This is a genomic window from Micromonospora sp. NPDC049204 (genome assembly GCF_040647935.1).
GTDB lineage: Bacteria > Actinomycetota > Actinomycetes > Mycobacteriales > Micromonosporaceae > Micromonospora.
The window spans coordinates 114,322-169,752 of the sequence record NZ_JBEZDC010000013.1 but is presented as its reverse complement, the minus strand read 5'-3'; the positions used below and the strand labels follow the sequence as shown (position 1 = coordinate 169,752).

Here is a 55,431-nt window from a genome sequence, read left to right as displayed (position 1 = left end):
CGGCCGACTCGACCTGCTCCGGCGGGAACCAGTGCGCGATCTCGGTACGCAGCGGCGGCCCGAGCCGCGACACCGCCAGGTCGGCGTCCACCGGCACACCGGTCCTCGCCGTCAGCGCCCGATAGGCCGCGGCGATGCCGGGGCGGGAGTCCACCAGGGTCATGTCGAGGTCGAATCCGACGGTCAGTGCGGGCATGTCGAGAAACCTACCCGGCGACCCCCGGTCGGCCGGACGTCCGAGGGGCGCGGAAGCCCACTGCCGGGCTAGCGTGGAAACACGATGACCACCTCACTCGCCGACCACCTGCGGTCGCTGCCCGACGAGTCACTGGCCGCGCTCCTCCAGCTGCGGCCCGACCTCGTCGTGCCCGTGCCAGCCGACATCTCCGCCCTGTCCATCCGGGCACAGTCCCGGGTGTCGGTGGCCCGCGCGCTGGACGGGCTGGACCAGTTCACCCAGCAGATCCTCGACGCCGCCCGCCTCACCCGGGACCCGGACGACGGCACCACGGCCACTGACGCCGTACTCGCCATGGCGACCACCGGGCCGCACCCGCCCGCGCCGACGGCCGTCCGAGCCGCCGTGGGCCGACTACGCGCGCTCTTCCTGCTGTACGGCCCGGAGCACGCGCTGCACGTGGTGCCCGCCGTCGACGAGGTCTCCCCGTACCCCGCCGGGCTCGGCCGGCCAGCGGCGGAGCTGGACCCGCGTACGGCCGCGCTCTGCGCGGACCCGGCGAAGCTACGACGGACGCTGCTCGCCGCCCCGCCCTCGGCCCGGGCGATCCTGGACCGGTTGGCGGCTGGCCCGCCCGTGGGCAGCGTGCCCCCGGGCGCTCTACAGGCGCCGCCGCTCGGTGCGGAGGACCCGGTGCTCGCCGACCCGACAAACGGTGGCGCCCCGACCGGTTCCCCGGTGCGGTGGCTCGTCGACAACCGGCTCCTGGTCCCCGTGACGACCGGCTCGCCGACGTCCAGCGGCACGGTGGAGCTGCCCCGAGAGGTCGGCCTGCTGCTCCGCCGCGACAGCGGGCCGCTCGGGCCGCTGCGCACCAGCCCACCGCCGGTGACCGCCGCGCCGCGTGAGCCGAAGGCGGTCGACTCGGCCGGCGCGGGGCAGACGATGGAGGTGGTCCGGCACACCGAGGGGCTGCTGGAGCAACTCGCCGACGAGCCCGCGCCGGTGCTGCGCTCGGGTGGCATCGGCGTACGGGACCTGCGGCGGCTGGCGCGTACCGCCGGGCTGGACGAGTCGACGACCGCGCTGCTGCTCGAGGTGGCGTACGCGGCGGGGCTCGCGGGTGAGCTGGAGATGCCCGGTGCGACCACCAGCCGGTACGGGGCGGACCAGCAGGTGCTGCCGACCGGCGGGTACGAGGTGTGGCGGGCCGCCTCGCTGGCCCAACGTTGGGAGCAGCTCGCCCGAGCCTGGCTGAGCATGAGCCGGCAGGTCGGGCTGGTCGGCCGCCGCGACGACCGGGACCGGCCCATCACCGCGCTCTCCGCCGAGGCCGAACGGGCCAGCGCGCCGGCCACCCGTCGGGCGGTGCTCGGTGTGCTCGCCGACCTGGAACCGGCGACCGCGCCCACCGCGGAAGAGGTGCAGGACCTGTTGGACTGGCGGGCGCCGCGGCGCAGCCGGGGCCGGGACGCCGCCCACCGGGAGGTGCTGGCCGAGGCGGCGCAGCTCGGCGTGACCGGGCTGGGGGCGCTCACGTCGTACGGTCGGCTGCTGCTCGGTGACCTGACGTCGGCCGACGAGCGGGGCGACGACCCGCTGGGCGTGCACGCCGACGTGGAGAGCGGTGACCCGTCGAGTGCCGCCCGAGCCCTGGACGCGCTGCTGCCCGCCCCGGTCGACCACTTCCTGGTGCAGGCCGACCTGACCGTGGTGGTGCCCGGCCCACCCGAGCCGGCGCTCGCCGCCGAATTGGAGGCGATGACCGAACTCGAGTCGGCCGGCGGGGCCAGCGTGCACCGGGTCACCACGGCGAGCGTGCGGCGTGCACTGGATTCCGGCTACACGGCCGATGATCTGCACGACGTGTTCCGGCGACGGTCGCGTACCCCGGTGCCGCAGGGGCTCACCTACCTGGTGGACGACGTGGCCCGTAAGCACGGTGGGCTGCGGGTGGGGCTGGCCGGTGCGTACCTGCGCAGCGACGACGAGACGCTGATCAGTGAGGTGCTGGCCGACCGCCGGTTGGAGTCGTTGGCGCTGCGCCGGCTCGCGCCGACGGTGCTGTGTACGCCGTACCAGGTTGGTCGGTTGTTGGGCGCGCTGCGCGACGCCGGGTTCGCCCCGGTGCAGGAGGACGGCACCGGCAGCACCGTGCTGGCCCGGCCGCGGATCCGGCGGGCCCCGGCCCGGGTGTCGATGACCACCCGGACACTCGATCCGCTGGCCGTCCCGAAGCTGCCCATGCCCCGGCTGCTCGGGGTGGTGGAGCACATCCGGCGGGGTGACGCGGCGGCGCGGGCGGCCCGGCGGGCACCGGCTGTGGTGCGGGGCGGGGCGGCGGGGCTGGGTGGCGGCCCGGTGCCGGCGCACACGCACAGCGAGGCGCTGGCGGTGCTCCAGCAGGCGGTCCGCGACAAGGCGCTGGTCTGGGTCGGTTACGTCGACGCGCACGGGGCGACCGCGTCCCGGCTGGTCAAACCGGTGTCGATCGGTGCGGGCTACCTCCGCGCCGAGGACGAACGGACCGAGATGCTGCACACGTTCGCGTTGCACCGGATCACCGCGGCGGTGCTGGCGGACTGAGCGGGGCGAGGTCGTTGGGCTGGTCGGTCAGCGGCGGCTGCGGCGTACGGTGCCGACCACCGAGATGACCAGCAGCAGCGCGAAGCCGGCGCCGGCGGACTCCCCGACCGAGTCGACGAAGCCCTGGCGCAGCACCAGCCAGCCGAAGAGGAACCACCCGACGAGAAGCGTCGCGGCGACGGCATAGGCGAGCACTGTCGCACGGGACACCTCGTCGGGTGGAGCTTGTTCGTGCTCCGGGATCACCTCACGGTCGACCGTCATGCCCAGCCTCCCCGCCCGGTCCGGCCCTGGCCTCCCAGCGTGACACTCGTTGGACCGGTCGGACAGGGGGGTTATCCCCGCGATTCGCTCCGCGTCGGTCAGGTGCCGGGCCGGCGGCCGATCAGCACCACCCGGGTGCCGACCCTGCCCAACTCCCACATCCGGACGGCGTCGGCGTGCAGCAGGTTGAGACAGCCGTGCGAGCCGATCGACTTGTCGTGCAGGTAGGTGGTGGTTTCGTGGAAGCCCATGCCCTGGGTGAAGTGCTGCCAGTACGGCAGCCACACCTCGTACGGGTCGGACCACTCCTTCGGGTTGCGGAAGTTGATGGTGAACGTGCCGGCCGGGGTGCGGTAGCCGGACATCCCGGTGCGGGTCACCGTCGGCGGCATGATCACCTTGCCGCCCCGGACCGCCCAGACGGTCTGCCGGGTCAGGTCCACGCAGAACGTGGTGCCCGTGCCGGCCCTGCACCGCGCCGGGTCGGTGGTGGCGAGGCGCTGGGCCACGTCGTACGTGGTTGGCCCGGCGCGACCCTCGACCGGGCGAATGCCGTACCTCTTCTGGAACTTCTTGATCGCGGCGCAGTCGGCAACGGACTGCCGCCCGTCCACGGTCACGGCCCCGAATCCGCCCAGCCGGGCCAGGTAGGTCTCCACCTCGCGCTGGTGCTGCCCCTGGGGGCAGCCGGCCACCGTCGGCGTACCGGTGCCGGTGGTCGGCTTCGGCGTCGCGCTGCCTGTGGGTTTCGGCGCCGGAGACCGGGTTGCCTTCGGCGTGGGGCTGGGTGCGGCCGGTGTGGGTCGGCCGCGCTGGTCCGGGCCGGGCGTGGCGCTCGCCCCCGTTGCCTGTTCCGCCGCACCGGCTGGGGCGGCTCCCCCGCCACCACTCCCACCGGACTGCGGATCGAACGCGCACGCACCGGCGCCGACCAGCACAACCACCGCCAGGGCGACCAGCCGGGAGGTGATCCGGACTCGTTGCATTGGAACCTCCCCTGACATCGTCCCCTTACTAGACGTTCGTGAGTGCCGTCACGGTTGCGGCCGGTGAGCATCTTTCTTCGGGGATCCCACATCGTGCAACACTGGATGGTCGGCCAGCGGCGGGTATGCACCCGTTCCAGCCGGGCGACCAACCGAGGAGAGGACGCTGGCGTGAGCGGTGGACCACTGATCGTGCAGTCGGACAAGACGCTGCTGCTGGAGATCGACCACCCCGACGCGCAGGCCTGCCGGATGGCGATCGCGCCGTTCGCCGAGCTGGAGCGCTCCCCCGAGCACGTGCACACCTATCGGCTGACCCCGCTGGGCCTCTGGAACGCCCGGGCGGCGGGGCACGACGCGGAGGGTGTGGTCGACTCCCTGCTGAAGTACTCCCGTTATCCCGTGCCGCACGCACTGCTGGTCGACGTGGCCGACACGATGGACCGGTACGGCCGACTCCAGCTCGCCAACGACCCGGCGTACGGGTTGGTGCTGCGCGCACTGGACCGGCTGGTGCTGATCGAGGTGGCCAAGAGCAAGAAGCTCGCCGGGATGCTCGGCGACAAGATCGACGACGACACGATCCGGGTGCACCCGTCCGAGCGGGGCCGGCTCAAGCAGGCGCTGCTCAAGCTGGGCTGGCCGGCGGAGGACCTGGCCGGCTACGTCGACGGTGAGGCGCACCCCATCGAGCTGGCGGAGGCCGGCAAGGACGGGCGCAAGCCGTGGACGCTGCGGTCGTACCAGCGGGAGGCCGTCGAGGCGTTCTGGGCCGGCGGGTCCGGTGTGGTGGTGCTGCCCTGCGGCGCCGGTAAGACCCTGGTCGGCGCGGCGGCGATGGCCGAGGCGAAGGCCACCACGCTGATCCTGGTCACCAACACGGTCGCGGGCCGGCAGTGGAAGCGGGAGCTGATCGCCCGCACCTCGCTGACCGAGGAGGAGATCGGCGAGTACTCCGGGGAGCGCAAGGAGATCCGCCCGGTCACCATCGCCACGTACCAGGTGCTCACCTCGCGGCGCGGCGGCGCGTTCACCCACCTGGACCTGTTCGGGGCCCGCGACTGGGGCCTGGTCGTCTACGACGAGGTACACCTGCTGCCCGCGCCGATCTTCCGGTTCACCGCGGACCTTCAGGCCCGCCGCCGGCTGGGCCTCACCGCGACCCTGGTACGCGAGGACGGCCGCGAGGGTGACGTGTTCAGCCTGATCGGCCCGAAGCGGTACGACGCGCCGTGGAAGGACATCGAGTCGCAGGGCTGGATCGCTCCGGCCGAGTGCACCGAGGTCCGGGTGACCCTGACCGACGCGGAGCGGATGTCGTACGCGACGGCGGAGGCCGAGGAGCGCTACCGGATGGCGGCGACCGCCCGCACGAAGCTGCCGGTGGTCAAGGCGCTCGTCGACCGGCACCCGGACGACCAGGTGTTGGTGATCGGGGCGTACATCGACCAACTGCACCAGCTCGGCGAATATCTCGACGCGCCGATCATCCAGGGCTCGACCACGAACAAGGAGCGGGAACGGCTGTTCGACGCGTTCCGCACCGGTGAGATCCGCACGTTGGTGATCTCCAAGGTCGGCAACTTCTCCATCGACCTGCCCGAGGCGGCGGTGGCGATCCAGGTGTCCGGCACGTTCGGGTCGCGGCAGGAGGAGGCGCAGCGGTTGGGGCGGGTGCTCCGGCCGAAGGCCGACGGGCGGCAGGCGCACTTCTACACGGTGGTGTCCCGGGACACGATCGACACGGAGTACGCGGCGCACCGGCAGCGCTTCCTCGCCGAGCAGGGGTACGCGTACACGATCATCGACGCCGACGACGTCCTCGGCCCGTCCCTCCCGACCTTCGACTGAACCTTTGCAACTTTGATCGACTCGGTTTTCCGGAAGTCGGGGTGTGCAGGGCAGGTTGATGCCCCGACTACACGGAAGCCGAGTCGCGGCAGCCGCGCCGCGAGCTCTGGCCGTGCAGGCTGGTCAACGTCGACGGGACTCCGCGACGAAGACGCCACGCCCTGGACGACCCACCAGCACGCCCTGCTCCCGCAACTTCGCCACCGCCCGGCTGATCGTGGACTGGGAGACGTCGTATTCGTCTGCCAGCACCCGCCCGGACGGGAGCTGCGACCCAGGCGCGTAGGTACCGTCCTTGATCTTCTTCACCAGGTCGTCGAGCAGCTCGTCCATTGTGGGCGGGATAGGCACGCGGAGCCCCTTGCAGTCGGTTGGCCCGCCCAGTATTGATCAGCCGCTTCGACGTAGGCAACGCATGTAGCGCGAGTGACATAAGCGGGTAGATAACTCGCTGACCTGTTTGACATAGGTGACTCAGTGGCAATAGCGTCGCTCTCGGTGATGCGGTGCTGCTGCGGTCGGTTGGCGCCTCTCGTACTGGTCCCGCATCGCCGCCGAGACCCCTCCCGCCGCGCTCCCCCGGCGCGGCCTGCTGCCGTACCTCCGGAGCGGCCGCAGGGCGGGGCGGCCTCCGTCGACCGCAACCGGCGGAGGCCGCCCCTGCACGTCGATCCCATCCGACGAAGGGCAGACACCGATGAGCGAGCGTTGGGTGATCCACCTGCCGGTCACCGCGCCGGATCTGCTGCGCGCCCAGATCTTCGCGCGTACCGCAGCTCGGGTGCTGGTCCGGCTCTGCGCGCGGGTCGAGCCCGGCGGGGTGACCGTCTCGGCGGAGGACCAGCAGGGCGTACGACATTGGGTGTTCTGTGACCGGCCGCTGCCCGGCGGCGCGCGGTGTGCCCTGCCGGTCGACCACCTCGCGCCGTGCGGGCGGCGACCTCGTCCCAAGGAGATCGACGAATTGACGAGGCGGGGTACCCTCCGCAGCCTGGGCTTGAGTTAGGGGTCGCTCGCCGATGAAGTACACCGCGCAGTGCGTACGTTCAGGTCACTGGTGGGCCATCACCGTGCCGGAGGTCAAGGGTGTTGTCTCCCAGGCACGTCGCCTCGATCAGGTGGAGGCGACGGCACGGGCGGCCATTGCGCTGATGCTCGACGTCGACCCACACAGCTTCGACGTCGAGGTGGAGCCCGACCTGCCGCAAGAGGTGACCCGCGTTCGCAAAGCCCGGAGCGCGCTGCGCAAGGCCGAAAAGTCCGCCGAGGAGGCGACTGCCACCGCCGCACAGGCACTCCTGGCGAAGGGCTACACGGTCCGCGACGCGGGTGCACTTCTTGGCATCTCGCCACAGCGTGTCTCGAAGTTGGCACCGAGGAAGGCTGCGGGCGACAGCGCCAGCACGGGCGCAGCGGCCGGATTGATGCAGAAGCGGGAAACCGTCGCCGCCTGCGCGCCCCGGCCGGCCGACCAGCACGACCTGCTCCCGCAACGCCTCCACCCCCTGATCCGCTTCGACGCAGGCACCTGACGCACAGCCGGACCGCTCAGCGGGAGAAGCTGCGCACGAGCACGGCCAGCCGCTGCTGGTGGCCGGCGCGGCGGAGCCGGCCACTGCGCATCAGCGTGACCAGCCCGTGCAGGCCGCTCCAGAACGTCTCGGTGACCGTCTCCAGGTCGTCGTCCCCGGCGACCGGGCGCACCGTCTCCGCCAGCTCGGCGAAGCCCCGGGCCAGATCGGTCGGGACGTCCTGGCTGGCGAACGGCAGGTCCACGGCGAGGGTGAACATCGCGTCGTAGAGCGCGGGCCGCTGTTCGGCGAAGGTGGTGTACGCCGCCGCGACGTCGGCGACCGCCTGCCGGGGGTCGGCGGCCGAGGCGCGGGCCGAGGCGAGCGCGGTGGCCAGCTCGGCGAAGCCCTCGACGGCGACCGCCGCCATGATGGCGTCCTTGCCCTTGAAGTGGCTGTAGAGGACGGGCTGGCTGTATTCGATCTCGGCGGCGAGTCGGCGGGTGGTGACCGCGTCCCAGCCTTCCGCCAGAGCCAGGTCGCGCGCCGCCTCGACGATGGCCCGTTCCCGTTCCGCCCGCTCGCGCTCCCGGCGCGTCTGAGTCGACATGACTTGAACTCTAGCACCGCTAGATATCCTGCCGACGCTCTGCTAGCGTCGCTCTCACATCTAGCAGCGCTAGCAATCGGAGCGGACCATGTTGTCACCCCTCGCCTACGGGCTCGCCGTCCTACTCAACCTCTTCATCGTCTTCATCGGTGCGCGGTTCCTGCTGGCGCCGACCGCGTCGGCTGCCGGGTACGGCGTACCGGCCCGGCCGGAGGGAGATCCCGCCTACCTCTCCGTCAAGGGCGTACGCGATCTCAGCTACGGCCTGCTCGGCCTCACCCTGATCGCCTTCACCACCGCCGACGCGGTCGCGTGGTTCATGCTGGTCGTCGCGCTCGTCCCGCTGGGCGACACCGTCATCGTGCTCCGCAACGGTGGGACGAAGGCCGTAGCCTTCGGCATCCACTTCGCCACCGCCGTCGTCGTCCTCCTGGACGCGGCCCTGCTGTTCGCCCGGTAACCAAACCCCACCCAGACCCGACCCTGACCCCGCCCGCGTTGATCAAGAGGTTTGCGTCATCATCAGGCCGATCGATGACGTAAACCTCTTGATCAACAGAGTGGATGGGCTACGGCGTGGGTGGTGGGCAGCGGTCGGGGAGGGTGACCTCGCCGGGGCGGTGGTCGAAGGTGTCCATGGTGAACCACTCGTCCAGCTCCGGGTCGAAGAGGTTCTGCAGGCCGAACTGCAACACCTGCCACCACCGGGTCGGGTCGTGCTGGTCGACGTAGATGTCGCCGAGCGCGAGCGGGAACCGGAAGAACTCCCCCGGCACGGTGGAGCCCCCGACCACACCGACCCGCCAGTGGTCGACGTGCCGGTCCTGGTCACCGTGCAGGACCTCCGGCCCCACATACCGCGCGGTCTTCAGCTTGTCGTTGAAGATCTGCCGGTTGAAGAACCCCGGCACCTTGCTGCACGCGCGGGGCGGGAAGAGCGGAATGTTCGGCCACTTGTAGGTCAGCGTGTAGAGGGTGTTCTCGTAGATCAGGTTGGTGAACCAGATCGGATGGTCCGGGCCGCCGGCGGTCATCTGGCTGTTGCCGTCGCGGCCCTGCCACGAGAACGGCACGTCGATGCCGAGGTCCCGCACGACGTACCGACCGGTGCCCTGGAAGTCGGCGGGGAGCAGCGGCGGGCGCGGCTCGCGCGGGTCGGGGGTGGTGGGGCCGTCGGCCTGGGCCGCGCGGGGCAGCGGCGCCGCCGCCGGACCCGGCGCGACCACCCCGAGGGCGAACAGGGTGACGCGGCCCTGATCGACTCGGTTTTCAAGAGGTCGCGGCGTCCGGGACACGTTGATACCCCGGTTTCACCAAAGCCGAATCGGTCAGAGCAAGCGCTGCCCGACTGCTCAGGCGGCGCGCAGTTTCCGTAAGACGTACTGGTTGAGGCTCATCCCATCCTCGGCAGCCTCGATGGCGAGTTCGCGATGGAGGCTCTCCCCGACACGGAGGTTGAACTTGCCCGAATAGCTTCGTTCCGCGAACGGCTGCGGCACCGGCTCGCCCTGCTCCTCCATATCCGCGATCACCTCCTGCACGAGACCCTGAAGACCTTGCAGCGCCTCAACCTGTGCGGGGGCCAGCCAGGAGAGCGACGGAAACTCGGCGCAGGTGGCGACGAACTCCTGGTCATCGACCGACCAGGTGACGCGGTATGTGTAGTGCGTGATTTCGGGACGGGCGTCGGGTTGCATCACATCGCCTCCTTCTTGTCGATCGCCTTGAGGACCTGCCGGACCTGATACGCCTTGGCCTTGCCCTTGTCGTCCTGGATGTTGACGCGTGGGTCACCGACCCACGGCATCCTGAACACGGCATGCGAGGTCCCCGCCTGCCGCGGCTTCCCGAAGTAGTGCTCGCACACCCGATAGAGATCGTTGTAGGCGATGTTCTGCTGATGCTGTCGCATCGCTTCCACGAGCTTGGCTATCGAGGGCACCCAGCAATGGTACTACCCGCAGTACCACCGCTCCACCCATTCAAAGGATGCGCGTCGCCCGCTCGGCGGCGGCGACGGCGTCCCGCCGGGCTGGGTCGAGGTTGGCGCTGATCACCACGGACGCGCCGGCCGAGAGCGGCGCGAGCAGCCACTTCAATGGCTCCTCGTGCTCGGCGGCGTCGACCAGCAGACGATCGCCGGCGCGCAGGCCCAGCATCTTCGCGTACTCCTGGGCGATCGCGCCCCACTGGCCGTAGGTGGTGCCGTCCGCGGTGGCCGGGTCCGACGGGCGGATGGCGGTGTGCTCGGGCGTCGCCTCGCCGTGGCGAAGCACCTCGGCGGACCAGTCCAACCAACCCAGCGGCACGTCGGCCAACCGCCCCGGGCCGGTGCCGACGAGGTAGCGGTGTGGCGCGTCCGGCACGTCCTCCAGCCAGTCGTCCTGCCGCTGCGGGGTCACCAGGACCGCGTCGAACGGCCGGTCACCGCCCGGTTCGAGCACGGGCAGGCCCGCGGTGGCGCGCGGTCGGAACGACACCGCCAGGCCCGAGGCCCACGCGCCCAACAACACCGCGGCGGTACGCCAGTGCGGCGGCAGCAACACCGCTACGCGGCTGCCGGGGCCGAGCCCGCAACCGTCCCGCAGCAGGCTCGCGCTGCGCGCCGCCCAGACGCCGACCTGCTGTGCGGTCAGGTCGACGCGCTCGCCGGTCGCCTCGTCGCGGTAACTGAGCAGGGGCTGCTCGGCGTCGGCGGGTTGGGCCGCCAGTTCGGCCGTGACGGTTGGCTGCATCTCCACGCTCCCCGGGTTGACGTCGGCCCCACCCTACGCAACGACTTTGGTCGCTCCGATCGCCGCCCGATGGCGGTATCGGGCGACCGCTTGGCCTCCGCACGGTACGAGGTGACAGGTGAAACGCCACCGCCGAGGAGCGCCCATGCCGACCGGACCCGACCCCGCCGCCGCCGACCACCCGGCCGCCGCCGACCACCCGGTCGCCGCTGAGCAGCCGGTCGCCACCGACCAGCCGGCCGCCGCTGAGCAGCCGGCCGCCACCACGCGGCTGCCGTTGCGCCGGCGGCTCCTGCCGGTGATCGCGTTGCTGCTGCTCGCGCCCTGGGCGGCGGAGTGCTCGTGGGGCGGCTTCGCCATCGACGACTTTCTCCCTGTGCTGATCTTCCTGGGTCCGATGTACGGCGGCGCGGCGATCCTGATCCGGGAGACCGCTCGGCACCTCGGCGCGAGCTGGCCGACGATCGTGCTGCTCGCCGCCGCGTTCGGCGTACTCCAGGCCGGGCTGGTTGACCAGTCGCTGTTCAATCCCGACTTCCTCGACGACACCCAGTACGCCGACACCCGGGCCGCCGCCGAGGCGACGCTGGTGCCGGGGCTCGAATTCAGCCTCCGGCAGGCGTTCGACTACGTGGGCAACCACATCGTGCTGACGATCTGCGCGCCGATCGTGCTGATCGAGTCGTTCCTCGGGCGGGACCGCCGGCTCCGGCCGTGGCTGGGCCGACCCGGTCTCCTCGTCGTCGGTCTGATCTATCTGCTCGGCAGTCTGTTCATCTTCTCCAACATCAGCGGGGACAAGGGCTTCCTGGCCAGCCCACTCCAACTGGCCTTCACCGCCGTGGTGGTCCTCGCGCTCGTCGGAACGGCGCTGCTGCCCCGCTGGCGCCGCCCCCACCCGCGCCGGGCCCGTCGGGCGCCGCATCCGCTCTGGGTGGGTCTGCCGATCGTCCTCGTCCGCCTCGGCGCCGACCTGATGCCCGGCTGGCCGGGGATGGCGATCGCGCTGGCGCTCGCGGCGGCCGCCGGAGGGCTGATCGTCTACTGGTCGTCGCGCAGCAATTGGGGGCAGCGGCACGTGCTTGTCGCCGGTAGCGCGGGCCTGGTCGTGGCCGCCGCGTTCGCGTACGTGGTGCCGCCGTACTCCCCGGCCTCTCCGGCGGCTGCCCTGGCCGGCGACATCGCGGTCACCGTCGTCACGGTCGCCCTGTTCGGCGGTGCCTGGTGGCGGCTGCGCCGGGGTTCGCCGACTGTTCATGTCGGCGCAAGCTGACGCTCCCCGACAACTGTCAGCCTCCGTCCGGGTACGACCTAACGGAGGAAGTCCTTGACTCTCAGAAATGCATTCGCCGCGCTCACCGCAGCCGGTGTCGCCGCCGCCAGCCTGACCGGGGCCACCCCCGCGTCGGCCGGCGGACACCACCACCCGTCGCTCGCCTTCGACCGGGTCGCCACGTATCCGGTGTTCCAGAACCGCCCGGCCGGGGAGGACCCGGCGACCGCGACGGTCGCCGAGATCTCGGCGGTCAGCGAGGACGGCCGCACCCTGATCCACACCGACGCGCTGGCCCGACGCATCGGCTTCCTGGACATCTCCCGCGCCGACCGGCCGCGCGGCCTCGGCACGCTCTCCCTGGCACAGCTCGGCAACGCCGAGGACGAGCCCACCTCGGTCGCCGTGGTCGGTCGGTACGTGCTGGTGGTGGTGAACACCAGCGGCAGCTACACCGGGCCGTCAGGTCGGCTCGACGTGATCGAGCTGGCCAGCCGGAAGCGGGTGGCCAGCTTCGACCTCGGCGGTCAGCCCGACTCGATCGCGATCAGCAAGGACAAGCGGTACGCCGCGATCGCCATCGAGAACGAGCGCGACGAGGAGGCCACCCCGCCCGGCGGCGAGGAGGGCGACCTGCCCCAGGCGCCCGCCGGTTTCGTGCAGATCGTCGACCTGACCGGGAAGTCCCCGGCCGGTTGGCGGCTGCGCCCGGTCGCGCTGACCGGCGCCGACGGGAGCGCGCTGCCCGCCCTGGTCCAGGCCGGTCTCGCCGCGCCGACCGACCCGGAGCCGGAGTACGTCTCGATCAACAGCCGCAACCAGTTGGCCGTGACGCTCCAGGAGAACAACGGCGTTGCCCTCATCGACCTGCCCACCGGTCGGATCACCACGGTGTTCAGCGCTGGCACCGCCACGATCAACGGGATCGACACCAGGAAGGACGGTGTCATCGACCTGACCGGCAGCATCACCGACGTCCCCCGCGAGCCGGACGCGGTGGCCTGGGTCGACGACCGTTACCTGGCCACGGCCAACGAGGGTGACTGGCACGGCGGCACCCGCGGCTGGTCGATCTTCGACAGCCGCAGTGGCCGGGTCGCCTGGGACGCCGGCAACACCTTCGAGCGGCTCGCCGTCACCTATGGGCTGCACAACGAGGACCGGGCCGCCAAGAAGGGCACCGAGCCGGAGGGCGTGGCCGTCGCCGAGTACGACGGCGTGCGGTACGCGTTCGTCGGCTCGGAGCGCAGCAACTTCGTCGCCGTCTACGACCTGGGCGACCCCACAAAGCCCGTCTTCCGGCAGGTGCTGCCGACCACCAACGGACCGGAGGGACTGCTGCCCATCCCGTCCCGCGGGCTGCTCGCCGTCTCCAGTGAGGAGGACGACGCCTCGGTGAACGTCCGCGCCTCGGTATCGCTCTTCCAGCTCGGCAGGGGCACCCCGGAGTTCCCGAGCATCGTCTCCGGCGCGGACCGCACCGGCACCCCGATCGGTTGGGGCGCGCTCGGCGCGTTGAGCGCGGTGCCGGGCAAGCGGGACCAGCTCTACAGCGTCACCGACGCGGCGTACAGCCAGACCCGCATCCTCACCATCGACGCGAAGCGGTCGCCGGCCCTGATCACCGGCGCCCTGCCGGTGCGGGACGCGGCCGGCACCCCGGTCGGGTACGACGCGGAGGGGATCTTCGCCCGCCCGCAGGGCGGCTTCTGGCTGGCCGTCGAGGGTGCCAAGGGCGCGGAGAACAAGCTGGTCCGGCTCGACGCCGCCGGGGTGACCCGGCAGACCGTCGCGCTGCCCGCCGAGGTCGCCGCCGGCCTGGGCAAGCAGGGCCTGGAGGGCGTCACCGCTACCACCGACCGGCAGGGTCGGGAGATCGTCTGGGTGGCCGTGCAGCGGGAGCTGAGCACCGACCCGGCCGGGATCGTCCGGCTGGGTCGCTACGACGTCACCGCGGGCACCTGGAGTTGGTACGGCTACCAGTTGGACGCCACCAGCGTGCCCGGTGACTGGATGGGCCTCTCCGAGATCACCGTGGTCGGCGACCGGCTCGCGGTCATCGAGCGGGACAAGCTGAACGGGCCGGCCGCCACGGTCAAGCGGATCTACACGGTGCCGCTGCCGGGCGCGGCGGCGACCGGCCCGCTGACCGTGCTGCCGAAGACGCTCGCCGTCGACGTGCTGCCCGCACTGCGCGCCACGAACGGTTGGACCCAGGAGAAGCTGGAGGGCCTGACCGTCGCGGGCAACGGCGAGGTCTACGCGATCACCGACAACGACGGGGTGCAGGACGCCACCGGCGAGACGGTGCTCCTGCGCCTCGGCTCCAGCCGGAAGGTCTTCGGGCACCGCTGATCGGCAGCGCTCGGAGAAGCCACCTCGGCCCGGCGTCCACCCACGTGGACGCCGGGGTTCCCTCTTTGCCAGTGCCACGATCGCGATCCCGGCCGGTACGCCTCCGGCCGGTCACGCGCCTTCACGCCGGAAGGTCAGGCAAGCCGCCGGGCGCGGGTGGCGGTGACCGTCGCGGTGCCACTGCTCGACAAGCCGGAGATCAGGTACGCCCGGTAGGTGCCATTCGGCAGCACCGTCCACAGGTCCGGCGTGCCGTCGGCGTTGATGTCGGCGGCCTGCAGCGCGCTGATCGCGACGCCGGTGTTCCAGTTCGTCGCCACCCGGTACTGGGTGTGCGTCAACGTGCCGGTGCCGTCACCGTTGTCGACCATGGTGACCCCGGTCCACAGGTACAGGTGCCCGGTGCCGGCGTTACGCAGGAAGAGAGCCACCCCCGACGCGGTCTCGGTGCTGGCGATGGTCCAGTTCTGCCAGTCCGCCGCACCGGTCGGCGTGGGGTTGGTCAGGTCGGTGACACCGTAGTAGAGGCCCGGCGCGTGGAAGTTGGGGTGGTAGCCGAGCCGGTAGCCGTTGGTGGCGTCGCCGGCGATGCCGAACAGATCCGGGATGCTGGTGTCGACGCCGTCAGCCTGGAACGCGTTCGCGAGTTGCAGAGGGCTGTTGCCGTTGGCGTCGGCCAGAAACTCGTACGGGATGGAGAACTGGTTGTTGTAGGGGCTGGGCATCGTGCCGTCTCCGGCACCGCGGAGAAGGATGGCGGCACCGGCGGAGTTGCCGGTCGGGTAGTAATAGAGGAAGTCCTGGCGTTCGCTGCCGGTAAAGCGGCCGGTGATGACCTGGGCGCCGTCGAAGTCCGCTCCGGACTCGTCTCCGCCGACACCAGTGCCGAGTAGGCCGATGTTGATGGCCGGAGTCTGCACCTTGCCGGTGCCGACGCCGGTCTTGCGAGACTTCAGGCCGAGCGCCGACCAGACGCCGGAGGCGAGGCGAGTGCCTGGGCCGCCGACAGCGACCAGGTCCGCGACGCCGTCACCGTCGAGGTCCTTGTCGACCGGACCGGCGGTGACGGTGGGCGTGGGCTTCGCCTCGGCCTGGGCCGGCAGGGCCGGGGCGAGCGCGGTCAGCGCCAGCGCCACGGGCGCGGTCCAGGCCAGCACGCGGCGGGAAGTGAAGGACTTGGTCAAGGGTTCCCCCGTGTTGTTAGGAGTTGCGGCTCGGACGGTACCGGACAGGAACAACTGTCACGAGCCGTGCAAACCCGTCCTCCCGGAGCCTTGGTCCGCGCTAGCTCGACCGGCTGATGGCCGGCAGTTCCGGGCCGCCGTCGAGCAGGGGGGCGAGCAGGTCGTCGTACTCCTCGACCCGGGCCAGGACCTCGGCGGCGGTGAACTGGCGGACGGCCGGCTTCCGGCCGCGGGCGCCGGCCTCGACCTCGTCCCAGGTCAGCGGCGTCGACACCGACGGCACCGACTGTGCCCGCAACGAGTACGGCGCGACAGTGGTCTTCGCCGCGTTGTTCTGACTCCAGTCGATGAAGACCTTGCCGGGGCGCAGGTTCTTCGCCATCTTCGACACGATCAGCTTCGGGTGGGCCTTCTCCAACTCCTGGGCGATCCGCCGCGCGTAGGCGGAGACGTCGTCGGAGGGCTGGGTGCCCGCGATCGGGCAGCAGAGCTGCATGCCCTTCTTGCCGGACGTCTTGGGGTACGACTCGATGCCGTCGTCGGCGAGCCGGTCGCGCATCAACACCGCCACCGGACAACACTCGGCGAGCCCGGCCGGCGGCCCCGGGTCCAGGTCGACGACCATCATGTCCGGGTGTTCGCCGACCTTCCACTGCGGCGTGTGCAGCTCCAACGCGGCCAGGTTGGCCAGCCACACCAGGGTGGGCAGGTCGTCGGCGACCACGTAGTCGATGGTCTCCCGGCCCTTCGTCGACCCGGGCGCGGGCAGATTTTCCACCCGCACCCAGTCCGGGGTGGCGGCCGGCGTGTTCTTCTCGAAGAACGACTTGTCGTCGACGCCGTTGGGGAAGCGGATCCGGGTCACCGGCCGGTCGCGCAGGTGCGGCAGCAGCACCGGCGAGATCCGCGTGTAGTAGTCGATCACCTCACCCTTGGTGAAACCAGCCGCCGGGTAGAGCACCTTGTCCAGGTTGGAAAGCTCCAGCGGGCGGCCCTCGACGTCCACCCGTAGCCGCTCAGCCGGCATCGTCGACCTCCTCCGGCGGCTTGTCCGGGCGCAACCGCAGCACCCGGGGGAAGCGCAGCCGGCCGTCCGGGGTGCGCTGGCCGTACTTCACCTCCACCACCACCCGAGGTTCTACCCAGATGGCACCCCGGGCATCCTCGCGCGGCACACCCGGTGCGAACGGGGACACGCCGGAGCGCAACGGCTCCAACTCGGCGAGGAGCTGCCGCTCGATGGCCGCCCCGATCCCACCGCCGACCCGACCCCGGTAGATCAGCCGACCGTCCGGACCGGGCACCCCGACCAGCAGCCCGCCGATCCGACGCGCGCCCGGTCGCCAGCCACCGATGACGAAGTCGCCGGTCACCTCCAGCTTGACCTTCACCCAGTCCGGCGAGCGCACCCCCGGGCGGTAGACGGCACCGACCCGCTTGGCCATCACGCCCTCCAGGCCGTGCTCACCGGCCGCCTCGTAGGTGGCCGGCCCGTCGGCGAACATCGGCGGCACCGCCCACCGGAGGCCACCGAGCGCGAGCGCCTCCAGCGCCTCCCGGCGGCGCTCGTACGGCCAGGCGGTCAGGTCGTCCCCGTTCAGCCGCAGCAGGTCGAAGATCATGTACGTCACCGGCATGACCGCCGCCAACCGGGCCGCCTTGGCCCGGTCCCGGACGTGCATCCGCTCGGCCAGCGCGGTGAACGACGGCTGCCCGCCCTGACCGAGCAGCACCACCTCACCGTCGAGCAGCGCGTCGTCGACCTGCTCGTAGAGGGTGGCCAGCTCGGGGTACGCGGCGGTGATCTCCACGCCGGAGCGGGCGTACAGGTGCTGGTCGCCGCCGGAGATGTCGGCGAGCGCGCGGACCCCGTCCCACTTGAACTCGTACGCCCAGCCGTCACCCGCCGGGAGCGGCCCGGTCATCGCGAGCATCGGCTTGAGCGGCGCGCCGGGCACGACCCGACTGTAGTAGCAGGCCGAACACCTCGCGTCCGGTTCATCGGGATGCGAGCATGGTCGATACCGGGGAAGGGAGCGCAGGATGCGTGCCATCTGGAAGGGAGCCGTGTCGTTCGGGCTCGTCTCGATCGGGGTGAAGCTCTACTCCGCCACCGAGGAGAAGGACATTCGGTTCCACCAGGTACACCGTGAGGACGGTGGCCGGATCCGCTACAAGCGCACCTGCTCGGTCTGCGGCGAGGAGGTCACCTACGACGACATCGCCAAGGGCTACGACATCGGCGGCGGCGAGATGGTGATCCTCACCGACGAGGACTTCGCCGACCTGCCGCTGACCAGCTCCCGCGCGATCGACGTGTTGGAGTTCGTGCCGGCCGAGCAGGTCGACCCGATCCTCTACAACAAGGCGTATTTTCTCGAGCCGGAGGGCACGGCCACCAAGCCGTACGTGCTGCTGCGCGACGCGCTCATCGACTCGGAGCGGGTGGCCATCGTCAAGGTGGCGCTGCGTCAGCGGGAGCAGCTGGCCACCCTGCGGGTCCGCGAGGGAGTCCTGCTGCTCAACACCATGCTCTGGCCGGACGAGATCCGTACCCCGGACTTCGGTTTCCTCGACGAGGACCTCAAGGTGCGCCCACCAGAGTTGGCGATGGCCAGTTCCCTGATCGACTCGATGACCGGCGAGTTCGAGCCGGATGTCTTCACCGACGACTACCGGGCCGCGTTGCAGGAGGTCATCGACGCCAAGGTGGAGGGTCGGGAGGTCGTCCAGCCGGAGGAGGTCGAGGAGGCCCCGGCCGCGGCGGTGGACCTGATGGCCGCGTTGAAGGCCTCGGTGGAGCGGGCCAAGGCGGCCCGCGGCGAGCAACCCGCCCGTGGTGGCGGAGGCGGCGAGCCGACACCGATCTCGTCGGCCCGGTCGGCGCAGAAGGCGGCGGAGAAGAAGGCCGCCAAGGCCCCCGCGAAGAAGACCGCGGCGAAGAAGACGGCCGAGAAGAAGACCGCCGCGAAGAAGGCCGAGCCGGCCAAGAAGACCGCCGCGAAGAAGGCGGAGCCGGCGAAGAAGACGGCCGCCCGCAAGACCGCACCCCGCAAGAGCGCCTGACCGGTACGGCAGCGACGGCGATGTCCGGCGGGCCGGGTACGCTCCGCCGGCCGCTGGCCACCGGAGGAGCCCCCATGCCGTACACCCCTGACCTGGACCGGTTGTTGACGCCCGGCGCCCGCTTCACCGACCAGCACGGCGCGTACCTGATCGAGGTCCACCCGGTGGACGACGTGGTGCTGCCCACCGGGCAGGTGGTCGGGTGCGACCCGCTGGTCTGCCCGGACGCCGAGCCGTTCACGGTCACCGTGCCGCCGGGGCGGTATGCGGCCCGCGCCTGGGTGGCCGTGGTGCTCCGGGAGGACGCCGAGGTCGACCGGCGGGTGGCCGCACTGGAGTTGGTCGTCTCCGCCGAGCCGACGACCCGGTGGGAGCCGGCCGTCGCGGGCGACCAGGACGTGTCCACGCTCGGCGCGGACGACTACTTCGGGTACGGGGTGGACGCCGGTGTCGGCACCCTCGCCGACCCGACCGCGCTCGGTGTCCTGGAAGGCTGGGACTACGACCGGGTCGAGCAGGTCTTCCTCTCCGGCGAGCTGCCCTCGTCCCCGGTCCCGAGGCTGATCAATGCCGTCCTGGACGAGGCCAGCGGGGCCAACGTCGTCACCGTGGCCACCGGTTGGGGTGACGGCTGCTACGGCACCTGGATCGGGCGTACCGCCGACGGCCGGGTCACGTCGTTCGTGACCGACTTCATGGTCATCCCGGGATAACCGCCCGGGAACGGCCCGGAACTGCCGCGCTGGGCGATCCGAGGTGTCCGTGGCCGGCACGGTGGGCCGTGGTGCGGGTACCGTGTGCGTCGGCTTTCCCCCCGGCACCGGGTGCCGGCCACACTTCGCAGCAGGGAGTCGACGACGTGAGCGAGCGGACGCAGCAGAACCGGCCGGCGGACCAGGACCAGAGCCCGGCGACCAAGTCGGGGCGCCGGCTGGCCGCCCAGTTGGCGGCGAAGAAGGCTGCCGACCGGAAGCGCAGGCGCAACGCGTGGGCCAGCGGTCTGGCCGCCGTCGCCGTTGCCGGCGTGCTGATCGGCGTGTTCGTGACGATCGGCGGCGGTGGCGACGACAAGCCCAAGAACCAGGCCGACGCGACCCCGTCCGCGTCCGCCCCGGCCCCCGACGGCCCCGACGCCGCCGCGCCCCCCGCTCCGCAGTTGCCGGCCGGCGCCGACCCGGCGCTGGGCAGCAAGCCGACGGTGAAGCCGGGCACGGGCGAGCTCAAGAAGCTCACGGTCACCCCGCTGATCAAGGGGACCGGCCCGGCCGTGCAGAAGGGCCAGAACATCACCACGAACTACGTGGGGGTGCTCTACAAGGACGGCAAGGAGTTCGACTCGTCCTGGAACAGCGGGCAGCCGGCCACCTTCCCGATCGGCGTCGGCCGGGTCATCCCCGGCTGGGATCAGGGCCTGGTCGGCGTGACCGTGGGCAGTCGGGTGCAGCTCGACATCCCGATGGAGCTGGCGTACGGCAAGGACGCCGCCGCGCAGGGTGCTCCCGAGGGGCCGCTGCGCTTCGTGGTGGACGTGCTCGCCGCCCAGTGACCCCGTCCGGATCGCCCCGGTTGTCGCCGGGGCGCGATGGAGTTGTTCACATGGGGCTTCCGGCCCGTCACCCAGCGGCAGTAGGTTCGGCGTCACCCCGGGCGGTTCGCCGTCCGGGGTGATCCGGGACTCCGACGCGGAGGTGCAGATGACGGCGCTGGACGAGCCTGGGCGGACCGCCCGGTCGATGTGGGCGTACTTCGAGCCGGTGCACGCGGTCACCTACCTGCACCCTCGGGCCCGCGCCGCGTACGAGGCGGTCGGCTTGCGCGGCTACTGGCGTGGTTACTTCGCCGGCCGGGCCGCGCCGCTGGGTGCCACCGAGGCGGCCCCGGTGATCGCCGCCTTCTTTACCTTCGCGCCGCCGATGGTGTCCCGCGCGCTGCCGGCGGTGTGGCGGTTGGCCACCCCGCCGGAGGCTTTGCGCGCCCGCCTGACCGGTGCCGTGCAGGCGCTGGCCGAGCTGACCTACGAGCTGCCGGAGTCGCACCTGGCGGAGGCCGCCGACCTGCTGGAACGGGCCGCCTCGGCGGCGCAGACCGCCGGCCGGGTGCTCGGCGCGGCGAACGCGGCGCTTCCGGTCGGGGAATATCCGCTGGCGCGGCTCTGGCAGGCCGCCACCACGCTGCGCGAGCATCGGGGGGACGGGCACGTGGCGGCGCTGGTGGCCGCCGGACTGGACCCGGTGGAGACGCTGACCGGGCGGGTCGCTCTGGACGGTTCGCAGCCGCAGTACCTGCTGGGCCGGGGCTGGTCCGAGGAGCAGTGGCACGCCGCCCGGAAGCGGCTCACCGAGGGGGGTTGGCTGACCGGGGACGGCGCGGCCACCGACCACGCCCGGGCCGGGTTCCAGGCCATCGAGGACGCCACCGACCGGGCGGCTGCCCACCCGTGGCAGGCGCTCGGCCCGGACGGCACGGACCGCCTCCGGGAGTTGCTGGAGCCAATTGCCAGGTCCGCCCACACCCTGCTCCCCGAGAGCAGCCCACTCGCCCTGCCCGCGCTGCCCGGCTGACCGGGCACCCGCCGATCGGGCAGGATGGGCGCGTGACTGATGCGGTGGTCTTCGACCTGGACGGCGTGATCGTGGATTCCGAGCCGGTGTGGGAGGAGGTCCGCCGGGCGTACGTGGCGACGCACGGCGGGACGTGGCAGCCGGACACGCAACGTCGGCTGATGGGGATGAGCACCGGCGAGTGGGCCCACTATCTCAGCGGTGAGCTGGGCGTCGGCCGCACCGCCGAGCAGGTCGCCGTCGAGGTGGTCGAGGAGATGACCCGACGCTACCGGGACCACGTACCCCTCATCGCCGGCGCCGACCAGGTGGTCCGCCGATTGGCCGCACGGTGGCCGCTGGGGTTGGCCAGTTCGTCGCCGACCCGCCTGATCGAGGCGGCGCTGGCCGCCACCGGTCTGACCGACGCGTTCGGGGCGACCCTCTCCACCGAGCAGACCGAGCGGGGCAAGCCGGCACCGGACGTCTACCTGAGCGTCGCTGAGCGCCTCGGCGTCGACCCGGCCCGCTGTGTGGCGGTGGAGGACTCGTCGAACGGGGTGCGGTCGGCCGCCGCGGCGGGGATGCGGGTGGTGGCCGTGCCGCACGGGTCCTACCCACTCGACCCGGATGCCGCCCGGCTCGCCGTGGTGACGCTCGGGGCGATCGGGGAGCTGACCCCGGAGCTGGTGGAGAGCCTGGGTTGACGCCGGCCGAGAGGGGTAGAGACCACCAATGAAAGCGATCGTGTACGAGCAGACCGGCGACCCTTCGGTGCTGGAGCTGGTCGATCGGCCGGTGCCCGAGCCGGGGGCCGGCGAGGTTCTGGTCCGGATGGCGGTGTCGGGGGTCAACCCGACCGACTGGAAGTCCCGGCGCTCCTTCGCGCCGAAGGGTTGGCAGATTCCCGGGCAGGACGGCGCGGGAGTGGTGGAGGCGGTCGGCGACGGGGTCGACCCTGACCTGATCGGTGAGCGCGTCTGGATCTGGGAGGCCGCCTGGCAGCGGCCGTGGGGCACGGCGGCGGAATACACGCTGGTGCCGGTCCGGCAGGCGGTACGCCTCGGCGACGCCCCGTTCGAGCTGGGGGCGGCCCTGGGCATTCCGTTCCTCACCGCGCACCGCTGCCTGACCGCCGGCGAGTTCATGCCGGACACGCTGCGCGCCGGTGCGCTGGCCGACCACACGGTGCTGGTGCAGGGCGGGGCGGGCGCGGTGGGCAACGCCGCGATCCAGCTCGCCCGCTGGGCCGACGCCACGGTGGTCGCCACGGTGAGCAGCGCCGAGAAGGCCCAGCTCGCGGCGGCTGCCGGTGCCTCCTACGTGGTGAACTACCGGGAGCAGGACGTGGTCAAGGAGGTCCGCAAGATCGCTCCCGACGGGGTGCACACGATCGTGGAGGTCTCCCCTGCCCGCAACGCCGCAATCGACGCACAGGTGCTGCGGCACGGCGGCGCGGTCTGTATGTACGCCGACGACGGCGGCGACGAGGTGAGCATCCCGATCCGGGCGATGATGGTGCCGAACGCCAGGTGGCAGTTCGTGCTGGTCTACACCGAGCCGAAGGCGGCCAAGGCGCAGGGCGTCAAGGACGTGGCGGCGGCGGCCGACCAGGGCGGTCTGCGGGTCGGCGCCGATGCCGGCCTGCCGCTGCACACCTACTCCCTGGCCGAGACGGCCGCGGCGCACCAGGCGGTGGAGGACTCGACGGTGGGCAAGGTGCTCATCGCCACGAGCGACGCCTGATCGGGTCGCTGACCACCCGATTTCCCCGTCATCAGGACAGAGGCGAACAAGTTTCGCAACAATGACTATGCGGGTCACCCCGCGTGGAACGGGCGGCCCCGGCGCGGTGCGAACGCCGGGGCCGCCCCTGCGGAGGAATGTCGCGTGACACTCCCCGCCGCGCGGCGACAGTGCCGGAGGAAACGTTACGGCGCTGTCAGCTCCCGGACACTCAGCTCGCCGTCGGCGTACCGCGAACGGACGACCTTCTTGTCGAACTTGCCCACGCTGGTCTTCGGCACCGTGTCGATGAACGCCCAGCGCTCGGGCAGCTGCCAGCGCGCCACCGAGCCGGCCAGGAAGTCCCGCAACTCCTCGGCGGTCACCGAGGCGCCCTCCCGGACCACCACGGTGGCCAGCGGACGTTCGTCCCACCGCTCGTCCGGCACGCCCACCACGCACGCCTCCAGCACCGCCGGGTGACCCATCAGCGCGTTTTCCAGCTCGACCGAGGAAATCCACTCACCGCCGGACTTGATCACGTCCTTGGCGCGGTCGGTCAGGGTGATGTACCCGTCCGGCGAGAGCGTGCCCACGTCGCCGGTGCGCAACCAGCCGTCGCGGAACTTCTCCTCGTCCGGGGCGTCGTCACCGACGTACCGGGCGGTCACCCACGGCCCACGGACCTCCAACTCGCCCACGGCGGTGCCGTCGGCGGGCATCGGGTCGCCGGACGGGCCGACGATCCGCGCCTGCACGCCCGCCGGCACCCGCCCCTGGGTGTAGCGGTAACGCCAGGCCTCTTCGCCGGTCGCACCGGCCGGCGGGCGGGAGACCGACCCCAGCGGGGACATCTCGGTCATCCCCCAGGCGTGGATGACGTCGATTCCGTGCCGCTCGTCGAACGCGTGCATCAGCGCCGGCGGGCACGCCGAGCCGCCGACGATCACCTCGGTGAGCGAGGACGTGTCCACGTCGTGGGTGTCCAGGTAGGCCAGCAGATCCGTCCAGATCGTCGGGACCGCGCCGGCCAGGGTGGGCCGCTCGGCGGCGATCATCTCGGCGATCGGCGCGGCCTGGAGGAACCGGTCCGGCATGATCAGCGACGCGCCGGAGAGGAAGGCCGCGTAGGGCAGACCCCACGACATGGCGTGGAACATCGGCACGATGGCCAACTCGCGATCGGTCGGCCCGAGACCGAAACCCTCCGGCATGCAGACCTGCAACGAGTGCAGGTAGATCGACCGGTGCGAGTAGGCCACGCCCTTCGGGTTGCCGGTGGTGCCGGAGGTGTAGCAGAGCGCCGCGGCGTCGTGCTCGTCCACCTCGGGCCAGTCGTACACCTCGGGCCGGTCGGCGAGCAGCGCGTCCCAGTGGTGCACGGTGATCCGGTCACCGGCCGCCGCCACCAGCGGAGCCGGGTCACCGCCACCGACCACCACGACGTGCCGCACCGTGGTCAGCTCACCGATCACCCGGGCGAGCAGCGGGATGAGCGTGCTGTCGACGAGCACCACCCGGTCCTCGGCGTGGTTGGCGATGTAGACGACCTGGTCGGGAAAGAGCCGGATGTTGAGCGTGTGCAGCACCGCACCCATGCTCGGCACCGCGAAGTAGGCGACCAGGTGCTCGTTGTTGTTCCACATGAAGGTGGCGACCCGCTCGTCGCCGGTCACCCCACACTCGTCGCGCAGCGCGTGTGCCAGCCGGGCGGCGGTGCGACCCACCTCGGCGTACGTCATCCGGCGGGGCTCGGCGCCCGTCCAGGTGACCACCTCGGCAGAGCCGTGCACTCCTGCGCCGTGATCGAGGATCCGGGAGACCTGCAGAGGGGCGTCCATCATCGTGCTACGCATGGGTAACAAGCTAGTGTCGGCGGTCACACGTTGGGAACCCCCGTAAGTTGTCGCAGGTGAGCATTTCCTGGGCCGACTCGTACGTGGGGCAGTTGCGCGCGCTCGCCGGGGATCGGACGCTGATGTTCGTCGGTGCCCGCGCCGTGGTCAGCGACAACGCGGGACGCATCCTGCTGATCCAACGCTCGGACAACGGCCAGTGGGCCATGCCGGCCGGGGCGATGGAGTTGGGCGAGTCGATCGCCGACTGCGCGGTCCGCGAGGTCCGCGAGGAGACCGGGCTCCGTGCGCTGCGGGTCTGCGCGTTCGCCCTCTACACCGGCCCGGACCGGACGAGCACCAACATGTACGGGCACACGTACCAGGTCTTCACCACGGCGTTCAAGGTGGAGGAGTGGGACGGGCAGCTCGCCCGGGTCACCGACGAGACCACCGACGCCGGCTTCTTTCCCCGCGACCGCTTCCCCGCCCCGCTCTCCACCTCGGTCACCGAAACCCTTGCCGACCTGGACGTCTTCGAACAGACCAACCGACTCATCCTCAAGTAGGGCGACCCCGGAGGCCGTGCCTCACTGCGGGTGACGGAGGCCGGCGAAGAACCCCTCCTGGATCCAGTTCGGGTACGCGACCGGCAGCTTGGTGACCTCGTCCAGCTCGGTCAGGTCCTGCGCGGTGAGCGTGAGGTCCGCGGCGGCGATGTTGTCCACCAGCTGCTCGTGCTTGCGGGCACCGACGATCACGCTGGTCACGGCCGGCCGGGACAGCAGCCAGGCGACCGCCACCCGGGCCGGGCTGACCTCGTGCCGCTCCGCGACGCCCTTGAGCACGTCGACCACGCCGAAGGCGGTCTCGGGGTCGAACGGCGTGAAGCTGGCGTAGCCAGGCTGGGCGCTACGGGCACCACTGTCGGCGACGGCGCCGTCCCGGCTGACCTTGCCGGAGAGGAAACCGCCAGCGAGTGGGCTCCACACGGTCAGCCCGATGCCCGCGTCGAGTGCCATCGGCACCACGTCGCGCTCGACGTCGCGACCCAGCAGGGAGTAGTACTCCTGCACCGAGACGAAGCCGGCCAGCTTCTCCCGGGCGGAGATGCCCAGCGCCTTGGACAGCTGCCAGGCGGCGAAGTTGGCGGCGCCGATGTAGCGGACCTTGCCCTGCCGGACCGCGTCGTCGAGCGCGCGCAGCATCTCCTCCATGGGAGTGACCTGGTCGAAGTTGTGGATCTGGTACAGGTCGATGTGGTCGGTGCCGAGCCGCCGCAGGCTGTCCTCCAGGTTCTGCATGATGTGCAGCCGGGAGGTGCCGACGTCGTTCGGGCCAGGGCCGGTCCGGGAGTGGACCTTGGTGGCCAGCACCACGTCGCGACGCCGCTTGCCGAGCGCCTTGCCGAGCAGTTCCTCGCTCTCGCCGTCGCTGTAGCCGTCGGCGGTGTCGACGAAGTTGACCCCGGCGTCCAGCGCGGTGTCCACCAGCCGCTGCACCTCGGGCAGCGCCAGGCCGCCGAGGGTGCCCCAGAGCGGGTGCCCGCTGCCGCCGAAGGTCATCGCGCCGAGCGAGATCTCCGAGACGTACACCCCGGTGGTGCCCAGCAGTCGGTACTTCACGTGTCGCTCCTCGTGAGGCGGAGTTCGGAGGCCACGGTCGGGCGCTCCCTGGTCACCATGTCGGACACTGTGTCCGGCAACGAGCGTACGTCGCCGATCGAGCACCTGGCCACCTAGGATTCCGGCTATGCCCTCGATCACCCGCCGCCGCCCGAGCAACCCCGACGGGCGAGCCGCCGTCGAGGCCCGGGTGCTGGCGGCCACCGAGCGACTGCTTCAGCAGGGGGCTCGCTTCACCGACCTCGGCGTCCAGCGGATCGCCGCCGAGGCGGGGGTGGCGCGGTCGACCTTCTACACCCACTTCCGGGACAAGAGCGAGCTGCTCATGCGCCTCGCCGGCACGATGCGGGAGAGTTCGTTCGGCCGCACCGGCGAGTGGAACCCCGGCGATTCGGGTGATCCGCTCGCAGTGCTCACCGAGATCTTCGCCGACGTGATCCGGATATACCGGACGTACGCCCCGGTGCTGGCGGCGATCAGCGAGGTCGCCGCGTACGACGAGGTGGTCCGGGAGTACTGGGCGGCGGGGTTGGAGCAGTTCGTCACCCGTACCGTCGACGTGCTCCGGATCGAGCAGAAGGCCGGGCGTACCCCCGCCGACCTGGACGTGACGACGGCCAGCCGGCTGATCGTGGTCGGCGGCGACCGCTTCCTGGCCGACCACGTCAGCACGACCTCGGCCGACCCCGAGACCGACGCGGCGGCCGCCCGGGAGTTGGCCGCGACCTGGTGGTACGGCGTCTACCGCCGCCCCGCCTGACCCTTTCGCCCTCCAGGTCAACTCCGACTCACGGAAGTCGGGGCGTCCCTACCACCTGGACACCCCGACTTCACTGACCCCGAGTCGATCACGACGGTCGGCCGGTTGCCTCAGGCCGCGGTCGGGACAACTGGCCGGCCGGCACCGGTCAGATCATCGTCTGGGACTTGGCCTCCATGTCGGCGGCGGCCTCCTCCTTGGACTCGCGGGTCAGCGGCTTGCCGCCCGGGGCCGGGGCCTCACCGCCGAGCGGGTCGGCGCCGCCGGTGGCACCCTGCGGGCCGGCACCCCGCAGTTGCGTGTTCGGCAACGTCAGGGTGACCACCACCGCCACGATGGCGATCAGGCCGGCGGTCAGGAAGACCATGTCCAGCGCGTCGACGAAGGCGCCCTGGATGGCCGCGCGTACCGGCCCCGGCAGGGCCAGGATGGTGGCCGGATCGTTGATCGAGATGTTGGTGCCGCCACTGGCCGCCACGGCGGCCTGCTCCTGCGGCGGCAGTTGCGCGATCGCGCCGGGCAGCCGGTCACCGAGCCCGCTGGCCAGCCGGGACGAGAGCACCGTGCCGAGGATCGCCACTCCGAACGAACCACCCAGCGACCGGAAGAAGGTCGCCGAGGACGTGCCGGCGCCCAGGTCGCGGACGGACACCGCGTTCTGCACCGCCAGGATCAGCGACTGCATACACAGACCCAGGCCGATGCCGATCACCACCATGAACCCGAACGCCACCCAGAGGGAGGTGCTCACCTCCAGCCGGGTGAACAGGAACATGCCGACCAGCAGCGTCACCGACCCGGCCACCGGGAACCACTTGTACCGGCCGATCCGGGTCATCGCGCGACCGGTCAGGATCGAGGTGATGATGATGCCGGCCATCATCGGCAGCATCAGCAGACCACTGCGGGTCGGCGAGGCGCCCTTGACGATCTGCAGGTACAGCGGGATGAAGATGATCGAACCGAACATCACCAGACCGATGACCAGAAGCGCCGAGTTGGCCAGGGCGAAGGTGGCGCTGCGGAACAGCCGCAGCGGCAGGATCGGCTCGGCCACCCGGGCCTCCTGGAGGACGAAGAGCACCCCCAGCACCGCACCGACGACGAACAGCGTGATGATCACACCCGATCCCCAGGCGTACTCGTTGCCACCCCAGCTCAGCGCGAGCAGCAGCGAACTCACCCCGGCGACCAGCAGCCCGGCACCGAGCCAGTCGATCGAGTGGTCCCGCCGTTCGAACGGAATCAGCCGCATCACGTGGTAGCAGACCACGATGGCCAGGATCGCCAGCGGCACGTTGATGTAGAAGATCCACCGCCAGTCGGTCTCCGCGAAGTACCCGCCGACCAGCGGCCCGGCCACCGACGAGATCCCGAAGACCGCACCGAAGAGGCCCTGGTAGCGCCCACGCTCACGGGGTGACACCACGTCCGAGATGATGGTGAACGCGAGCGTCAGGAGACCGCCGGCGCCGAGGCCCTGGATGCCCCGGGTGATGATCAACTGGGTCATGTTCTGCGACAGCCCGGCCAGCAGCGACCCGACCAGGAACGTGCCGATCGAGAAGAGGAAGACCGGGCGGCGCCCGTACAGGTCGGCCATCTTGCCGTAGAGCGGCGTCGACGCCGTCGAGGCGAGCAGGTACGCGGTGACCACCCACGAGTAGTGGTTGATCCCGCCCAGTTCCCCGACGATTGTCGGCAGGGCCGTACCGACGATGGTCTGGTCGAGTGCGGCCAACAGCATGCCGGTCATCAGGCCGAACATGAGCAGCCGGATCTGCTGACGATTCAGCACCGGCGCGGCGGAGGCTTCGGTGGTCATGTGCCCTTCTATCCCGCACACCGCAGAACATGCGCCCAACCCCGCAAAAAACCCACCCCGCCAGCCCTCACCGGACCCCCTCCCCTGCCCTCCACACCGGTGATCAAGAGGTTTGCGTCATTTTCGCGGCCCAGACTGACGCAAACCTCTTGATCACCGAGGCAAAGGGGGTTAGGCGGCGAAGGTTTTGGTGATTTCTTCGCAGAAGGCGGGGAGGTCGTCGGGGTTGCGGCTGCTGGTCAGGTTGCCGTCGGTGACGCACTCCTCGTCGACCCAGGTGGCGCCGGCGTTCGTCAGGTCGGTACGCAGGCTGGGCCACGACGTGATCCGTCGGCCGCGCACCACGTCCGCCTCGATCAGGGTCCACGGACCGTGGCAGATCACCCCGACCGGCTTGCCCGCCTCGAAGAACGCCTTCACGAACTGCACCGCGTCCGGGTCGCTCCGCAGGAAGTCCGGGTTCGCGACACCTCCGGGGAGCACGAGCGCGTCGTAGCCGTCGGCGTCCGCCTTGTCCGCGGTCACATCCACGTCGTACGTCTTCGACTGGTCCAGGTGGTTGAAGGACTGGATGGATCCGGGCTTGAGCGAGACCAACTCGACGGTCGCGCCGGCGTTCTCGACCGCCTCACGCGGCTGGACGTACTCGACCTCCTCGACGCCGTCGGCGGCCAGGAAGGCGATCCGCTTGCCCTGTAGTTGCGCTGCCATCTCGGTACATCTCCTTTCCGGGGTTACCTCAATTCCCTTCCCGCCTCCGGACGTCCGAAACGACCCAGCCGGGCGCTAAGGGCACGGTGGGGACACAGCCGCAGGTCAGGCGCGGCTCAGGTTTGGCCAGGAGGGCGCTGGGGACCCGGGGAGGCATGGCAGGAGCAGCAGCGGAACAGCGCCGGCTCGCCACCGTCGTGGAGAGCTGGCTCGAACGCCCAGTCCTGATCGTCGGTGACGCCATGTTGGACGAGTGGCGGTTCGCCGACTCCGACCGGCTCTGCCGAGAGGCGCCCGCACCGGTCCTCACCCTGCGCCGACGGATCTCCGCCGCCGGTGGGGCCGCGAACACCGCGGTGAACGTCGCCGCCCTCGGCGGCCGGGCGGTGCTGGTGGCACCGGTCGGCGCCGACGTGGCCGGTGACGAGTTGCACGACTGTCTGGACCGCGCGGGCGTCTGGGACCGCACGGTCAACCAGCCCGGACGGCCCACCCCGGTCAAGCGGCGGATGCTGGCCGGCAACCAGATCCTGCTCCGCGAGGACTCCGGAGACCCGGACGACGCGCTCGACCCGGAGGGCGTGACCCGACTGCTCACCGCCCTGAGCTGCGCCACCGAGGAGCTGCGCGCCGCCGCCGGCGGGCAGGCACCGACCCTGGTGGTCTGCGACTACGGCCTGGGTGCGCTGCCCGCGCCGGTCCGCGCGTGGCTGGTCGAGCAACGCGAGCGGTACGCCACCGTCGCGTTGGACGCCCACGACCTGGCCGACTGGCGGGGTCTCGCACCGACAGTTGTCACGCCCAGCTTCGCCGAGGCGACCCGGCTGCTGGCCCGAGCCGGCGCGACGACCCGACCGACCACCGGCATCGACCTGCACCTGGAGCACCCGCACGGCGACCCGTCCGACGGCCCGTCCGAACTGAGCGTGGGCGCGGCCCCGGGCGGGGTACGCGCCGACGAGGTCACCGAGAACCACCCGGGACCGGTCGGTGAGCCCACCCCGGGCGAGGACCGGGTGGCTCTCACCGGCGACGGGCTCAGCGTCACCGGCACCGGCGTCACCGTGAACACCCGGGCCGGGGAGGGCGTCGACCGGGCCGTCCTGGCGGAGTCGCGCCTCGCGGAGTTGCGCGCGCACACCGGCGCCGACGTGGTCGCGGTGACCCTGGACACCGAGGGGGCGGTGGTGGGTGGCGCCGACGGGGAGCCACGGCGCAGTCACAGCACGCCGGTCCCGGCGAGTCACGCCGTGGGCGCCGGCGACGCGTACCTGGCGGCGATGACGTTGGCCCTGGCCGCCGAGGCGCCGCTGACCACCGCCGCCCAGCTCGCCCAGTTGGCGGCCACCATCACCGTCTCCGACACCGGCACCTGCGTGTGCCGGCGGGAGGATCTGCTCACCGCGCTCGGCCAGCCGACCGAGACGATGAGCCATCCCGCGCTGGTCGGCACCGACGAGTTGGACGCGATCGTCGCCGAGTACCGCGAGGCGGGACGGTCGGTGGTCTTCACCAACGGCTGCTTCGACGTGCTGCACCGGGGGCACGTGCGCTACCTGGAGCAGGCCCGCGCACTGGGTGACCTGCTGATCGTGGCGGTCAACTCGGACGGCAGCGTACGCCGGCTGAAGGGTCCGGACCGGCCGGTCAACCCGGTCGAGGACCGGGGTGCCCTGCTCGCCGCACTCGCCTGTGTGGACCATGTGGTGGTCTTCGAGGAGGACTCACCCGCCGCGCTGATCGAGGCGGTCCGGCCGGACATCTACGTCAAGGGCGGGGACTACCCGCCGGAGCTGGTGCCGGAGGCGCCGCTGGTGCGCCGGCTGGGCGGCCAGGTGCACACCCTGGGGTACGTGCCGGACCGGTCCACCTCGGCGATCATCGAGCGGATCCGGTCACACAGCCAGGACACGTCGCCGCCCACCGCTGAGCGGGAGCCCGACCCGTCGCTCAGCTCCCGTACCCAGGCGTCGTGAACCGCCCCCTCGACCTCGGCACCCCGGCGGAGTTCCGCACCGACCGGCTGGTCGACGTGTTGATTCCGACCCGGAACCGACCCGCCGAGTTGGCGGTCACCCTGGGCGGACTCGCCGCCCAGGACGGGGTACCCGGCTTCGGGGTGGTGGTCAGCGACCAGTCCGACGGGGATCCGGCGTACGCGCATCCCGCCGCGGCCACCATGGTCCGGGCGCTGCGGCACCGGGGTCACCCGGTGCTGCTGACCCGCCGGTTGCCCCGCCGGGGGTTGGCCGAACACCGGGCGTACCTGCTCGCTTCCTCGACCGCCCGGTACGTCCTCAGCCTCGACGACGATGTCTGGCTGGAACCGGGGACGCTGCACCGGTTGGTGACGGCGATCGGGGAGCTGGGCTGCGGATTCGTCGGCAACGGAGTGCACGGGCTGTCGTACGCCGATGACGTGCGGCCGGACTCGCACGGGCACTACGAGGAGTGGGCCGGCCCGCCCACGCCGGAGCGGATCCGACCCGACACCCCGGAGTGGAACCGCGCGCGGATCCACTCGGCGGCGAACCTGCTGCACATCACCGATCGACTGGCGCTGCCGCCGGGGGCGTGGCGGGCGTACAAGGTCTCCTGGATCGGCGGGTGCGTGCTCTACGACCGGGCCAAGCTCGTCGACGCCGGCGGCTTCGACTTCTGGCGTCGGGTGCAGGAGAAGCACCAGGGTGAGGACGTGGCCGCGCAGCTCGCGGTGCTGGCCCGTTACGGCGGTGCGGGCATCCTGCCCAGCGGCGCGTACCACCTGGAGTCCCCCACCACCGTCACCGACCGGGACGTGGAGGCGTGGGAGGTCGTCCTCGCCGACGAGGACAGCCCGCAGCCGGCCTGAACTACCGGGTGAGCAACTCCCGGGCGGCTTCCAGCACCTCGATCACCGGAACGTCGGCGACGAAGGAGTCCCGATGCGGGCACTCACCGTCGCCGGGTCGGTGCGGATAGATGCCCGGTGTGCAGTCGACCCCGCAGACCGGGCAGTGCACCGTCCACGAGCTGATCGGCCGGTGCCGGCCCCGCAGCGGGCTGGCCCCGTTGATCAGGTTACCCACCCAGAAGATGCCCACCGTGGGCGCGCCCACCGCGGCGGCCACGTGCAGCGGGCCGGTGTCGTTCGAGATGACCAACGCGCAGTCGGCGTAGCAACCGACCAGCCCACCCAGGCTGAGCGTACCCACCTGTGGGCGCACCGGCACCCGAGCCGCGGCGACGACCCGGTCCACCACCTCCTGCTCGGCGGGCGTGCCGGTGACCAGCACCTCGTAGCCGTCCTCGTGCAGCGCACGCGCCACCTCGGCGAAGTGCTCGGCGGGCCAGCGGCGGCGGTTGTCGGTGGCGCCCGGGTGCAGCGCCACCCGGCGCCGGTCCGCCGAGCCGAGCACCCGGGCGGCCTCGGCCCGATCGGCGTCGGTCACCGCGAGCGTCGGGGTGATGGTGGTGGCCGGCGCTCCCACCAGCCCCACCACCTCCAGGTAGCGGATCACCTCGTGCTGGTAGTAGACGTAGCGGAGCCACCGGTCCAGCGGCGGCGCGTCGTCGGCGCGCAGGCCGACGGTCACCCGGGCACCGAGGCGACTGATCAGCGGGTTCGAGTTGGCGCCACCGCCGTGGATCTGCACCGCCAGGTCGAACCCGGTAGCGGCGGCCAGGAAGTCATCGATCGACGACTCCGACTCGCCGGGCTCGGCAGCACGGATGCCGGGCGCGGGCGGCACCACGAGCACCCGGTCCACCGGGCCCGGCCGGTCGCGCAGGAGCTTCGCGTGCCACGGCGCTCCGAGCAACACGATCTCCGCCCCGGGGTACGCGGCACGCAACGCGTCCAACGCCGGCAGGGCGAAGATGAAGTCGCCGAGGGCGTTGGCGCGCAACACCGCGATGCGGTGCACGTCTTCGACGCGCCCGGCCGTCGGGCCGAGCAGGGACTGAGTGACCACGCAGCAGCTACGTTCGGTCGACCTCGCCGGCGGTGTCCGGGCGGTGCAGCTCCCGGTCCGCGGCGGGGTCGGCCGGCATCGGCGTACCAGTGGAAAGGTCGCCGGAGCGCGGCCCGGTGCGACCGACGGTGATGGTGCGCGGCGCGGGTCGGGTCGCCCGGGGCAACCGGACCCGGAGCAGGCCATGGTCCATGACCGCGTCGATGGCCTCCGGGTCGACCCGCGACGGCAGGTTGATGCGGTATTCGAAGCCTCGCGTCTCGAAGCCGCCGGGAATGCCCTGGTCGGCGTTGACCTCCGCCTCGGAGCGGGCCCGTACGCACAGTTCGAGGTCGTCCAGTTCCACCGCCACCTCCTCCGGCGCCACCCCGGGCAGCCGGACGACGGCCTCCCAGCCGTCGGCGGTCTCGGTCAGCTCGACGTCGGACGCACCGGCCCGGCCACCGACCAGGCGGCTCAGCTCGGCGCGCAGTGACTGCAGTTCCCCCATCGGATCCCAGCCCTGCTGCCGACCACCCCGCCAGCCCCGACCGAATCCGCTGTTCTGCTGCTCACTCATCACACCTCTCCGATCCGCTGCGTGGCCGTGGGCGGCCGTAGTGAGCTGGGCGCGTCCAGGCCGGCGTCCCGGTCGACGCCCACACCGAGCCGGTCGACCAACTCGCCGCCCAGCCAGGCGCTGATGCCGAGGATCCCCACCGCGACCACCTCGATGGCGACGAGGGCACCGCCCGCGGCCCGGGAGTCGGCGTTGAGCCGGACGGCCCACACCGCGGCGAAGAGCAGGATCACCGCGACGTTGGCGGCGGCGTGCAGCAGACCCACCCGCTTGGCCCGGGTGCCGGTCGGGATGGCCAGCAGGTCGAACGAGCCGGCCGCCGCCGCGAGGAGACCGCCGATCAGGCCGACGGTGATGTTCCAGTACGCGACCTCGCCGAGCAGGTCGGGGCCACCGACGGTGTCGACCACGTCGAACAGCACCGCCGTGGCCAGCAGCGCGACCGGGAACATGACGAGCATCGGATGGACTGGGTGACCCAGTACCTTGAGTCGGCTCTCCATCTCCGGCCTCCACGTGTCGGCGTCCTGCGGAACGGTTCTCGTGCGGCGGGCGCGTCGGGTGAGGCCCTACCCCCGGCGACCGGGCACAAACCTCACCCTGGTCACGGCGGCCTAGGCTGACAAGCGGCGGTGCCCGCCAACGGGTCAACGCCTGAGGGAGGATCACGTGACGGTGGAGATCACTTCGCACGAGGAGCTTCGCGACCTGCTCGGGGTGCCGAGCGCACGGGCCGCCAACAAGGATCGCCGTCGCCTGCACGAGCGGGACCGCGAGTGGCTCGCCGCCTCGCCGTTCTGCCTGCTGGCCACCGCTGGCGCGGACGGCAGCTGCGACGTCTCACCCAAGGGCGACCCGGCCGGCTTCGCCCTGGTGCTGGACGACACGACGATCGCCGTGCCCGAGCGGCCGGGCAACAAGCGCGCCGACGGTTACCGCAACATCCTGGACAACCCGCACGTCGGGATGCTCTTCCTGATCCCGGGCCGCACCGACACACTGCGGATCAACGGGCGCGCCCGCCTGGTGAGCGACGCTCCCTGGTTCGACGACATGATGGTCAAGGGGCACCGGCCGGTGCTCGCCGTGGTGGTCGAGATCGAGCAGATCTTCTATCACTGCGCGAAGGCGTTCCTGCGGTCCGCGCTGTGGCAGCCGGAGACCTGGCAGCCCGACCTGCTGCCGTCCCGCGCCCGCCTGATCAAGGAGGTCGAGGCGCCCATGGTGAGCCTGCAAGATTTGGAGCGGCACTACGGCCCGGAGTACGCCAAGAACATCTACACCTGATCCCGTCAACCTACGCTCACCGAGGGTCACGGTGATGAGGCTCGCCTGGTAGCTTCCGTCGATGAGCTCGTCAACTGAACGAGGCGCGGCGGGCCACGTTGACCGCGTCGCTGACTACTACGACAACAACACGCGTCGGTTCCTCCTGGTTGCCGAGAGCCCAGGCAGTGACGCGATCCACCGGGGCGTGTGGACTCCGGATGCCGTGACCTCCGCAGATGCCATGGACACCGTCAACCGCCTGATGATCGAGCGTTTGCGCGGCCACGTGCCTGCGGGAGACGCGAGGGTGCTCGACCTTGGCTGTGGCGTCGGCGCGACGATGGTTCGCCTGGCCCGGGCGGTGGATGGCTTGATCTCTGGCGTGACCATCAGCCGGGTGCAGGCCGAGATCGCAGCGAAACGGTTCGCCCGCGAGGGACTGACCGACCGTTGTCAGGTGATCTGCGCCGACTTCGCCGAACTGCCCGCGGGACCGCACTACGACGCCATGGTCGCCGTGGAGGCGGTGGTCCACTCGCCGTCGCTGAAGGATCTCCTCCCGTCCCTTGCGGATCGGCTGCGCCCCGGAGGCCGCCTGATCCTGTGCGACGACTGGCTGACCGACAAGGATCGCGGGCTCGCCGCACGCGAGCGCTGCCTCGACCAGTTCCGCGCCGGCTGGCGGATCGGGAGTCTGCACACTGTGGCCGAGCTGGACGCCATGTCTGAGCGCGCTGGGTTGCGCGTGGTCGAGGACCTGGATCTGACCTCGTATCTGCGCCTCGGTCGGCCCCGCGACCGCGTGGTCAAGCTGGCCGTGGGCGCCACAGCCGTCGTGCCCCGCCTTCGCGACCGTCTTGTCGAGATTCCCCTGTGGGCCAACATGGTTGGCGGGTCCGCGTTGCAGGCTGGATTGGCGCGGCGTTGGCTGGAGTATCGCCTGATCGTGCTCGAGAAGGCCTGAGCTTCGGTCAGGCCGACCAGCCGGCCCGATTGCCGAACGACTCCCGGGTGATGCCGGAGCCGGTCTCCGGCCGCGAACCGAACCGATCGTCGTGTAGATGCGCGAAGAGATAACACATGCCTTCGCAGTCGGCATCCAGCAGCGCCATCGCCGGGTTGGCGCGGACCGCCTCGTAATACGCCTGCCCCAGGGCCACGATGAAACCTCGGGCGTAGAGGAAGCCGTCGTCCGACCCGTCGGTCACCTCGTGGATGTCTTCCCGATCGATGTCGTACAGCTTGCGCTCCACCACCCGGTCGAGATCTGTCAACTCCTGCCCGGTCAGCCCGACCGTCAACTGCCGAAGGCGGTCCAGGAAGGCGTCCAGCCAGGCGTCGATCGCGTAGGACGTGCCGTCGTCGCCGTCGTCATCGGCGGGGTCGCGCTCGATGAGGGCCTGCCGCAGCGCCAAGGGTTCGGCGCCCAGCTCGGCCCAGGCCGCCTCGATGAGGGCCCACAACCGGGCCTCGTCGGCGGGGGTGGGCAGCGTCCCCGGGGAATCGGTGGTCACGGTCGAACCGTATTGGCAAGGACTGACACTTCCGTACGAACGAGTCGCTCTGGCGTCGTTCGCAGGTGCTGGCCCGAACTACGTACCGGCACGAACCAGCGGCGGCCTCTGCTCCGGATACGCCGGGTCCGGCACCGCACGACGCCACCGAAAGTAGGCGTTGGCGGATGGGAGCGCGAGCAGGATGATGGCGACCAGCAGTGCGGGCGACGCCACGAGCCCCGAAACGGTGCTCACCGGCTCGACCCACCCGGGCATCAGTTGGTCCGCGATTGCATCCACCCGGTCCCAGTCGGTGCTGTCCGGGACGTCGCTGGTGTCAATCGGGAGGAGGCCCAGGATCAGCCACGCGGCCGAAAACGCCACCGTCACGCCACCCAGGACCCAGGTGACGATCCGGGTCCAGTTCCGGCCGGCGAGGTTGGCCAGCGCCAGCGCCAGGATGGCGAGGGCAGTCAGTGCCACGACCAGGCCGACACCCGCTTGGAACACCATCCCCACGGCAGCGAAGCTGCTTGGCGTGCCTGCCTCCTCGTGCGCTCTCTGGTAGGTGTTCTGATCCACCGCCTCGGCGGCTACCTGCGCGAGCCGGGCCAGCCCACTCAGCCCCAACAACGCACTGGACGCGGTGACGACGCGCACCCCTGGCCTACCGACCCCCGTGATCATGGTCGGATGCTAGCGCCGGTCGCCGTCCGTCCGCTGTCCATAGGACGTCGGCCAGGAGCTGGACCAGCGCCGGGACTGCGTCAGGACGGCGCGTCGTACGCCCGGGTCAGTAGCCGATGCTCATCAGGTCGGGAGTGTCGTCGTCACCACCACCGGGCCGCGTGTCGGTGCCCCGGTCCTGATAACCACGCCAGTACGCCTGCTGGGGTGCCCGGGCCACCGAGATGACCACGACCTTGATGCCTCCGGCCAACTGTCGGCTGTTGACGATGACGGCGGCGACCGAAGCGGCGGCGGCGATGGCCCCAACGGCGAAGGCTCGGCCGGACACCGCGCCGTCCCAGTCGATCGCGGCGACCAGCACAGTGGCCAGCCAGCAGAGTCCGGCGACGGCGATGACGACATTCGCGGCCTTTGACTGAGTGCGAGTATCCACGAGGGGCTCCGATCTGCGCTGGGGCGGCGGTACGAGGGGATCTGAGGTCGGGTCACCTCCAGCCGGGCGCACACCGGGCGGCTGGCATCGGTCACGCCACCCGTCACGCGGCGGGTGAGCCACATCAGGCCGGGCGGGGGCCAGGTCCGGTCCTGCCACCTACGGGACGTCGGAGCGGGGCAGCAGTCGGCAGAGACGCTGCGCGAGGGACGGAACGAACGCAGCGACCAGGATGCTCGGCGGGTGCGCGGCGCCGGTCACCGTGCCGCCCACCCCCGGCGCCCGGGCATCGGAACGACGGCGCACCGCGAGGGCTGGGATCACACCAGGCCGCGGCGGCGATGCCACACCGGAAGGGGCGATGCCACCCTGTTCGAGCCACATGCAGCCTCCCCCCGGTAGGCGTCGTCCCGATCCACGTGAGGTACGGAGCTGCCGCACTGACCTGCCGGGATTGGGCCGGAGGAAAGCTCGGCAGATAAACATGATCTCGCACCCGTCCAGCCGAAGCGAGCCCACTGCACGGACACACGCTTTGGTCAGCGGGCTGGTTGCGCTCATCGACCAACGACGAAGCCGGCCCTACCCAGGATGGGCAGAGCCGGCAGAAAGGTGGTCGCTGCCCGGTGGCGCGTCGGGTCACCGCAGTGACCGGACCCGCCTCAGTTGAGGTTCATCCTGGCGCAGGGAACCCAGTTGCCGACCGGGTAGCCCGGCCGCCGGCCCACCAACCCGCACGGCAGCGGTGCCGTCGGGAGGCCCAGCCGGGGTGCGATGGTGTTGAATGCCAGCCGGCCCATCACGGTGTAGCCGCCCGGCGTGGGGTGCACGCCGCACTGGTCCAGATAGCCTTCCGGGATGGGCTGGTAGTCGATGAAGTTTGGTACGCGGCTGCCGTACTCGTCGATCACCTTGATGCTGCGGTAGATCGCGTCGTTGACCTTGGCTTCGCTCGCCGGGAGCCAGGCGGGACTTGGACCGGGTGGGGTCGTGCAGCCGTCGGTGCCGTGCCCGGAGCTGTACTGCACCCAGGACGGGTACATGAGCACGTCCGGGTCCAGATCCAGCGCGGTGTCGAAGAGCGCGCGGTAGGTGCTCTCGAAGGCGGTGATCTGCGCCGAGGTGGCGTTCGACAGGTTGTTGTTGGTCCCGCAGTTCAGCAGGATCACGTCGGGCCGGTGCGTGGTGACCAGACCCGCCATCCGCGACGACCAGTAGTTGCAGGTGGTGCCTCCGGCGGCGGCGACGACAAACTCGTACGGTTGGCAGAACTGACCGAACAGCCACCCCAACTCCTCGCGGTAGCCGGCGGTCTCCGATGCGGTCATCGTCGCGCCCGCGGTGATCGAGTCACCCACGGTCAGAATCTTCACCGTGGGTCGCGCCGGCTCCGGGCAGGCGGCGGCAGCCGCGGCCTGGGCGGCGACGGGTGTCCCCGACGGAATGGACAGGCCGATCGCCACGAGGACAAGGGCGGCGGCACTCACCAACACAGGACGTAGATTCATCGACTCTCCCCGTACGCACGCGGCGACTCGCTCGCCACGGACCAGGTCTGGCACTGGTAATGCCATTTGTGGCACTGACGGTACCGCGTCCACCACTCAGTGCCAAGTGTGGCAATGACACGTACTTTCGGTTAATGGTGGTCGATCTTTGTTGACAGGGCTGCTCTCCGTAATCGCAGCAGGAAGCGGCCCGTCAAGCCGCCTCGCTGGCCAGCAGCCGGAGCCGAATCTGGCACTACACTCGGGTCCGGCAACGGAGTCCCACATGCGGCACTTACGATCACCCTGTGTCAGCGAGTGCCAGCCAAGATCCCCGGGTCATCGCGTTCGCGCGGTTCATCAAACGCGCCCTCGACGAGGCCGTCCGAGAACGCGCCATGTCCATCGAGGACGTCGAGCAGCGCACCGGCATCGGCCGCTCGACGATCTACCGATGGCGCCGGGCCGAGATAGCCAACCCGCAGCGCACCCAGGTCCAGCAGTTCTGCGACGGCCTCGGCATCCCGCGCTCGGTGGCCTCGCAGATACTGGGCTGGGACGGCGCGCCGCCATCACCCACGCCCGACCCGAGCACCGACCCCGACCTGCGGGCGGTCGCACGCATCCTGATGGATCCCAACGTCTCGGCGGAGGAGAAGACCGTCATTCGAGCGACGCTGCAACACCTGGCCCGCCGAAGGTAGCCCCGGTCAAACGGGTGGGTCTGCCGCCGGGCCACGCACGTCCGACTCACGTGTCAGGATCTCGGCCATGCGTCTCCCGTTCGGCCTGCTCGTCGCATCCGTCGCGGGCGGCCTGCTCTCGGCTGCGGCGGCGCTGCTCGCCATGCCAGCCGCATCGATGCAATTCGGCCTGGTCATGCTGCTCGCACTGCTCGGCTACGTCCTGCTGGATCGCGGCGCGCGCCGGGTGCGGTGGGCCGTCGCCGCCGGTGTCGTGCTCCTCGCCGTGGTGGCGGCCAAGAGACTGTTCTGGCATCAGGAGCAGGTCGTCGACGTGGGCTGGGTGACCTACGGGCCAGCGGCAGCGGAGACGTCCAACCTGGGGCCGTGGCGCGAGTCGATCGACAGGCAACGGCTCGCCGCGCTTGGCGTGGCGCTCGGCGTTGTCTGTCTCTCGGCCGCCGTGGTGGCACTACCGTCCCGCGGCAGACGGCGGGGTGTGGCGACGGCGGCCGTCGCGCTGCTGCTGCTCGCCTGGTTCGGGCTGGACTCGACCCGGGAGTTCGTCGACTATCCGCTGCCGGACCTGCTCGGGACGGTCTGGCCGGCGCTGCTCGCCACCCTCGTGTCCATCGGGGCACTCGCGCTGTCCGGATGGCGGGCCGACCGCCGTTGGCTGCTCCCGGTGGGGTTGTTCCTGCTGTCCCTCACAACGGCGAACGCGTACTCGGATCTCGCCGGAGTGTGGTCCGGGTGGTGGGAGATGGCCCACCCTCACCAGAGCGTCTTCCTGGTCTTGGGGATGGTGGTGAGCACGTCGTGGGAAGACTCCCTTGAGGTGTCGTCGGCCGTGGAGACGGCGATCGCGCTCGCCGGGGCGGGGTTGACGGCCGTCGGCACGCTGCGCAGTTCCCGTGAGGCCACGGATCAGACGGGCGTCCCGCTGACCGGCCACGAAGACCCGGACAAAACCTTCCCGGCATAGCGCACCCCAACCAACGCTGTTGATCACGAGGGTACGGACATCAGCCTCTGGCCCTTTCCTACCGAACCCTTGGCCCCATTGGGTCAGCGCATGAATGCGAAGTGTAACCATGGTCCGCCTTTTTGCGGTCCATAGGTGCGGCCTTCCTCATTGCACGGTCCACAGCAGCCACCGCTTCTTGCGTTCTCGCTCGCCGTCGGTAACATCTTCATGTTTTGATCTATAACGGGGAGAGAACCAACATGCGATTGAAGTTCCCGGCCGGCGCCCTCATTGCGCTGGCGCTGCTGATTCCGGCCGCACCGGCGGCGGCTCAACCACCATCGCCCGGGCTGAACGCGGCCTGCCAGACAGTCGAGCGCAAGGTGTACAAGGATATCCGCGAGCTTGTCACCATCGATCTGGACACCGCCACCGTTGTCCAGGTACGGGTGCTGGCCTCTCAGATCCTGGCAGCGGCAGGCAAGGACAAGCTGCCCACTCTGCAGGACGCCCTCCAGAAGCCGCTGGACGGCACCTCGGCAGAGCTGCGGGCCTTCCTCAAGGCGGACGTTTACACGGCCTGGTCAGTGGCTCTGCGGATCGCGGTGAACCAGACGATGACGGGCGCTGGCACCAACGTGAAGGAGGCCGCACAGAACACGCTCAAAACCGACTCCGTCGACACCTACCTGGCTTACCTGAACAACGACCTGTACGCCGCACGTACGGCTGACTGCGCGTCGCAGCCCACGCCGACGCCCAGCGCCACGTCGACTGCCACGCCGATCGCGACGCCGAGCGCGACGACCACCGCCACGCCGAGCGCGACGACCAGCGCGACGACGACCGTTGCACCGACCCCGACGTCCTCCGCCAGCGAGGCCGCTGCCGGCGGTGACGGCGGCGGGCTGCCCGTGACCGGTGCCAACACCATGATCGTGGCCAGCATTGGCGCTGCGCTTCTGCTCCTCGGCGGCGCGGGCTACCTGATCGGACGCCGACGCCGTGCCCGCTTCGTGGCATAACTAGTTCAACGCGCCCGGCTCGATGATTCGTCGAGCCGGGCGCGATCGGCGCCGGTCGCGCCGAGGCCGGAAAGTGTTCAGAAACGCCCGCTGATGGAGGCGCCGACAATCCACCGGATGTCCGATTCGGAGATCTGGTATGGATCTGGCGGAGGCCACCACAACAGGACGAAGTACATCCTGTTGCGGATCCACTCCGCCTGCTGAATTCCCTCGCCGCTGACCGTTCGGTAGACGCGAACCTCAACGCCGTCGACACGCAGATACTCCGGCGCGACATCGTCCACGCGATCCGGCAGCGTCGTGATTGCGGGATCCCGGAAGAGACTCAGGGAGCGACCGCCGCGGTAGGTGGAAGCTAGTAACTTGTCGTTGATGTCCGACTGATATGCCCCGTTGAATGGCTTCTCGCGGCTCTTGATGAAGCGCTTCGCCGGCTCCAGGGTCGCGATTGGACTCGCGGCGGTGGAGGCCACCGGTCCAGCCGACGTCGCCGCAGCCGTGGGGGCCGCTGGCTGGGGCGGCGGCCGTGACTCCGGCGAACGATTCGACGGCGCGGCATCGAAGCCCAGGAGGACCGCGACGGCAGCACCGACCATCAGCAGGGTGCTTCGCCCGCCGCGGGGTGGCTCGCCGTACGCCAGGATGGTGGAGCCGTCAGGTGACGCAGTGGTGGCGGCGTCCCGCGGAGCAGGCTGCATGTGGGCCATATTGGCATCAAGCCACCGCCGCGGTGGTCCGCACGGCGGGTCGGCGCCGGTCCGGGTGCTGGTCTGTGGCGGGGGACTGCGCCCAGAGCGCGGTGACTTTCGCGCGCTGATGTTTCCGATGGCGCGATACGCGATACTTCCCGTCATGAACCGCCATGACCTTGTGGAGTTCAAGCAGATCTGTCACCCGTCCGAGATCAGTGCCCGCCAGATACGCGAGCTGGTCGAATGCTGGATCGCGGTAGCGAACCTGGGCGGTGCCGTCGGCTTCGCGTTCCCACCCGTCGGATCGGAACAGGTGGCTCCCGTGGCCGAACGCCTCATCGCCGGCCTTGATCCTCAGCGCAGCAGGCTCCTGCTGGCGGTGGTCGACGGGACACTGGCAGGTTGGCTGCACCTGTTCCGTCACGAGGATCCGCTCGTGGCTCACTGGGGCACCGTCAACCGCGTCCAGACACATCCCGACCACCGAGGTCGCGGGATCGGCGCAGCGATGATGCATCGGGTTCGGCAGATCGGCCGTGACGAGATGGGGTTTGAACAACTGCGCCTGTGCGCGCGAGGTGGAGCCGGCCTGGAGGACTTCTACGGTCGGCTCGGCTGGAAGGAGATCGGCCGGTGGCCCGGGGCGCTGCGGTTTGGCGAGGGCGATGACCGAGACGAGATCCTGATGATCCTCGCGCCGCTGTGACTCCTGAAGGCACAGAAGAGGGCCTCTGGCTCCCGGGCTTCCACCCGAGGCCAGAGGCCCTTTTCCTACTGAGCCGCCTGACGGAATCGAACCGTCGACCTACGCATTACGAGTGCGTCGCTCTAGCCGACTGAGCTAAGGCGGCAACGATCAGCAAGTGTACGGCACCCCGTTGACCCGCACCGAACGGGATACCCCCGCGCTTCCAGCATCGGCAACCGGACAACGACTGCCAACTGAGCCGTTACCGGACAGCGCCTTGCCGGATCCGGTACTACGCTGCGGCGGGTGAGCGACGAACGCGACGACCGGGCTCCGGCGGCCGACGATCACCCCGACGGCGAGCGTGTCCGGCCTCGGCCACGCTCCACCGATCCGCTGGAGCTGGGCTTCACCCCGCGCAAGCCGGTGCCGTGGCTGGCGCCGTTCCTGCTGATCAGCACCGGCATCCGGACGCTGCTGGCGATCCTCTTCGGCGCCTACCTCGACAAGCGCGAGTTGCAGAACGCCTTCGGCGACGACATCTTCCGCCAGACGGGACCGGACGGCGGGCTCTGGCTCGACTACGTGGCCGACCTCGGTGACGGCTTCCACGCCACGTACTCGGTCGCGTACCTGCTGGCGCAGCCGGAGCTGACCGTGGACGGACACCGGCTGCCCCGGGCGCAGACCCTGGTGATGGGCGGCGACCAGGTGTACCCGTCGGCGGCCTACGAGGAGTACGAGAACCGGTGCAAGGGCCCCTACCAGGCCGCGCTGCCGCTGACCCCGCCCGAACGCCCCACGCTGTTCGCGGTGCCGGGCAACCACGACTGGTACGACGGACTGACCGCCTTCCTGCGGCTGTTCGTCCGCTCCCGGGACCGCAACTTCGCCGGCTGGCGTACCGGGCAGTCGCGGTCGTACTTCGCCGTGGAGTTGCCGGCCGGCTGGTGGCTGCTCGGTCTGGACGACCAGTCCGGCTCGTACCTGGACGACCCGCAGTTGGCCTACTTCGACGAGGTGGCCCGACGACTCGGCCCGGAGTCGAAGGTGATCCTGGCCGCGCCGTCGCCGACCTGGGTCAAGGCCGCCGACAGCCCCGCGGCGTACGACTCGATCGACTACTTCGTCCGGACGATCATCGACCCGACCGGGGCGCGGGTGCGGCTGTTGCTCTCCGGCGACCTGCACCACTACGCCCGCTACGCCAGCCCGGACCGACAGTTGATCACCTGTGGTGGCGGCGGGGCGTACCTGTACCCCACCCACAAGCTGCCGGAGCGCATCGAGGTGCCGCCGCGCGACACGCTGGCCCGCCGGGCCAGCCGCACACAGCCGTACGACCTGGTGGCCCGCTATCCCGACGCGGCCCGCTCCCGTCGCTACGGCTGGGGCATCTTCGCCCGGCTGCCGTTCCGTAACCCTGGCTTCACCACCCTCCTCGGCATCCTGCACACCCTGCTGATGCTGGCCATGGCGGGTGCGACGGCGAACTGGGCCGACAGCACCGATCAGCGACTGTTCAGCGTCCCGCTGGTGCTGATGGTGCTCGTGACGGTGGCGGCGGCGGTGCTGTTCGCGAAGCCGCCCAACGCCAGCGGTAAGCGGCACGCCCGGCACTGGCTTCTCGGCGTCGGCCACGGGGTGGCTCAGGTGGCGATGGCCGCCGGCGGCACCTGGGTCTGGTTGGCGCTGCCGTTCTACGAATGGCCGTGGCCGCTGCCGGCAGTCGCCGCGACCGTGGTCTACGGACCGGTGATCGGCCTGGTCGCCAGCCAGTTGGTGGCGGCGTACCTGCTGGTGGCGGGCTCGTGCGGGGTGAACGTCAACGAACTGTTCGCCGGGCAGGGCATCGAGGACGCCAAGGCGTTCCTGCGGTTGCGCATCGATCCGGACGGCACGCTGACCATCTACCCGGTCGCGGTGGACCGGGTTTCCCGCGACTGGCAGGTGAACCCGGACCAGTCCCCCACGGCGAGCTGGCTGACCCCGAAGTCACGCCTGACCGCCCACCTGGCCGAACCCCCGATAGTCCTGCCCTGAGAGTGACCACCCACAGGTTGATCAAGAGGTTTGCGTCATCCGGGGAACGATCCCTGACGCAAACCTCTTGATCACCGCGCAGGGGGCGGGGGTCAGGGGGTGTAGTGCTGGTCGTGGGCTTGGCGGGGGGCGCAGACGGAGGCGCGGGAGCAGGAGCAGCGGGAGCCGTCCGCGTCGAGACGGACCGTCACCGCGTCCCGGGGGACGCTGTGGCCGACGACCCGGCCGTCGCCCTCCGGCGTGGAGACCCGGCTGCCGACCGCCGGGGCGGTCTCCTGGAACCTGGCGTACAGGGGGTGCTCGTACTTGAGGCAGCACATCAACCGGCCACACGCGCCGGAGATGCGCAGCGGGTTGAGGGGCAGGTCCTGGTCCTTGGCCATCCGGATGGTCACCGGCTCGAAGTCGGTGAGGAACGTCGCGCAGCACAGGTCGCGACCGCAGGAGCCGATGCCGCCCTGCACCCGCGCCGAGTCGCGCGCGGACAGCTGCCGTAGCTCGACCCGGCAGTGCAGGGTGGCGCCCAGATCACGGACCAGGGAACGGAAGTCCACCCGGTGCGGGGCGGTGAAGTAGACGGTGCTGCGCTCGCCGCCACTCTCGGCGGAGCCGAGCACGTGGTCGACGGCCACCACCTTCATCGGCAGGCCGTGCGAGCGGATCAGCCGTTTCGCGGCCACCTTCGCCTCGGCCTTACGACGCCGTAACTCCTCGTCCCGGCGCAGGTCGTCGTCGCCGGCGACCCCCACCAGCCGGGGAAAGCCGTCGGTCTCCTCGGTGACCCACTGCGCAGCCCACACGCACTCCGCCACCTCGGGCCCGTCGTCGGTGGGCACCAGCACCTTGTCGCCCACCTGCGGACGCAACTCGCCAGGATCGAGGTAGTAGAGGCGCCCGTACCTGTTGAAGCTGACCGCGCAGAGCATCCCCATCCCCCCACCCTACGACGGATCACCGCAAAGAACGCACCAGCCAATCCCCCAACTGCCATCCATGAGCGTCGACTCGACGGATTGCCGGGCGGCCCGTCGTGCCGTTGCGCCTCGCCCGGACGGTTGATTCCGGACCCGGACAGCAGACAAGCACGCCCCCGGCGGCGTTGAGTGAAAGGCAGACCTGCGGGGGGTGCAGGGGAAGACCACGGCGTCGCCGTGGGCGCCGGCTCCGGTCCGACGCCCGCGAGCGACGCCGTGGCCCGTGCGAGCGACTACCAGCCGACGCGGGTGGGCTGGTCGTAGTGCGGCTGGCCGACCACCGGCGAACGCCACGCGGTCTCGGCGAGGCTCGGTGCCCACTGACGCAGCAGTGTCTCCGCACCGTCGTACGCGACGCAGAGCACCGCCAGCACCCGCGCGGCGATCTCCGCCGCGTCGGCCACACCCGGCCCGACCGGCCCGGGGCGGGTCGACGGACCCGGGGCGGTGGCGGCGACCACGGCCACCGCCTCGGCCGAGCGCAGCACGTCGGCCAACGTCCGGGCCAACGCGAGACGACTGCCCTCCACCCAGTCGGCGAGCGCGTCCGCGTAACCGGCTGTGGATTCGAGCCGCCCGACCAGGCTGTCCGGCCCCTCGTCGAGGTGGCGCAGCAGCGCGGCCCGCTGTTGCCCGTACGCGGTGGCTGCCGGGCCGGACCAGAGCACCGAGTCGGTGAGCGCGGCGGAGACGTCGTCGTACCCACGGACCAGCCGGCGCACCGCGTGCCCGGCGCCGGCGAGCGGCGCGGGGTGCAGGTCGAGGAAGCCGCGGACCGCGTCGCCGGGCAGCACCTGCATCCGGCGCAGCAGCGGCCAGACCCGGTGCCCCTCCGGGACGCCGGCGGCGATCAGCCGGTCCACCCGGCGCAGCAGGTCGAGGCCGGGGTCGGCGAGCCGGTCCAGCGCGTCCATCAGGGCTCCCCGGCGAGCCGGCGGCGGGCTGCCCGGTCGACCTCGGCGTAGCGGTCGGCGGCCTCCCGCACCGCCGCGGCGGCGGCGGCCAGCCGACCGGCGGCGGTGTGCGCCTCCCGGGCCCGGTCGTCGGTGGCGGTGACCCACTGCCGGTGCAGCGCGCGACCGATCTCGCCGGGGCGGCCCGGAGCGTCGGCACCGAACGCGGCCTGAGCCGGGTCGCTGGCGGTGACGGTGTGCGCGATCGTGGTGAGCGTGGCGCTCGCCTCGTCCAGTCGGGCGGAGAGCGCGCCCAGTGTGTCCATCTCAGGCCCCCGCGAGAGGTCGGTAGGCGGCGAAGGTCTCGTTGTGCAGCTTCTCCCGCGCCCACTCGGCGGCGTCGGCGGCCGCGGTGACCGCCGCCTGCACGGAGCCGGCGACGTCCCGTGGGTTGCGGGTGTGCAGTGGGCCGAGGAACCGGACGTGGGTGATCCGCCCTCCGGCGGTGACGACGACCTCGACCAGACCGTCAGGCGACCGGACGGTCACCTCGACGGTGGACACCGCCTGGTCGAACTCCGCCTGAAGCTGCTCGATCCGGCGGTATCGCCGCACCGCCTCCTCGATCCAGGCTTCGTCGATCTCCCCCCGTGGCATCGGCCGACTCCTCCCGGATGAGCCATCACTGAGCGTGCCGCCGCCGTCACCTCGGCACACCGGACCGTACCGCACCACAATCGGGCCTGTCGATGCCTGTGGACAACGCCGGAAGCTGCGGTTCAGCCCTTCCAGAGGGCGAGCATCATCGCCTCGACCGCGATCCGCGGCTTGACGTTCGTCTCGATCGCCGCCCGGCAGGCGAGCACGGCCTCCAGCCGGCGCAGCGACCCCTCGGCGTCCCACTTCTGCGCGCCGGCGCCGGCCAGTGCGGCGGTGTCGGTGTGCACCGGGGCGACGGGAGCGCGCAACGCCATGGTGAGCGCGTCCCGGTAGAAGCCGGCCAGGTCGACGAGCGCCCGGTCCAGTGCGTCCCGCTGGGCGCGGGTGGCGCGAGACTTCTGCCGTTTCTCCAGCTCCTTGAGCTGCCCGGCCGCGCCGCGGATCGCGCCGGCCGCACCCCGACCGGTGCCGCCCGCGCCGAGCGCGGTCTCCAGCGCCGCCCGCTCGGTCGCGTCGGCCTCGGTGACCGACGCCCCGGCTTCCGCTTCGGCCGCCTCGATCAGCGCCGACGCCGCGTCGAACGCCGCGCCGACGCCTGTCAACCGGCGCGGCACCGCGAGCACCGCCTCGCGCCGCTTGCGGGCCTCCGGGTCGCGGGCCAGCCTGCGGGCCCGACCCACGTGCCCCTGCGCGGCCGCCGCCGCCCACCGCGCCACGTCGGGCGCGATCCCGTCCCGGCGGACCAGCACCTCGGCCACCGCGTCGGCCGGCGGCTGCCGCAGGGGTACGACCCGACAGCGGGACCGGATGGTCACGGAGATGTCGTCCGGGTGGGTGGACGGGGCGCAGAGCAGGAAGACCGTCCGCGGCGGAGGCTCCTCGATCGCCTTGAGCAGCGCGTTGCCGGCGGCCTCGGTGAGCCGGTCGGCATCCTCGATGACCACCACCTGCCAGCGCCCGCCGGACGGGGTGCTGGCCGCCCGGAGCACCAGAGCCCGCATCTCGTTGACGCTGATGGACAGCCCTTCCGGCACCACGAGCCGGACGTCGGCGTGGGTGCCGCCCATCGTCGTGTGGCAGCCGGGGCACTCGCCACAGCCGGTGCCGTGCACGCACTGGAGTGCGGCGGCGAACGCCCGCGCGGCGACCGAGCGACCGGAGCCGGGCGGGCCGGTGAAGATCCAGGCGTGCGTCATCCCGGCGGACGGGTCCATCCCGCCTGGGGCGGCAGCGCCGGCCGGGCCGGCGGCACCGGTCGTCTCGGCGGCACCGGCGGTGAGCAGCGCGGGTGCCCGGTCGGCCGCGCCGGCGCGCAGAACGGCAGCCGCGGCGGCGGCGGCCCGGCGCAGGTCGACGACCGCCTCGTCCTGACCGACCAGGTCGGCGAAGACGTCCGGCATCAGGTCTTGTGCTCCATCGTCACCAACTCCGCGTCGGATAACTCGGGCTGCACCGACGTGTCCGGGCCCTGCGCCGGCCGGGGGTGCACGACGCCGCCCGGCTTGCCGAGCATCTCCTCGACCCGGCGGACCACCTGCCGGTTGATCTCCTCGACCGACCGGGACGCGTCGAGCACCAGGTAGCGCTTCGGGTCGGCGGCGGCGAGGTCGAGGAAGGCGTACCGGACCCGCTCGTGGAAGGCGACCGACTCGGCCTCCAGCCGGTCGGTGCCGGTGTTGCGGGAGACCACCCGGGACAGACCGGTCTTCGGCTCGACGTCCAGCAGCACCACCAGGTCGGGCTTGAGCCCGCCGGTGGCCCAGGAGGAGAGCCAGGACACCTCGTCGACCGGGAGTGTCCGGCCGGCGCCCTGGTACGCCAGCGACGAGTCGACGTACCTGTCGCTGATCACCACGCCGCCGCGGACCAGCGCGGGCCGGACGACGGTGGCCACGTGGTGTGCCCGGTCGGCGGCGTAGAGCAGCGCCTCGGCGCGCGGTGACGGCGCGTCGTCGCCGGAGGTGTCCAGCACGAGCGACCGGATCCGTCGACCGACACCTGTCGCCCCCGGCTCACGGGTGACCACGACCTCACGTCCGTGGCCGCGCAGCCGCTCGGCGAGCGCGGTGAGCTGGGTGGACTTGCCCGCGCCCTCGCCGCCCTCGAAGACCACGAAGAGCCCGGCGGAGACGAACGGCTCGGCCGGCATCAGCGGACGACCCCGGATGGATCCCCAGAGGTCGGCGAGGACCGGCACGCCCTTCTTGTCGTCCATCTGGCCGAAGGCGCTGATGCCGGCGAAGATGCCGGCGGCACCGGCGGCGAGCAGCAGCAACCGGGTCGACGAGATGGAGATGCCCAGGTCGGCGATTGTCAGCTCGCGGGAGCCGCCGACGCCGACCAACACGCTGCTCAGCCCGATGGCCAGGATCAGCACCAACCGGGTGCCGATCTGCACCACCGCGAACACCCGGCCGCGTACCTCGTCGGCCACCTCGCCGCCCAGCAGCGTGGTGCCGGCCAGGAACGCCATGCCGGCGCCCGCGCCGACCAGGACCGCGCCGACGATCGCCATGGACAGGTGGATGGCGAAGGCGAGGGTCATCACCGCGGCGCTGGCCAGCACGATGCTCATCCCGAACCACCGCCGCCGGGACATGTCCTTGACGACCATCGGACCGAGCCCGATGCCGAGGGCCAGACCGGCGAACATGGCACCGAAGAGCAGCGAGAACGCGGCGTCGCCAGCGCCGAGCGAGTTGGCGAAGAACTTGGCCGTGCCGACCACGATGCCGCCACCGGCGAACGCGCCGAAGATGCCCAGCACCAGACCACGCACCAGCGGGGTCTTGCCGATGTACTTCCAGCCCTCGGCAAACTGCCGGAACATGCTCTGCTCGGCACGTTCGACCTCGCCGCGTTGCGCCTCGCTGATCTCCTTGATCCCGAACGCCACCACAAGTGCGGTGGCGAGCCGGGACAGGGAGTTGATCCAGAGCGCGAGCTGAGCGGGCTCGGCCCAGTTCGGCAGGTCGCCGCCGACGGCTCCACGGACGCCCTTGTCGAGCACGGCCAGGCCGACGGCGGCGGCGATCGGGGTGAGGCCGTACGTGGTGATCAGCGTGAGCTGGTTGGCCGCCTCCAGCCGGGCGCGCGGGATCAGGTTGGGGACCGCGGCCTCCTTGGCCGGGATCCAGAGCAGGGTGAGCGACTCGATCAGGAAGGTGGCGATCAGCGCCCAGCCGACCACCAGACCGCCCGCGGCGCCGGAGAGGGCGTAGAGCGGGATGGAGGCGAAGAGCACGAAGCGCAGCAGGTCACAGATGACCATCGTCCAGCGCCGGTCGAACCGGTCGGCGAAGACGCCGGCCACCGGGCCGAGCACCAGCGCGGGCAGCAGCCGGATCGCGGTGACCCCACCGAACGCGGCGCCCTGGGCGGTGCTGCCCTGCACCTGAGAGGCGGCGAAGAGGGCGGTGGCCAGCAGGCCGAGCCAGTCGCCGAAGGAGGCGGCGCCGAGCACGATCCAGAGCCGCCGGAACGGCCTGATCCGCAGGACCGAGCGGATCGCGGCGTAGCCGGACGGATCCACCTGGCCGGAGCTGGACTGGTTGGCGGCGTTCTCCGACTGCTCTCCCGAGCGCGACACGCCGTGCGACTCGCCGCCGTTCTGGCTTTCGATGGCCGTACCTCCACGTGCCGGCCCATCGCTGGGCGCCTCCGGTGGAACACTCTAGACCGGGTGGGGGGCGGCCCCACCGATGACATTCTCCTGCTCGCTGAGCCTAGGCCGCCGGAGGCACCGGCCGCAGCCCGGACGTACGCGAGGGTATTTCGCATTTACCGCCGGACAGTTAGCGTGCACACGTGGCCATCGAAAGCGACAAACTTCGCGAGCGCCTGGATCGGGCGACCGCCCACCTCGACCCGCCCTACGCCGTGGTCGACATCACCGCCTTCGACGCCAATTCGGTCGCCCTGGCCGATCGCGCCGCCGGCAAACCGGTCCGACTGGCGAGCAAGTCGGTCCGTGCCCGCGAGTTGATCAGCCGAGCCCTCGCCCGACCGGGTTGGCAGGGCGTGATGGCGTTCACCCTGCCCGAGGCGATCTGGCTGGTCCGGGCCGGAGTGAGCGACGACGTGCTAGTCGCGTACCCGAGCGTGGACCGGGCCGCACTCGCCGAGCTGGCCGCCGACCCGACGCTCGCCGCCGCGATCACCCTGATGATCGACGGCACCGGGCAGCTCGACCTCATCGACGACGTCCGCGCCCCGGGGCAACGCGCCGAGCTGCGGCTCTGCCTGGACCTGGACGCCTCCTGGCGACCGCTGCGCGGGGTGCACGTCGGCGTCCGCCGCTCGCCCGTGCACAGCGCCCGGGCGGCCGGCGCGCTCGCCGCCACCGTCGCCGACCGGGCCGGCTTCCGGCTGGTCGGGCTGATGTCGTACGAGGCGCAGATCGCCGGCCTGGGCGACGCGCCGCCGGGGAAGACGCTGCTGGCCGGCGCGATCAGGCTGGCCCAGCGCGGGTCGTACCGCGAGTTGCTGGCCCGCCGGGGCGCGGCGGTGGCCGCGGTACGCGAGCACGCCGACCTGGAATTCGTCAACGGCGGCGGCACCGGCAGCGTGGCCGCGACCAGCGCCGATCCCGCGGTCACCGAGGTCACCGCGGGATCGGGCCTGTACGGGCCGACGCTGTTCGACGCGTACCGCGCCTGGCGACCCACCCCGGCGGCCTTCTTCGCCTGTGCGGTGGTCCGCCGGCCGACGCCGGAGCTGGCCACCGTGCTCGGCGGCGGTTGGATCGCCTCCGGCCCGGCGGCCGACAGCCGACTGCCCCGGCCGTGGCTGCCGGCCGGGCTCAAGCTGGTCGGCACCGAGGGTGCCGGTGAGGTGCAGACTCCGCTGTCCGGCGCGGCGGCGGCCACCCTGCGGGTGGGCGACCGGGTGTGGTTCCGGCACGCCAAGGCTGGTGAGCTGTGCGAACGGGTCAACGAGCTGCACCTGGTCGAGGGGGACGTGGTCGCGGCGACCATCCCCACCTACCGGGGTGAGGGGCAGGCCTTCCTCTGAGGCCCGCGCCGGCTCACGCCGGTTGGGCCACCTCGGTCTGCCCAACGGTGGACCGGTCGCTGTCCGGGCCGTCGACCTGGCGGTGCAGGTATTCCCGGATCAGCGCCTTCGCCTCCAGCAGCACCCGCTCGTCGCCGTCGGACTTGCGTCGGAACGCGAGCTTGATCAGCGCGTCCGCCGCCTCGACCGCGATCTCCAGGACGAAACGGAGCTTCGGTACGTCGGTGAGCCCGAACCGCTCGGTGAGCACCTGCGCCAACTGGTCGGCGATCACGCCGTTGTTGTCCCGCTGCTCGTCGAGCAGGTGCAGGTCGACCACGTCGCCGAAGTGCAGGGTACGGAAGCCGGGGACGGTGCGGTGCATCGTGATGTACTCGTCGATCCCCGCGTCGACGCCATCCCACCAGTGGGTCATCTTGTCGGAGGCGAACCGCTCGTCGAGGCGTTGGAGATAGGACTCCATCGTCCGCAGGGTCAGCGCCTGCACGATCGCCCGTTTGTCCGGGAAGAACTGGTAGACCGACCCGATAGCCACTTCGGCACGCTCGGCGAGCAGGGTCGTGGTCAGCCCCTCGTACCCCACCTCGTCGACGAGCTCGGCGCAGGCATCCAACATGCGCTGGACCCGCGCGACACTTCGACCCTGCACCGGAACGCGGCGCAGCGGCCCGGTCGTGGCGGCTGGTGTGGACACTCGGCGCCACCCCCCTTCGACGGATGAACATATCTCCACGTCACGAGTCCGTGACTACCGGTACAACGAGCGGATCGCAATTGCGGTATTTACCAGGCACAACGTTCCTGATATGAAGTCACTTCATATTCATGAATGAGGAGTGCGCATGGTCGTCACCGCACCGCTCGCCGCTGAATGGTCCAACTGGGCCGGCAACCAGCGTGGCAGCGCCACCGCGATCCTGCGCCCCGGCTCGCCGACAGCTGTCGCCGAAGCCGTCCGATCGGCTGCGGCCGACGGTGCCCGGATCCGCGTGACCGGCAGCGGCCACTCGTTCACCGCCGTCGCGCTCGCCGACGACCGCCGGATGGAACTGTCCGAGCTGGACACGATCGTCAGCGTCGACGTCGCGCACCGACTGGTCACCGTACCGGCGGGAATGACCCTGCACGCACTCAACGGCCTGCTCGCCCGGCACGGCCTCGCACTGCCCAACCTCGGCGACATCGACGCGCAGACGGTGGCCGGGGCGATCTCCACGGGCACCCACGGCACCGGAGCCGGCTACGGGTGCCTGTCCACCTTCGTCGAGGCGATCACCCTGGTCACCGGCACCGGTGAGGTGCTGCGCTGCACCGCCGACGAGCATCCCGACGTGTTCGCCGCCGCCCGGGTGTCACTCGGCGCGCTCGGCGTCCTGGTCGAGGTGACCCTGCGCTGCGTGGACGCCTTCGTGCTGCACGCCCACGAACGTCCCGCCGAACTGGCCGACGTCCTCGGCGACCTGCCCACGTTGATCGGCTCGCACGACCACGTCGAGTTCTACTGGTTCCCCTACACCTCGCGGGTGCAGGTTAAGACCAACGACCGGGTGCCGGCCAACGACCGACCACTGCCCCGCTGGCGCGGCTGGCTGGACGACGACTTCCTGGCCAACCGGGTCTTCGCCGGCGCCTGCCGACTCGGCCGGGCCGTGCCCGCGCTGGCCCCGGGCATCAGCGCGGTCTCCGCCCGCGCCCTCACCGAACGGCGGTACACCGGCCGCTCCGACCGGGTCTTCTGCACCCCGCGCCGGGTCCGCTTCGTGGAGATGGAGTACGGCCTGCCCCGCGAGGCGCTACCCGAGGCGCTCGCCGCGCTCCAGCGGATCGTGGACGGGCTGCCGTTCAAGGTGCTCTTTCCGGTGGAGGTGCGATTCACCGCCGCCGACGACATCTGGCTCTCGCACGGCTACGGGCGGGACAACGCCTACATCGCCGTGCACCAGTACGTCGGCATGCCGTACGAGCCGTACTTCCGGGCCTTCGAGAAGGTCACCGCCGGGCTGGGTGGCCGCCCGCACTGGGGCAAGCTGCACTACCGCGACGCCGCCTCGCTGGCCACGGCGTACCCCCGCTTCGCCGACTTCCAGGCCGTCCGCGACCGCCTCGACCCCGACCGCGTCTTCACCAGCCCCCACCTGACCCACGTCCTCGGCGCCTGACGGCCCCCGCCGGCCCCGCCGGCCCCGCCGGCCCCGCCGGCCCCGCCGGCCCCGCCGGCCCCGCCGGCCCCGCCCGGAGATCTTGGAAGGAAAGTGCCCGGGGAGGGGCGGTTTGCTTCCAAGA

57 protein-coding genes and 1 tRNA gene (1 of these 58 only partly in view) are annotated in these 55,431 nt (G+C 71.2%); 26 read left to right on the top strand and 32 right to left on the bottom strand.

The window, feature by feature from the left end:
* Positions 1-196: the start of an HAD hydrolase-like protein gene (locus tag AB0A90_RS23980; RefSeq protein WP_357251861.1), read on the bottom strand. 428 nt of this gene lie to the left of the window's left edge; only the first 196 of its 624 coding nucleotides appear in the window; its start codon is at positions 194-196; its stop codon lies beyond the left edge, outside the window.
* A gap of 84 nt (positions 197-280) precedes the next feature.
* On the opposite strand from AB0A90_RS23980, the gene AB0A90_RS23975 reads away from it, so the two are divergent.
* Positions 281-2,764 carry a helicase-associated domain-containing protein gene (locus AB0A90_RS23975; RefSeq protein WP_357251858.1) on the top strand — a complete coding sequence of 828 codons (2,484 nt, stop codon included), beginning with the start codon at positions 281-283 and terminating at the stop codon, positions 2,762-2,764.
* Positions 2,765-2,791: 27 nt separating this feature from the next.
* Here AB0A90_RS23975 and AB0A90_RS23970 read toward each other — a convergent pair whose 3' ends face one another.
* Together AB0A90_RS23970 and AB0A90_RS23965 are read right to left on the bottom strand one after the other, a co-directional pair.
* Positions 2,792-3,028: a hypothetical protein gene (locus tag AB0A90_RS23970; protein WP_357251855.1), complete on the bottom strand. Its 237-nt coding sequence runs from the start codon at positions 3,026-3,028 to the stop codon at positions 2,792-2,794.
* Positions 3,029-3,126: 98 nt separating this feature from the next.
* Positions 3,127-4,014 carry a L,D-transpeptidase family protein gene (locus AB0A90_RS23965; protein ID WP_357251852.1) on the bottom strand — a complete coding sequence of 296 codons (888 nt, stop codon included), beginning with the start codon at positions 4,012-4,014 and terminating at the stop codon, positions 3,127-3,129.
* 171 nt (positions 4,015-4,185) lie between these two features.
* Between AB0A90_RS23965 and AB0A90_RS23960 the strand changes: the two genes are divergently transcribed.
* Entirely contained in the window at positions 4,186-5,865 is a 1,680-nt protein-coding gene (locus AB0A90_RS23960) for a DNA repair helicase XPB (RefSeq protein WP_357251850.1), read from the top strand.
* Positions 5,866-5,988: 123 nt separating this feature from the next.
* Here AB0A90_RS23960 and AB0A90_RS23955 read toward each other — a convergent pair whose 3' ends face one another.
* Positions 5,989-6,198 carry a winged helix-turn-helix domain-containing protein gene (locus AB0A90_RS23955; RefSeq protein WP_357251847.1) on the bottom strand — a complete coding sequence of 70 codons (210 nt, stop codon included), beginning with the start codon at positions 6,196-6,198 and terminating at the stop codon, positions 5,989-5,991.
* Positions 6,199-6,562: 364 nt separating this feature from the next.
* Between AB0A90_RS23955 and AB0A90_RS23950 the strand changes: the two genes are divergently transcribed.
* Together AB0A90_RS23950 and AB0A90_RS23945 are read left to right on the top strand one after the other, a co-directional pair.
* Positions 6,563-6,871, top strand: a complete 309-nt coding sequence (locus AB0A90_RS23950; protein ID WP_357251844.1) for a hypothetical protein — start codon at positions 6,563-6,565, stop codon at positions 6,869-6,871.
* A 13-nt stretch (positions 6,872-6,884) separates the two neighbouring features.
* Complete coding sequence (locus AB0A90_RS23945; RefSeq protein WP_357251842.1) at positions 6,885-7,397, top strand: hypothetical protein; 513 nt, start codon at positions 6,885-6,887, stop codon at positions 7,395-7,397.
* Positions 7,398-7,413: 16 nt separating this feature from the next.
* Here the strand turns inward: AB0A90_RS23945 and AB0A90_RS23940 are convergent, their stop codons facing one another.
* Complete coding sequence (locus AB0A90_RS23940) at positions 7,414-7,986, bottom strand: TetR/AcrR family transcriptional regulator (protein ID WP_357251839.1); 573 nt, start codon at positions 7,984-7,986, stop codon at positions 7,414-7,416.
* Between the two features lie 88 nt (positions 7,987-8,074).
* On the opposite strand from AB0A90_RS23940, the gene AB0A90_RS23935 reads away from it, so the two are divergent.
* Entirely contained in the window at positions 8,075-8,446 is a 372-nt protein-coding gene (locus AB0A90_RS23935) for a DUF4267 domain-containing protein (protein WP_357251836.1), read from the top strand.
* A gap of 109 nt (positions 8,447-8,555) precedes the next feature.
* Here AB0A90_RS23935 and AB0A90_RS23930 read toward each other — a convergent pair whose 3' ends face one another.
* The 4 genes from AB0A90_RS23930 to AB0A90_RS23915 all read right to left on the bottom strand — a co-directional run bounded on the left by AB0A90_RS23930 (position 8,556) and on the right by AB0A90_RS23915 (position 10,721).
* Complete coding sequence (locus AB0A90_RS23930; RefSeq protein WP_357251834.1) at positions 8,556-9,212, bottom strand: hypothetical protein; 657 nt, start codon at positions 9,210-9,212, stop codon at positions 8,556-8,558.
* 126 nt (positions 9,213-9,338) lie between these two features.
* The gene (locus AB0A90_RS23925) at positions 9,339-9,683 is read right to left on the bottom strand and encodes a toxin-antitoxin system HicB family antitoxin (protein ID WP_357251831.1); all 345 of its coding nucleotides are present in this window, start codon (positions 9,681-9,683) and stop codon (positions 9,339-9,341) included.
* Complete coding sequence (locus AB0A90_RS23920) at positions 9,683-9,928, bottom strand: toxin HicA (RefSeq protein WP_357251828.1); 246 nt, start codon at positions 9,926-9,928, stop codon at positions 9,683-9,685. The genes AB0A90_RS23925 and AB0A90_RS23920 overlap by 1 nt, the downstream gene beginning before the upstream one ends.
* A 40-nt stretch (positions 9,929-9,968) precedes the next feature.
* Complete coding sequence (locus tag AB0A90_RS23915; protein WP_357251826.1) at positions 9,969-10,721, bottom strand: TIGR03089 family protein; 753 nt, start codon at positions 10,719-10,721, stop codon at positions 9,969-9,971.
* A 145-nt stretch (positions 10,722-10,866) separates the two neighbouring features.
* Here AB0A90_RS23915 and AB0A90_RS23910 point away from each other — a divergent pair, with 145 nt between their 5' ends.
* Complete coding sequence (locus AB0A90_RS23910) at positions 10,867-11,994, top strand: hypothetical protein (RefSeq protein ID WP_357251823.1); 1,128 nt, start codon at positions 10,867-10,869, stop codon at positions 11,992-11,994.
* 54 nt (positions 11,995-12,048) lie between these two features.
* Positions 12,049-14,349 (top strand): esterase-like activity of phytase family protein, encoded by a 2,301-nt coding sequence (locus AB0A90_RS23905; RefSeq protein ID WP_357251820.1) that lies wholly within the window; start codon positions 12,049-12,051, stop codon positions 14,347-14,349.
* 134 nt (positions 14,350-14,483) lie between these two features.
* On the opposite strand, the gene AB0A90_RS23900 is transcribed toward AB0A90_RS23905, so the two are convergent.
* The 3 genes from AB0A90_RS23900 to ligD (AB0A90_RS23890) all read right to left on the bottom strand — a co-directional run bounded on the left by AB0A90_RS23900 (position 14,484) and on the right by ligD (AB0A90_RS23890) (position 17,491).
* Complete coding sequence (locus AB0A90_RS23900; RefSeq protein WP_357251817.1) at positions 14,484-15,533, bottom strand: hypothetical protein; 1,050 nt, start codon at positions 15,531-15,533, stop codon at positions 14,484-14,486.
* A gap of 100 nt (positions 15,534-15,633) precedes the next feature.
* A complete protein-coding gene (gene ligD / locus AB0A90_RS23895) occupies positions 15,634-16,560 on the bottom strand; it encodes a non-homologous end-joining DNA ligase (protein WP_357251814.1) in 927 nt (308 codons plus the stop codon).
* Positions 16,550-17,491 carry a non-homologous end-joining DNA ligase gene (gene ligD, locus AB0A90_RS23890; protein ID WP_357251811.1) on the bottom strand — a complete coding sequence of 314 codons (942 nt, stop codon included), beginning with the start codon at positions 17,489-17,491 and terminating at the stop codon, positions 16,550-16,552. The genes ligD (AB0A90_RS23895) and ligD (AB0A90_RS23890) overlap by 11 nt, the downstream gene beginning before the upstream one ends.
* A gap of 85 nt (positions 17,492-17,576) precedes the next feature.
* On the opposite strand from ligD (AB0A90_RS23890), the gene AB0A90_RS23885 reads away from it, so the two are divergent.
* The 6 genes from AB0A90_RS23885 to AB0A90_RS23860 all read left to right on the top strand — a co-directional run bounded on the left by AB0A90_RS23885 (position 17,577) and on the right by AB0A90_RS23860 (position 22,885).
* Positions 17,577-18,599 (top strand): Ku protein, encoded by a 1,023-nt coding sequence (locus AB0A90_RS23885; RefSeq protein WP_357251808.1) that lies wholly within the window; start codon positions 17,577-17,579, stop codon positions 18,597-18,599.
* Positions 18,600-18,673: 74 nt separating this feature from the next.
* The gene (locus tag AB0A90_RS23880) at positions 18,674-19,312 is read left to right on the top strand and encodes a DUF4241 domain-containing protein (RefSeq protein WP_357251805.1); all 639 of its coding nucleotides are present in this window, start codon (positions 18,674-18,676) and stop codon (positions 19,310-19,312) included.
* A gap of 146 nt (positions 19,313-19,458) precedes the next feature.
* Entirely contained in the window at positions 19,459-20,145 is a 687-nt protein-coding gene (locus AB0A90_RS23875; RefSeq protein WP_357251802.1) for an FKBP-type peptidyl-prolyl cis-trans isomerase, read from the top strand.
* A gap of 187 nt (positions 20,146-20,332) precedes the next feature.
* On the top strand, positions 20,333-21,160 hold the full coding sequence (locus AB0A90_RS23870; RefSeq protein WP_357252053.1) for a hypothetical protein: 828 nt from the start codon (positions 20,333-20,335) through the stop codon (positions 21,158-21,160).
* Positions 21,161-21,192: 32 nt separating this feature from the next.
* Positions 21,193-21,846, top strand: a complete 654-nt coding sequence (locus AB0A90_RS23865) for an HAD family phosphatase (RefSeq protein WP_357251799.1) — start codon at positions 21,193-21,195, stop codon at positions 21,844-21,846.
* A 28-nt stretch (positions 21,847-21,874) separates the two neighbouring features.
* Positions 21,875-22,885 (top strand): NADPH:quinone reductase, encoded by a 1,011-nt coding sequence (locus tag AB0A90_RS23860; RefSeq protein WP_357251796.1) that lies wholly within the window; start codon positions 21,875-21,877, stop codon positions 22,883-22,885.
* Between the two features lie 185 nt (positions 22,886-23,070).
* On the opposite strand, the gene AB0A90_RS23855 is transcribed toward AB0A90_RS23860, so the two are convergent.
* Positions 23,071-24,705 (bottom strand): fatty acid--CoA ligase, encoded by a 1,635-nt coding sequence (locus tag AB0A90_RS23855; protein WP_357252051.1) that lies wholly within the window; start codon positions 24,703-24,705, stop codon positions 23,071-23,073.
* Between the two features lie 71 nt (positions 24,706-24,776).
* Between AB0A90_RS23855 and AB0A90_RS23850 the strand changes: the two genes are divergently transcribed.
* Entirely contained in the window at positions 24,777-25,268 is a 492-nt protein-coding gene (locus AB0A90_RS23850) for an NUDIX domain-containing protein (RefSeq protein WP_357251793.1), read from the top strand.
* Positions 25,269-25,289: 21 nt separating this feature from the next.
* Here AB0A90_RS23850 and AB0A90_RS23845 read toward each other — a convergent pair whose 3' ends face one another.
* Complete coding sequence (locus tag AB0A90_RS23845; protein WP_357251790.1) at positions 25,290-26,324, bottom strand: aldo/keto reductase; 1,035 nt, start codon at positions 26,322-26,324, stop codon at positions 25,290-25,292.
* Between the two features lie 127 nt (positions 26,325-26,451).
* On the opposite strand from AB0A90_RS23845, the gene AB0A90_RS23840 reads away from it, so the two are divergent.
* The gene (locus tag AB0A90_RS23840; RefSeq protein ID WP_357251787.1) at positions 26,452-27,084 is read left to right on the top strand and encodes a TetR/AcrR family transcriptional regulator; all 633 of its coding nucleotides are present in this window, start codon (positions 26,452-26,454) and stop codon (positions 27,082-27,084) included.
* Positions 27,085-27,232: 148 nt separating this feature from the next.
* Here the strand turns inward: AB0A90_RS23840 and AB0A90_RS23835 are convergent, their stop codons facing one another.
* Together AB0A90_RS23835 and AB0A90_RS23830 are read right to left on the bottom strand one after the other, a co-directional pair.
* The gene (locus AB0A90_RS23835) at positions 27,233-28,909 is read right to left on the bottom strand and encodes an MDR family MFS transporter (protein ID WP_357251784.1); all 1,677 of its coding nucleotides are present in this window, start codon (positions 28,907-28,909) and stop codon (positions 27,233-27,235) included.
* 171 nt (positions 28,910-29,080) lie between these two features.
* Entirely contained in the window at positions 29,081-29,620 is a 540-nt protein-coding gene (locus AB0A90_RS23830; RefSeq protein ID WP_357251781.1) for a type 1 glutamine amidotransferase domain-containing protein, read from the bottom strand.
* Positions 29,621-29,775: 155 nt separating this feature from the next.
* Between AB0A90_RS23830 and rfaE2 the strand changes: the two genes are divergently transcribed.
* Together rfaE2 and AB0A90_RS23820 are read left to right on the top strand one after the other, a co-directional pair.
* The gene (gene rfaE2, locus AB0A90_RS23825; RefSeq protein WP_357251777.1) at positions 29,776-31,596 is read left to right on the top strand and encodes a D-glycero-beta-D-manno-heptose 1-phosphate adenylyltransferase; all 1,821 of its coding nucleotides are present in this window, start codon (positions 29,776-29,778) and stop codon (positions 31,594-31,596) included.
* Positions 31,593-32,471 carry a glycosyltransferase family A protein gene (locus AB0A90_RS23820; protein WP_357251774.1) on the top strand — a complete coding sequence of 293 codons (879 nt, stop codon included), beginning with the start codon at positions 31,593-31,595 and terminating at the stop codon, positions 32,469-32,471. Before rfaE2 ends, AB0A90_RS23820 begins: the two co-directional genes overlap by 4 nt.
* 1 nt (position 32,472) lies before the next feature.
* Here the strand turns inward: AB0A90_RS23820 and AB0A90_RS23815 are convergent, their stop codons facing one another.
* Genes AB0A90_RS23815 through AB0A90_RS23805 form a run of 3 tightly spaced genes read right to left on the bottom strand, consistent with a single transcriptional unit; the run spans position 32,473 to position 34,635 of the window.
* A complete protein-coding gene (locus AB0A90_RS23815) occupies positions 32,473-33,573 on the bottom strand; it encodes a glycosyltransferase family 9 protein (protein ID WP_357251771.1) in 1,101 nt (366 codons plus the stop codon).
* 7 nt (positions 33,574-33,580) lie between these two features.
* Entirely contained in the window at positions 33,581-34,132 is a 552-nt protein-coding gene (locus AB0A90_RS23810) for an Hsp20/alpha crystallin family protein (RefSeq protein WP_357251768.1), read from the bottom strand.
* On the bottom strand, positions 34,132-34,635 hold the full coding sequence (locus AB0A90_RS23805) for a DUF2231 domain-containing protein (protein ID WP_357251767.1): 504 nt from the start codon (positions 34,633-34,635) through the stop codon (positions 34,132-34,134). Before AB0A90_RS23805 ends, AB0A90_RS23810 begins: the two co-directional genes overlap by 1 nt.
* A gap of 166 nt (positions 34,636-34,801) precedes the next feature.
* Between AB0A90_RS23805 and AB0A90_RS23800 the strand changes: the two genes are divergently transcribed.
* On the top strand, positions 34,802-35,419 hold the full coding sequence (locus AB0A90_RS23800; RefSeq protein WP_357251763.1) for a pyridoxamine 5'-phosphate oxidase family protein: 618 nt from the start codon (positions 34,802-34,804) through the stop codon (positions 35,417-35,419).
* A 61-nt stretch (positions 35,420-35,480) separates the two neighbouring features.
* Positions 35,481-36,365, top strand: coding sequence for a methyltransferase domain-containing protein (locus tag AB0A90_RS23795; protein ID WP_357251760.1), 885 nt, complete (start codon positions 35,481-35,483; stop codon positions 36,363-36,365).
* 7 nt (positions 36,366-36,372) lie between these two features.
* Here the strand turns inward: AB0A90_RS23795 and AB0A90_RS23790 are convergent, their stop codons facing one another.
* The 4 genes from AB0A90_RS23790 to AB0A90_RS23775 all read right to left on the bottom strand — a co-directional run bounded on the left by AB0A90_RS23790 (position 36,373) and on the right by AB0A90_RS23775 (position 39,528).
* Entirely contained in the window at positions 36,373-36,915 is a 543-nt protein-coding gene (locus AB0A90_RS23790) for a DUF4240 domain-containing protein (RefSeq protein WP_357251757.1), read from the bottom strand.
* A 78-nt stretch (positions 36,916-36,993) separates the two neighbouring features.
* Positions 36,994-37,557 carry a hypothetical protein gene (locus AB0A90_RS23785; protein WP_357251754.1) on the bottom strand — a complete coding sequence of 188 codons (564 nt, stop codon included), beginning with the start codon at positions 37,555-37,557 and terminating at the stop codon, positions 36,994-36,996.
* A 133-nt stretch (positions 37,558-37,690) separates the two neighbouring features.
* Positions 37,691-38,020: a hypothetical protein gene (locus AB0A90_RS23780; RefSeq protein ID WP_357251751.1), complete on the bottom strand. Its 330-nt coding sequence runs from the start codon at positions 38,018-38,020 to the stop codon at positions 37,691-37,693.
* Between the two features lie 662 nt (positions 38,021-38,682).
* The gene (locus tag AB0A90_RS23775) at positions 38,683-39,528 is read right to left on the bottom strand and encodes an SGNH/GDSL hydrolase family protein (RefSeq protein WP_357251749.1); all 846 of its coding nucleotides are present in this window, start codon (positions 39,526-39,528) and stop codon (positions 38,683-38,685) included.
* Between the two features lie 287 nt (positions 39,529-39,815).
* On the opposite strand from AB0A90_RS23775, the gene AB0A90_RS23770 reads away from it, so the two are divergent.
* The 3 genes from AB0A90_RS23770 (at position 39,816) to AB0A90_RS23760 (ending at position 42,182) form a co-directional block, all read left to right on the top strand.
* The gene (locus AB0A90_RS23770; protein ID WP_355027340.1) at positions 39,816-40,211 is read left to right on the top strand and encodes a helix-turn-helix transcriptional regulator; all 396 of its coding nucleotides are present in this window, start codon (positions 39,816-39,818) and stop codon (positions 40,209-40,211) included.
* Positions 40,212-40,278: 67 nt separating this feature from the next.
* A complete protein-coding gene (locus tag AB0A90_RS23765) occupies positions 40,279-41,175 on the top strand; it encodes an aminopeptidase (RefSeq protein ID WP_357251747.1) in 897 nt (298 codons plus the stop codon).
* Between the two features lie 242 nt (positions 41,176-41,417).
* On the top strand, positions 41,418-42,182 hold the full coding sequence (locus tag AB0A90_RS23760) for an LPXTG cell wall anchor domain-containing protein (RefSeq protein WP_357251744.1): 765 nt from the start codon (positions 41,418-41,420) through the stop codon (positions 42,180-42,182).
* A 77-nt stretch (positions 42,183-42,259) separates the two neighbouring features.
* Here AB0A90_RS23760 and AB0A90_RS23755 read toward each other — a convergent pair whose 3' ends face one another.
* Complete coding sequence (locus AB0A90_RS23755) at positions 42,260-42,892, bottom strand: hypothetical protein (protein WP_357251741.1); 633 nt, start codon at positions 42,890-42,892, stop codon at positions 42,260-42,262.
* A gap of 145 nt (positions 42,893-43,037) precedes the next feature.
* Between AB0A90_RS23755 and AB0A90_RS23750 the strand changes: the two genes are divergently transcribed.
* The gene (locus AB0A90_RS23750; RefSeq protein ID WP_357251738.1) at positions 43,038-43,583 is read left to right on the top strand and encodes a GNAT family N-acetyltransferase; all 546 of its coding nucleotides are present in this window, start codon (positions 43,038-43,040) and stop codon (positions 43,581-43,583) included.
* 71 nt (positions 43,584-43,654) lie between these two features.
* Here the strand turns inward: AB0A90_RS23750 and AB0A90_RS23745 are convergent.
* Positions 43,655-43,728: transfer RNA gene (locus AB0A90_RS23745), tRNA-Thr, on the bottom strand.
* Between the two features lie 143 nt (positions 43,729-43,871).
* On the opposite strand from AB0A90_RS23745, the gene AB0A90_RS23740 reads away from it, so the two are divergent.
* Positions 43,872-45,608: a metallophosphoesterase gene (locus AB0A90_RS23740; protein WP_357251736.1), complete on the top strand. Its 1,737-nt coding sequence runs from the start codon at positions 43,872-43,874 to the stop codon at positions 45,606-45,608.
* A gap of 92 nt (positions 45,609-45,700) precedes the next feature.
* Here AB0A90_RS23740 and ricT read toward each other — a convergent pair whose 3' ends face one another.
* From ricT to tmk, 6 genes are all read right to left on the bottom strand, one after another.
* Positions 45,701-46,540, bottom strand: coding sequence for a regulatory iron-sulfur-containing complex subunit RicT (gene ricT, locus AB0A90_RS23735; RefSeq protein WP_357251733.1), 840 nt, complete (start codon positions 46,538-46,540; stop codon positions 45,701-45,703).
* A 275-nt stretch (positions 46,541-46,815) separates the two neighbouring features.
* On the bottom strand, positions 46,816-47,496 hold the full coding sequence (locus tag AB0A90_RS23730; RefSeq protein ID WP_357251731.1) for a hypothetical protein: 681 nt from the start codon (positions 47,494-47,496) through the stop codon (positions 46,816-46,818).
* Entirely contained in the window at positions 47,496-47,801 is a 306-nt protein-coding gene (locus tag AB0A90_RS23725; protein WP_357251728.1) for a hypothetical protein, read from the bottom strand. Before AB0A90_RS23725 ends, AB0A90_RS23730 begins: the two co-directional genes overlap by 1 nt.
* A 1-nt stretch (position 47,802) precedes the next feature.
* Positions 47,803-48,132, bottom strand: a complete 330-nt coding sequence (locus AB0A90_RS23720) for a YbaB/EbfC family nucleoid-associated protein (protein ID WP_355027350.1) — start codon at positions 48,130-48,132, stop codon at positions 47,803-47,805.
* 122 nt (positions 48,133-48,254) lie between these two features.
* Entirely contained in the window at positions 48,255-49,535 is a 1,281-nt protein-coding gene (locus tag AB0A90_RS23715; RefSeq protein WP_357251723.1) for a DNA polymerase III subunit delta', read from the bottom strand.
* Positions 49,535-51,625, bottom strand: coding sequence for a dTMP kinase (gene tmk, locus AB0A90_RS23710; protein ID WP_357252048.1), 2,091 nt, complete (start codon positions 51,623-51,625; stop codon positions 49,535-49,537). Before tmk ends, AB0A90_RS23715 begins: the two co-directional genes overlap by 1 nt.
* Positions 51,626-51,942: 317 nt before the next feature.
* Here tmk and AB0A90_RS23705 point away from each other — a divergent pair, with 317 nt between their 5' ends.
* Positions 51,943-53,148 carry an amino acid deaminase/aldolase gene (locus tag AB0A90_RS23705; RefSeq protein WP_357251721.1) on the top strand — a complete coding sequence of 402 codons (1,206 nt, stop codon included), beginning with the start codon at positions 51,943-51,945 and terminating at the stop codon, positions 53,146-53,148.
* A 13-nt stretch (positions 53,149-53,161) separates the two neighbouring features.
* Here AB0A90_RS23705 and AB0A90_RS23700 read toward each other — a convergent pair whose 3' ends face one another.
* A complete protein-coding gene (locus tag AB0A90_RS23700; protein ID WP_357252045.1) occupies positions 53,162-53,764 on the bottom strand; it encodes a TetR family transcriptional regulator in 603 nt (200 codons plus the stop codon).
* 226 nt (positions 53,765-53,990) lie between these two features.
* Here AB0A90_RS23700 and AB0A90_RS23695 point away from each other — a divergent pair, with 226 nt between their 5' ends.
* Positions 53,991-55,307 (top strand): D-arabinono-1,4-lactone oxidase, encoded by a 1,317-nt coding sequence (locus AB0A90_RS23695; RefSeq protein ID WP_357251718.1) that lies wholly within the window; start codon positions 53,991-53,993, stop codon positions 55,305-55,307.
* Positions 55,308-55,431 lie beyond the last annotated feature (124 nt).

Coding starts and splice junctions, on each gene's coding strand:
- AB0A90_RS23880 (WP_357251805.1), top strand. CDS start 18,674: ATGCCGTACACCCCTGACCTGGACCGGTTGTTGACGCCCGGCGCCCGC.
- AB0A90_RS23855 (WP_357252051.1), bottom strand. CDS start 24,705: ATGGACGCCCCTCTGCAGGTCTCCCGGATCCTCGATCACGGCGCAGGA.
- ligD (WP_357251814.1), bottom strand. CDS start 16,560: ATGCCGGCTGAGCGGCTACGGGTGGACGTCGAGGGCCGCCCGCTGGAG.
- AB0A90_RS23935 (WP_357251836.1), top strand. CDS start 8,075: ATGTTGTCACCCCTCGCCTACGGGCTCGCCGTCCTACTCAACCTCTTC.
- ricT (WP_357251733.1), bottom strand. CDS start 46,540: ATGGGGATGCTCTGCGCGGTCAGCTTCAACAGGTACGGGCGCCTCTAC.
- AB0A90_RS23775 (WP_357251749.1), bottom strand. CDS start 39,528: ATGAATCTACGTCCTGTGTTGGTGAGTGCCGCCGCCCTTGTCCTCGTG.
- AB0A90_RS23760 (WP_357251744.1), top strand. CDS start 41,418: ATGCGATTGAAGTTCCCGGCCGGCGCCCTCATTGCGCTGGCGCTGCTG.
- AB0A90_RS23955 (WP_357251847.1), bottom strand. CDS start 6,198: ATGGACGAGCTGCTCGACGACCTGGTGAAGAAGATCAAGGACGGTACC.
- AB0A90_RS23940 (WP_357251839.1), bottom strand. CDS start 7,986: ATGTCGACTCAGACGCGCCGGGAGCGCGAGCGGGCGGAACGGGAACGG.
- AB0A90_RS23910 (WP_357251823.1), top strand. CDS start 10,867: ATGCCGACCGGACCCGACCCCGCCGCCGCCGACCACCCGGCCGCCGCC.
- AB0A90_RS23765 (WP_357251747.1), top strand. CDS start 40,279: ATGCGTCTCCCGTTCGGCCTGCTCGTCGCATCCGTCGCGGGCGGCCTG.
- AB0A90_RS23860 (WP_357251796.1), top strand. CDS start 21,875: ATGAAAGCGATCGTGTACGAGCAGACCGGCGACCCTTCGGTGCTGGAG.
- AB0A90_RS23720 (WP_355027350.1), bottom strand. CDS start 48,132: ATGCCACGGGGGGAGATCGACGAAGCCTGGATCGAGGAGGCGGTGCGG.
- rfaE2 (WP_357251777.1), top strand. CDS start 29,776: ATGGCAGGAGCAGCAGCGGAACAGCGCCGGCTCGCCACCGTCGTGGAG.
- AB0A90_RS23805 (WP_357251767.1), bottom strand. CDS start 34,635: ATGGAGAGCCGACTCAAGGTACTGGGTCACCCAGTCCATCCGATGCTC.
- AB0A90_RS23795 (WP_357251760.1), top strand. CDS start 35,481: ATGAGCTCGTCAACTGAACGAGGCGCGGCGGGCCACGTTGACCGCGTC.
- AB0A90_RS23925 (WP_357251831.1), bottom strand. CDS start 9,683: ATGCAACCCGACGCCCGTCCCGAAATCACGCACTACACATACCGCGTC.
- AB0A90_RS23950 (WP_357251844.1), top strand. CDS start 6,563: ATGAGCGAGCGTTGGGTGATCCACCTGCCGGTCACCGCGCCGGATCTG.
- AB0A90_RS23810 (WP_357251768.1), bottom strand. CDS start 34,132: ATGAGTGAGCAGCAGAACAGCGGATTCGGTCGGGGCTGGCGGGGTGGT.
- AB0A90_RS23970 (WP_357251855.1), bottom strand. CDS start 3,028: ATGACGGTCGACCGTGAGGTGATCCCGGAGCACGAACAAGCTCCACCC.
- AB0A90_RS23755 (WP_357251741.1), bottom strand. CDS start 42,892: ATGGCCCACATGCAGCCTGCTCCGCGGGACGCCGCCACCACTGCGTCA.
- AB0A90_RS23695 (WP_357251718.1), top strand. CDS start 53,991: ATGGTCGTCACCGCACCGCTCGCCGCTGAATGGTCCAACTGGGCCGGC.
- AB0A90_RS23750 (WP_357251738.1), top strand. CDS start 43,038: ATGAACCGCCATGACCTTGTGGAGTTCAAGCAGATCTGTCACCCGTCC.
- AB0A90_RS23835 (WP_357251784.1), bottom strand. CDS start 28,909: ATGACCACCGAAGCCTCCGCCGCGCCGGTGCTGAATCGTCAGCAGATC.
- AB0A90_RS23965 (WP_357251852.1), bottom strand. CDS start 4,014: ATGCAACGAGTCCGGATCACCTCCCGGCTGGTCGCCCTGGCGGTGGTT.
- AB0A90_RS23700 (WP_357252045.1), bottom strand. CDS start 53,764: ATGTTGGATGCCTGCGCCGAGCTCGTCGACGAGGTGGGGTACGAGGGG.
- AB0A90_RS23915 (WP_357251826.1), bottom strand. CDS start 10,721: ATGCAGCCAACCGTCACGGCCGAACTGGCGGCCCAACCCGCCGACGCC.
- AB0A90_RS23945 (WP_357251842.1), top strand. CDS start 6,885: ATGAAGTACACCGCGCAGTGCGTACGTTCAGGTCACTGGTGGGCCATC.
- AB0A90_RS23975 (WP_357251858.1), top strand. CDS start 281: ATGACCACCTCACTCGCCGACCACCTGCGGTCGCTGCCCGACGAGTCA.
- AB0A90_RS23715 (WP_357251723.1), bottom strand. CDS start 49,535: ATGCCGGACGTCTTCGCCGACCTGGTCGGTCAGGACGAGGCGGTCGTC.
- AB0A90_RS23725 (WP_357251728.1), bottom strand. CDS start 47,801: ATGGACACACTGGGCGCGCTCTCCGCCCGACTGGACGAGGCGAGCGCC.
- AB0A90_RS23840 (WP_357251787.1), top strand. CDS start 26,452: ATGCCCTCGATCACCCGCCGCCGCCCGAGCAACCCCGACGGGCGAGCC.
- AB0A90_RS23870 (WP_357252053.1), top strand. CDS start 20,333: ATGTGGGCGTACTTCGAGCCGGTGCACGCGGTCACCTACCTGCACCCT.
- AB0A90_RS23730 (WP_357251731.1), bottom strand. CDS start 47,496: ATGGACGCGCTGGACCGGCTCGCCGACCCCGGCCTCGACCTGCTGCGC.
- AB0A90_RS23885 (WP_357251808.1), top strand. CDS start 17,577: ATGCGTGCCATCTGGAAGGGAGCCGTGTCGTTCGGGCTCGTCTCGATC.
- AB0A90_RS23830 (WP_357251781.1), bottom strand. CDS start 29,620: ATGGCAGCGCAACTACAGGGCAAGCGGATCGCCTTCCTGGCCGCCGAC.